Annotated in this window: 38 protein-coding genes, 1 tRNA gene, 2 pseudogenes and 1 CRISPR repeat array; of the genes and pseudogenes, 14 read left to right on the top strand and 27 right to left on the bottom strand. The window is 41.3% G+C overall.

Going from position 1 to position 53,010, the window contains the following annotated elements:
* Window positions 1-265 precede the first annotated feature (265 nt).
* Entirely contained in the window at window positions 266-2,254 is a 1,989-nt protein-coding gene (locus tag ACM0OX_RS20280; RefSeq protein ID WP_414516818.1) for a S8 family serine peptidase, read from the bottom strand.
* 456 nt (window positions 2,255-2,710) lie between these two features.
* On the opposite strand from ACM0OX_RS20280, the gene ACM0OX_RS20275 reads away from it, so the two are divergent.
* Both ACM0OX_RS20275 and ACM0OX_RS20270 read left to right on the top strand, forming a co-directional pair.
* Window positions 2,711-3,214 carry a hypothetical protein gene (locus ACM0OX_RS20275; RefSeq protein WP_414516817.1) on the top strand — a complete coding sequence of 168 codons (504 nt, stop codon included), beginning with the start codon at window positions 2,711-2,713 and terminating at the stop codon, window positions 3,212-3,214.
* Window positions 3,215-3,411: 197 nt separating this feature from the next.
* A pseudogene (locus ACM0OX_RS20270) lies at window positions 3,412-3,705 on the top strand (DUF4351 domain-containing protein); the annotation flags it as partial.
* 98 nt (window positions 3,706-3,803) lie between these two features.
* Here ACM0OX_RS20270 and ACM0OX_RS20265 read toward each other — a convergent pair.
* From ACM0OX_RS20265 to ACM0OX_RS20250, 4 genes are all read right to left on the bottom strand, one after another.
* Window positions 3,804-4,568 (bottom strand): hypothetical protein, encoded by a 765-nt coding sequence (locus ACM0OX_RS20265; protein ID WP_414516816.1) that lies wholly within the window; start codon window positions 4,566-4,568, stop codon window positions 3,804-3,806.
* A 626-nt stretch (window positions 4,569-5,194) separates the two neighbouring features.
* Window positions 5,195-6,409 (bottom strand): diaminopimelate decarboxylase family protein, encoded by a 1,215-nt coding sequence (locus ACM0OX_RS20260; RefSeq protein WP_414516815.1) that lies wholly within the window; start codon window positions 6,407-6,409, stop codon window positions 5,195-5,197.
* 39 nt (window positions 6,410-6,448) lie between these two features.
* A complete protein-coding gene (locus tag ACM0OX_RS20255; RefSeq protein ID WP_414516814.1) occupies window positions 6,449-8,320 on the bottom strand; it encodes an asparagine synthetase B family protein in 1,872 nt (623 codons plus the stop codon).
* Between the two features lie 5 nt (window positions 8,321-8,325).
* Window positions 8,326-8,949, bottom strand: a complete 624-nt coding sequence (locus ACM0OX_RS20250) for a DUF3859 domain-containing protein (protein WP_414516813.1) — start codon at window positions 8,947-8,949, stop codon at window positions 8,326-8,328.
* 200 nt (window positions 8,950-9,149) lie between these two features.
* Between ACM0OX_RS20250 and ACM0OX_RS20245 the strand changes: the two genes are divergently transcribed.
* On the top strand, window positions 9,150-10,181 hold the full coding sequence (locus ACM0OX_RS20245) for a VOC family protein (RefSeq protein WP_414516819.1): 1,032 nt from the start codon (window positions 9,150-9,152) through the stop codon (window positions 10,179-10,181).
* A 403-nt stretch (window positions 10,182-10,584) separates the two neighbouring features.
* Here ACM0OX_RS20245 and ACM0OX_RS20240 read toward each other — a convergent pair whose 3' ends face one another.
* A complete protein-coding gene (locus ACM0OX_RS20240; protein WP_414516812.1) occupies window positions 10,585-10,839 on the bottom strand; it encodes a hypothetical protein in 255 nt (84 codons plus the stop codon).
* Between the two features lie 334 nt (window positions 10,840-11,173).
* Complete coding sequence (locus ACM0OX_RS20235) at window positions 11,174-12,988, bottom strand: ShlB/FhaC/HecB family hemolysin secretion/activation protein (RefSeq protein ID WP_414516811.1); 1,815 nt, start codon at window positions 12,986-12,988, stop codon at window positions 11,174-11,176.
* 207 nt (window positions 12,989-13,195) lie between these two features.
* Between ACM0OX_RS20235 and ACM0OX_RS20230 the strand changes: the two genes are divergently transcribed.
* From ACM0OX_RS20230 to ACM0OX_RS20220, 3 genes are all read left to right on the top strand, one after another.
* Window positions 13,196-18,133, top strand: coding sequence for a CHAT domain-containing protein (locus ACM0OX_RS20230; RefSeq protein ID WP_414516810.1), 4,938 nt, complete (start codon window positions 13,196-13,198; stop codon window positions 18,131-18,133).
* A gap of 133 nt (window positions 18,134-18,266) precedes the next feature.
* Window positions 18,267-18,887: a hypothetical protein gene (locus ACM0OX_RS20225; protein WP_414516809.1), complete on the top strand. Its 621-nt coding sequence runs from the start codon at window positions 18,267-18,269 to the stop codon at window positions 18,885-18,887.
* A gap of 223 nt (window positions 18,888-19,110) precedes the next feature.
* Window positions 19,111-19,184 (top strand) — tRNA-Val (locus ACM0OX_RS20220).
* Window positions 19,185-19,346: 162 nt separating this feature from the next.
* On the opposite strand, the gene ACM0OX_RS20215 is transcribed toward ACM0OX_RS20220, so the two are convergent.
* The 3 genes from ACM0OX_RS20215 to ACM0OX_RS20205 are packed head-to-tail and all read right to left on the bottom strand — an operon-like array spanning window position 19,347 to window position 24,584.
* Window positions 19,347-20,744: a TniQ family protein gene (locus ACM0OX_RS20215; protein WP_414516808.1), complete on the bottom strand. Its 1,398-nt coding sequence runs from the start codon at window positions 20,742-20,744 to the stop codon at window positions 19,347-19,349.
* On the bottom strand, window positions 20,734-21,885 hold the full coding sequence (locus tag ACM0OX_RS20210; RefSeq protein WP_414516807.1) for an ATP-binding protein: 1,152 nt from the start codon (window positions 21,883-21,885) through the stop codon (window positions 20,734-20,736). The genes ACM0OX_RS20215 and ACM0OX_RS20210 overlap by 11 nt, the downstream gene beginning before the upstream one ends.
* 2 nt (window positions 21,886-21,887) lie before the next feature.
* Window positions 21,888-24,584, bottom strand: coding sequence for a TnsA endonuclease C-terminal domain-containing protein (locus tag ACM0OX_RS20205; protein ID WP_414516806.1), 2,697 nt, complete (start codon window positions 24,582-24,584; stop codon window positions 21,888-21,890).
* 173 nt (window positions 24,585-24,757) lie between these two features.
* Here ACM0OX_RS20205 and ACM0OX_RS20200 point away from each other — a divergent pair, with 173 nt between their 5' ends.
* Both ACM0OX_RS20200 and ACM0OX_RS20195 read left to right on the top strand, forming a co-directional pair.
* Window positions 24,758-25,018, top strand: coding sequence for a helix-turn-helix domain-containing protein (locus ACM0OX_RS20200; protein WP_235115745.1), 261 nt, complete (start codon window positions 24,758-24,760; stop codon window positions 25,016-25,018).
* A gap of 50 nt (window positions 25,019-25,068) precedes the next feature.
* Window positions 25,069-26,058, top strand: coding sequence for a TniQ family protein (locus ACM0OX_RS20195; protein WP_414516805.1), 990 nt, complete (start codon window positions 25,069-25,071; stop codon window positions 26,056-26,058).
* A 62-nt stretch (window positions 26,059-26,120) separates the two neighbouring features.
* Here the strand turns inward: ACM0OX_RS20195 and ACM0OX_RS20190 are convergent, their stop codons facing one another.
* The 6 genes from ACM0OX_RS20190 to ACM0OX_RS20165 all read right to left on the bottom strand — a co-directional run bounded on the left by ACM0OX_RS20190 (window position 26,121) and on the right by ACM0OX_RS20165 (window position 33,390).
* Window positions 26,121-27,509, bottom strand: a complete 1,389-nt coding sequence (locus tag ACM0OX_RS20190) for a hypothetical protein (protein ID WP_414516804.1) — start codon at window positions 27,507-27,509, stop codon at window positions 26,121-26,123.
* Window positions 27,506-27,883: a hypothetical protein gene (locus ACM0OX_RS20185; RefSeq protein ID WP_414516803.1), complete on the bottom strand. Its 378-nt coding sequence runs from the start codon at window positions 27,881-27,883 to the stop codon at window positions 27,506-27,508. The genes ACM0OX_RS20190 and ACM0OX_RS20185 overlap by 4 nt, the downstream gene beginning before the upstream one ends.
* A gap of 3 nt (window positions 27,884-27,886) precedes the next feature.
* A complete protein-coding gene (locus tag ACM0OX_RS20180) occupies window positions 27,887-31,945 on the bottom strand; it encodes a CHAT domain-containing protein (protein ID WP_414516802.1) in 4,059 nt (1,352 codons plus the stop codon).
* A 266-nt stretch (window positions 31,946-32,211) separates the two neighbouring features.
* The gene (locus tag ACM0OX_RS20175) at window positions 32,212-32,430 is read right to left on the bottom strand and encodes a hypothetical protein (protein ID WP_414516801.1); all 219 of its coding nucleotides are present in this window, start codon (window positions 32,428-32,430) and stop codon (window positions 32,212-32,214) included.
* A 103-nt stretch (window positions 32,431-32,533) separates the two neighbouring features.
* Window positions 32,534-32,836, bottom strand: a complete 303-nt coding sequence (locus ACM0OX_RS20170; protein ID WP_414516800.1) for a helix-turn-helix domain-containing protein — start codon at window positions 32,834-32,836, stop codon at window positions 32,534-32,536.
* Window positions 32,836-33,390, bottom strand: coding sequence for a hypothetical protein (locus tag ACM0OX_RS20165; RefSeq protein WP_414516799.1), 555 nt, complete (start codon window positions 33,388-33,390; stop codon window positions 32,836-32,838). The genes ACM0OX_RS20170 and ACM0OX_RS20165 overlap by 1 nt, the downstream gene beginning before the upstream one ends.
* 172 nt (window positions 33,391-33,562) lie before the next feature.
* On the opposite strand from ACM0OX_RS20165, the gene ACM0OX_RS20160 reads away from it, so the two are divergent.
* From ACM0OX_RS20160 to ACM0OX_RS20135, 6 genes are all read left to right on the top strand, one after another.
* Entirely contained in the window at window positions 33,563-33,733 is a 171-nt protein-coding gene (locus ACM0OX_RS20160; protein WP_094348682.1) for a ribbon-helix-helix domain-containing protein, read from the top strand.
* 243 nt (window positions 33,734-33,976) lie between these two features.
* Window positions 33,977-36,142, top strand: a complete 2,166-nt coding sequence (locus tag ACM0OX_RS20155; RefSeq protein WP_414516798.1) for a type I restriction-modification system subunit M — start codon at window positions 33,977-33,979, stop codon at window positions 36,140-36,142.
* Window positions 36,139-37,356, top strand: coding sequence for a restriction endonuclease subunit S (locus tag ACM0OX_RS20150; protein ID WP_414516797.1), 1,218 nt, complete (start codon window positions 36,139-36,141; stop codon window positions 37,354-37,356). Before ACM0OX_RS20155 ends, ACM0OX_RS20150 begins: the two co-directional genes overlap by 4 nt.
* A gap of 53 nt (window positions 37,357-37,409) precedes the next feature.
* Window positions 37,410-37,826, top strand: coding sequence for a XisH family protein (locus ACM0OX_RS20145; protein WP_414516796.1), 417 nt, complete (start codon window positions 37,410-37,412; stop codon window positions 37,824-37,826).
* The gene (locus ACM0OX_RS20140; RefSeq protein WP_335045941.1) at window positions 37,814-38,149 is read left to right on the top strand and encodes a XisI protein; all 336 of its coding nucleotides are present in this window, start codon (window positions 37,814-37,816) and stop codon (window positions 38,147-38,149) included. Before ACM0OX_RS20145 ends, ACM0OX_RS20140 begins: the two co-directional genes overlap by 13 nt.
* Before the next feature lie 155 nt (window positions 38,150-38,304).
* Window positions 38,305-41,517, top strand: a complete 3,213-nt coding sequence (locus tag ACM0OX_RS20135; RefSeq protein ID WP_414516795.1) for a type I restriction endonuclease subunit R — start codon at window positions 38,305-38,307, stop codon at window positions 41,515-41,517.
* Window positions 41,518-41,536: 19 nt separating this feature from the next.
* Here the strand turns inward: ACM0OX_RS20135 and ACM0OX_RS20130 are convergent, their stop codons facing one another.
* The 11 genes and pseudogenes from ACM0OX_RS20130 to vnfG form a co-directional block, all read right to left on the bottom strand.
* Window positions 41,537-41,719 (bottom strand): hypothetical protein, encoded by a 183-nt coding sequence (locus ACM0OX_RS20130; RefSeq protein WP_414516794.1) that lies wholly within the window; start codon window positions 41,717-41,719, stop codon window positions 41,537-41,539.
* A gap of 9 nt (window positions 41,720-41,728) precedes the next feature.
* A CRISPR array of direct repeats spans window positions 41,729-42,264; the repeat unit is 36 nt; unit sequence TTGAGCAACGCCTAACGGCATAAAGCCACGACTCAC.
* A gap of 247 nt (window positions 42,265-42,511) precedes the next feature.
* Entirely contained in the window at window positions 42,512-43,150 is a 639-nt protein-coding gene (gene cas5 / locus ACM0OX_RS20125; RefSeq protein ID WP_414516793.1) for a type I-MYXAN CRISPR-associated protein Cas5/Cmx5/DevS, read from the bottom strand.
* Window positions 43,147-44,115, bottom strand: coding sequence for a CRISPR-associated protein (locus ACM0OX_RS20120; protein WP_414516792.1), 969 nt, complete (start codon window positions 44,113-44,115; stop codon window positions 43,147-43,149). The genes cas5 and ACM0OX_RS20120 overlap by 4 nt, the downstream gene beginning before the upstream one ends.
* Entirely contained in the window at window positions 44,093-45,673 is a 1,581-nt protein-coding gene (gene cas8a1 / locus ACM0OX_RS20115) for a type I-MYXAN CRISPR-associated Cas8a1/Cmx1 (RefSeq protein ID WP_414516791.1), read from the bottom strand. The genes ACM0OX_RS20120 and cas8a1 overlap by 23 nt, the downstream gene beginning before the upstream one ends.
* The gene (gene cas6 / locus ACM0OX_RS20110; protein WP_414516790.1) at window positions 45,673-46,335 is read right to left on the bottom strand and encodes a type I-MYXAN CRISPR-associated protein Cas6/Cmx6; all 663 of its coding nucleotides are present in this window, start codon (window positions 46,333-46,335) and stop codon (window positions 45,673-45,675) included. Before cas6 ends, cas8a1 begins: the two co-directional genes overlap by 1 nt.
* Before the next feature lie 748 nt (window positions 46,336-47,083).
* Window positions 47,084-47,299 (bottom strand): annotated as a pseudogene (locus ACM0OX_RS20105) (diflavin flavoprotein A); the annotation flags it as partial.
* A 17-nt stretch (window positions 47,300-47,316) separates the two neighbouring features.
* A complete protein-coding gene (locus tag ACM0OX_RS20100) occupies window positions 47,317-48,660 on the bottom strand; it encodes a nitrogenase component 1 (protein ID WP_414516789.1) in 1,344 nt (447 codons plus the stop codon).
* A gap of 57 nt (window positions 48,661-48,717) precedes the next feature.
* Entirely contained in the window at window positions 48,718-48,939 is a 222-nt protein-coding gene (locus ACM0OX_RS20095) for a hypothetical protein (protein WP_414516788.1), read from the bottom strand.
* A 31-nt stretch (window positions 48,940-48,970) separates the two neighbouring features.
* Window positions 48,971-50,500: a nitrogenase component 1 gene (locus ACM0OX_RS20090; protein ID WP_414516787.1), complete on the bottom strand. Its 1,530-nt coding sequence runs from the start codon at window positions 50,498-50,500 to the stop codon at window positions 48,971-48,973.
* A gap of 186 nt (window positions 50,501-50,686) precedes the next feature.
* On the bottom strand, window positions 50,687-52,072 hold the full coding sequence (gene vnfK / locus ACM0OX_RS20085; RefSeq protein ID WP_179069583.1) for a V-containing nitrogenase subunit beta: 1,386 nt from the start codon (window positions 52,070-52,072) through the stop codon (window positions 50,687-50,689).
* Window positions 52,073-52,582: 510 nt separating this feature from the next.
* The coding region (gene vnfG, locus ACM0OX_RS20080; protein WP_414516786.1) for a V-containing nitrogenase subunit delta at window positions 52,583-53,010 on the bottom strand (428 nt) is incomplete at its 5' end.

Genomic DNA, 53,010 nt, shown 5'->3' with positions numbered 1-53,010 from the left:
AAGGAATCATCCTTCTATGTTATATTTTCTCTCTCGACAATTAATCCACCCTGCCCAACCCCCCTTTTTAAGGGGGGCAAAAAATTTTCAAAGTCCCCCTTTTTAAGGGGGATTTAGGGGGATCTTACTATGTTTTGCATTGTGTATAAAGATGTGTGTACACCGTAGCCTTAACAAGGGGGAATTAAGGGGGTTAATATCAAGTCTGGCTAATTAGTTATGATTCCCGAATCTATGCAGAAACCCAAAAACTCTTCCCTCCTACTTAAAATCCGATTTCAATAGTCAAGCTGCGAATCTTTCCTGTATCTCCTTCAGCTTTATCTGCAACTTCCAAAGTCCAGGTTCCTTGGGGACTTTTACCTTTAAAGGCAGCAAGTTTAGGGGTGTTTACCTCGTCATAAATTGTTTTAATATTATCTGTAGCTCCGCCTTGGCGATCGTGCAGATTTATGGGAAGTATGCCTGTTTGCACCGGGGGAAGGAGAGTAACTATAAGATCCCCAATATACGTATGCTCGATATCTACATTAACTTTGATGGATTTTAGGAGGGTGGTATTAGCGATCGCCACCGATAATGTTGATGTTTGCAAGTCGTTAATTGGCACATCTTGCACTGCTTGGAATCTGCTGATGGGTGATGTTTGCGGTGGCTTGGCCAATTCTACAGCTTTCAGAGCATTGATTCGACCGTAACCGTAAAAGGGGCTGCGACCATTGGCATCATATTTACCTCCAGCTGAATCGATGCGATCGCAAGAGCGTTTAATAATGTCTCGCACTTCATCCCAACGCAGATTTGGGTTTCTGGCAAGAATCAAGGCTGCGACACCTGCTGCACCTGGACAGGAACTAGAAGTTCCGCCAAATTCGTTCGTATAGTTGCCTAAAGCCTCACCCAGATTTCGATTACCTGAATTATAGCCAAGTACACCAGAGCGATCGGTTGTCCAAATTCCAGTGGTTTGAGAACTGTCACCATTGTTGCTGGGGAAGGCACACCAAACCGCCTGACCAAAATCACTGTAAGCGCTTCTCGTACCGTAGTCGTTACAAGCTGCCACTGCAATTATTTTTTGGTAGCTGGCGTAGCCGTCATTATCGACGCTTTCGTTACCATTGCCAGCTGCAAATAAAATTACACAGCCCTTGCCATTGCGCCCTTTATTGATTGCAAAGTCTATAGCAAGTCGGGTGGAATCAGGCAAAGGTACTTTTTGCTTGTGTGCGGGATCGTCTGGCTCAAACCAAGTACCGTCTGCTGGGCCCCAACTGCAAGAAATAACATCTGCACCATTTTGAGCCGCCCAAATAAAGGCATCTGCTTCATCCTGCGACCCCAACGCCGAAGCTAAACGAATCGGCATGAGTTTTGCCCCCGGTGCTACACCAGATGCCCCAAAGTTACCGTTTGCACACGCTACTCCTGCACAAGATGTACCGTGGTTATTATCATTTCCCGGTCTGGGATTGTTCGTTTTACGTGTGACATCACGCGGGGCGACAATCTTGCCAGAGGAACGGAACTCTTCATGATCGAGATCCATACCATCATCGATAATTGCAATAATTGTCCCAGTGCCATTGCTCAATTTCCAAGCGGCTTCAACATTGGCATGGGCGTTAATTACCTTACCATCAATTGTTGTTTGCTTTAAGTGCCATTGCTGCGGGAAAACCTGACGTTGGCGTGACTCACGCGCTAGTTCGGGATGACACAGTTCAACTGATTCCTCATTTAGAAGTCTCTCGGCGATGTCAAAGACGGCTATACCAGTATTTGTAGGGGCACTGACAAAATAAGCATTTCGTGCATATTCAAGTTGGCGTTTAATTGTTAAGTTGTAACGTCTTAAAACCTCTTGGCAGACACCTAAATCTTCTTCGCTATCAAATTTAACAAAAAGGTTTTCAGTGTAAACTACAGGTTGTTGGGATACTGGATCGATTAAGACACGTCCAGCAAATTGGACTTCGGACTCATTGTTGAGAATTTCACGGGCGCGATCGCGCAAAGCGACACCCTGATTCGGAACTTTTGCTTGTAAAATTTCTACACCCGCTTGCCGAAACCGTGTTTTTAACTCAAATTGATTGAGGATGCTACGAGCTGTGGGTGATACAGGTGCGACTTCAAAGGATCTTGCACCAACAATAGTGCTACGGCTTTCAGTACGGACGACAACGTGTTCGTTACTGATAGCAAATTCATACTGTTGGCCGTTCTGTCCACCATAGCGAACCTGAACCATTGTTTAATCTCCTAAATGTTTTGAAATTTGGGAATTGGGAAACCGTATTATGCCTTACTTTTAAAGCTTGCTTTACCCATCTTAGGCTTACGTTTACTTTATGGATGCTTCTGATTTCATGTGTTATATGTGTATTACAATACAGAATTTAATCTATCTCAGTTCATACAAACCTTCGATTAGTCTTTCCAGAAAAGAAAAGATTGAAAATCGGTTGTTTTAAGAATCTTCATTATCACTAGGGGCGTATAACTGTGAGGCGTTGCTGAATCAAGGGATGATTCTTGTAGGGTGGGCGACACGAGCGCCCTGAAATACAAGGGACGGGCAAGATGCCCATCCCACAAAACTAGCAAAATCATCCCGCAAATATGCAACGCGAACTGTGAATCACGATGAAAAGAATGTATTTTATACCACTGAAAAACGCTATAACATCATTAGAACTTGAGGAAGATGTTTTATTTTCCGGCTGAGTATTTTCTACAGGTGTATTCTTTACCCCTGATTCCTGAAGTGAGATTTCAAAAAGACTACTTTTCTGAGTATCCCGAACAAATTCGGGTTAGTGGCGATGTAAGCCTACGCACTGCTGTATCTTACACTCGTAAACCTGGGTACTATGCAATACATTACAATCAACCCAGCACTGTGGCAATAGGGGCAATTTTACGACTTAACGACGGTGCGATGTCTACGACGGGCTACGCCTACGCAGTTTTTTCAGGCGAACCCAATCAATCAGAACGGGGTATATTGAGTCCGGTTTATACACTAGAATCCAATGCTTCCTTAGCAGTACCAACTGGACTGGTTTTTATCCGCTTTGCTGAAAGCGTTGATGTGGAGTCGCAACGCGAGGTAATTAATCGAGCTGGTTATGAAGTAGCAGAAAGCCTTTCTTATGCGCCTCATACCGCTTGGTTGCGTGCCAAATCAGGTAATATTGTTGATGCGTAGGCGTAGCCCGTCGTAGACATCGCTGGAATTTCTCAGTTAGAAGCGATCGCTAATGTTGAGAATGTCGAACCTCAAATGCTGATGGAAAGAAGTTTAAGATAAATTACAAATTATACATATTAGAGATATTCTTACTTCTAAGTTGACGGTAATATAAGTAGCATACTTCACTATTGCCTAAATCTTTTTTGGTTGAACGGCAAAACTTGCAAGTTAATCAAAATTCAGAAGAAGACGATCGGGAGTTAATTATGCGATTAAAACCACTTTATCAACAAGATAGGGAACAAGCTATACAAGAAGGAAATCAGCAAGGCGAACAACGTTTAATTCTACGTCAATTAAATCGCCGTTTGGGTGAGATTGATTCATCTACTATTGAGCGAGTTCAAGGATTATCTATTGGACAATTGGAGGCGTTAGGAGAGGCTTTGTTAGACTTCTCAACTATTTCTGATTTAGAAGCTTGGTTAAACCAAAAAATTGAATAAATCTAATCTGTAAATCAATTAAACAAATTTTGTGTGATACTGCACTTTATTCATGTAGGAGCAAGTCATGAATTACCCCTACAACTGAAATTAGAATACTAACCAAAACTTTCAACAACGTACATATCATTTCCTGTATTGCCAACTAAAAGCAAGCTACTGTCATCGCTTTCTAAAGTTTGGCTGCCAGCAATACCCTTTTGCAGAACTTTAATTATTCTTTGGGGAGTGAAAGATTCCAATTCGACAAACTTTCCCGATTCTAACCATGCTAATTCTTCAGCAGATAAACTTTGACGTATTTCTTCAGGCAATTGTTTAGCTGCTTGCGCCGACTCTGGAGAGGATTGAATGAACATTCCGCGCTTAGTGGCGATAATTTGACGTGGCGTTAGTCCAATATCAATAATCGCAATCTCGCTATTGAGAAACCAATTAGCATTGGTTCTCAAATTATGAACTAAAGCAATTCCTCGTGGATTGCAATCATGTATTGCATAGACTTTCAAATCGGGATTGCGCCGCAGCATTTGCATTGTGGTGTCAAAAATGCTTTGGGGATATCCAGTAATGCTGAGGATTGCACAGTTATTTTCAAAGTGAAAATTATTAGCAATTAATAGTTGAGCAATACTAGCAGTATCACAAACGACTAATCTATCAAAACTGTAAGCCGTTACATCAGGATTAATCGTGGCTGGTGTATTTTCTTGCTTTGGCGAAGGAAGAATTTTGAGAATTGAACCATTGATTTGCTGCCAGCGATCTAGCCAATCTTTAACCTGAGATTCAGAAATTAAAAAGTCTTGTGTTAATAATTCAATTCGCCCTATCTGTAGAGTTCCTAAATATATGGGCAGCATTCCTAGGATCACAATAATCACAAAGAGGGGAAATGACTTTAAAGCCAGAATTCCTATCGAAAGGATAATTACTCCTATGATTTGTAAATTCCTCGCATTTTGTTTGCGACTTACAAGATTGAGTTTAGTTGATTTGCTACTTACATAAAAGAAATTAATAAACGCAAGATTTACTATTAACGGTATAATAATCGTTAATGATGTAACCAAGTTAATAACTAAAAAAGGAAGTAACCAGCCAAATCGTGAAATTGACTTAGAGTTTTTTCTTAGACGATTATCTAAAAAAGAAAGCAGTTGCTTTGGTGTAAAAAATAAGGTGTTATTTGCAGAAATGTCAGCGATCGCCTTTGCAAAAAAAGGATCAGTAATCTTCACACTACTCATACTGGTCGGTTCAAAAGCAAAGGTATGATTGCATTTTATACACCGACCTTGATTAGCTGTCCGGTCTTTTAGTTTATTGTCAGTTCCGCAGTTAATACACTTCATAATGGTTGTTTTATGTTAGCTATCAAGCAGCTATAAAAAAAGCTATTTCTCTTCTCTGTGTTCTCTGTGTCTCTGTGGTTCGTTATTCTTTAAATCCAACTATCTCTCCCAAATTTAAGATAATAGAATACTTCTTAACTCAATACCTGATTTGTTAGCAAAACACTGTAGTCTTCGCGCCGACGAATCAAGCGATGTGTGTCATTTTCTAGCAAGACTTCCGCCGGTTTGGGACGGTGTAAAAAGTGAGAAGACATTGCATAACCATAAGCACCGACATCTAGAATGGCAACGAGATCGCCAATTTCTAGCGCTGGGAGTTGGCAATTTTTCCCCAGATAATCTCGTGAATATGTGGTGTTCCCACAAATATCAGTTGTGAATGGATTATCTGCTTGTTTCCAAGTAATAATTTCTCGGTAGCCGCCGTGTACAGAGGGTACTGAAAGATTAGCAACGGTGGTATCAACTCCAACAATCTGTTTTTCTCCTTGCCATTTTACAGAAACAACTTGAGCAAGCAAAGTTGCACATCCTGCGATCGCACTTCGTCCAGGTTCAATCACCAAATCAATTTTCCGTCCTAAACGAGTAATTCTCTCGGTTAACTCAGCCCCAAATATTTCCCAGTCAAAGGCTGTTTTGTTGTGGTGATAAGGATAGCCAAAACCACCACCAAAATCTAAATATTCCCAATCAGGTAACTTTTGTGCTGTGGCGATTACTGTATCGATCGCTTGGGTAAAAGCGGCTGTGGCGTTAGTTCCCGTCCCTCGATAGAAGTGTAAACCACTCAGCTTTAATCCCACCTCACCAGTTAAAGCGATCGCATCAGCAAATTCCTCTGGACGTACACCAATGCGGCTATCTCCGGTAATTTCCGGCAAATTGAGGCGTAAACCCAGCCGAATAGATTTCTCTCTGTGTTTGGGCAAAACTTCACAGCACAATTTCAACTGAGTAAGGCTATCGAGATTGAGTGTTGTAATTCCCCAATTCAGGACTTGTAGCATCTCAGCCTGATTCAAATTACTGCCACTATAAACAATCTCATTAGGATCGAAACCAGCTTGCAATCCTAAATAAATATCTCCTGGCGTATTGGCGTGAAGTCCCCATCCAAATGAACGAAAAATTTTTAACAGCACAATGTTGCCATTAGTAACACTGGCAAACCGAAATTGCGTGCGGGGATAACTGACTGCTTTGCTAATCCGCTCAATAGTTTCGCGCAAGCGATCGCCATTATAAACATAAAGCGGAGAACCGTAGTTATTCAGTAACTCCTCGGCAAATTCCCTGGAGAATGGAGCATTAAGACAATCTTGAGTTAAATTATTTGATACCATTTACCAAAAATACTGATACATTAAATTACGAATTACGAATTACGAATTACGAATTATTTTGTAATTTCTCCATAGCCAACGATGTAACCAAAAGGGATGATCCCAAGACTGTTTAGTTACTTCTTCATTTAAAACGTGCGATCGCCAAAGTTGCCACATAATTAGTAACCAGAGTGTTTCACCAATCCGACGCCCTTGAATAGCTCCTCCTAGATTGCCTTCAACAATTTGTGCTGCGATGTGAGGATAAAAATGGTTGTTGGCGCGAAGTATTTCTGGATTGAGCCAAATGCCGAGTTTATGCCAAAAATCATTTAAACACCAAGAAGTTAAAGGAACCCCCATACCCCGTTTTTGTCGCCAGACAATTTCGGGCGGAAGCCAATTTTCTACAGCCCGTTTGAGGATATATTTTTCACAGGCTCCTTGCAAACAGAGTTCTCCAGATAGGCGGAATGTCCATTCAGCTAAAGGTAAATCACAAAAAGGCGATCGCACCCACAATCCATGAGCAAACCCCAATGCAGTCGCACGGGGATGAATATTCTGCGCTCCTTTGAGCATCAAACTAGCACGGCGGAGGCGATGCAGCAAAGATGGACACTCATTGCGATCTAAAGCTGCCAACAGCCAATCTTCAGGATGCAAATTTTGGATCTGTGCATAAACCTCCGGTTGATAAACTTGAGATTCGTATCCCCCAAGACGATGAAAGGTGCGGAGATATTGCTGGATAAAAGTTTCCTGTCCGGCGGGATTTTCTGCTTGATAAACACCTGCGGCAATTAAAGGTTTGTTTGTCCAACCGGCAAATAATTGATCTCCACCTTCACCGTTAAAAATTACCTGAGTTTCCTGACTCGCCCTTTGAGATAGGAGATATAACGGCACACACACGCCATCTCCAAAGGGTAAATCTAATGCTTGCACAGTCGGAATTAAAGCATTTTCAATCGAACTTGGGGTTACTGCAACTTTAACAAGCGGAATTTTGAGAAACTGGGCGACTTGTTCCGCATAGAGATATTCTGGAATCCCTGCGTTACCAAAATCTAAAGTGTAGGCACGGACTTTCACCCCAGCTTGTACTAGCAGCGCCGCCACCACTGAAGAATCGAGTCCACCAGAGAGAAACACCCCAACAGGCTCATCTTTTAAATCGGCAATTTGTCGCTCAATGGAGTTTTTAAGGAGAGTTTGCAATTCAGTAATTGCTGTAGCTTCATCTGTTAACTGTTCTGGCGCTTCTCGCCATGAGTGGATTTTTTTAGATTCAGGCGATCGCAGAATACCTGATTGGCGATCGCTCTGCCAAATTAATTCAGTTCCCGCCGTCACTGCAAACACTCCATTAATAGGAGTTAAGGGTGTGGGAACGTAAGAAAAACAGCTATAGCCATATAATCCAGAAATGCTAACTTCTGACTGTTGCAAAATCGGTAAAAGTAATTGCAGTTGGGATGCAAACCAGATTATTTGTCCTTGCTGAGTCCAATACAAAGGCACTTTTCCGAAAGGTTCTCTTCCCAAAACTAGGCAGTTGTTTTCCTGGAGACTTACCCAAGCATCGGGTGAACTAAATAATCCTGATGCGGAGATGGCAGCAATTTGATTTTTAGAACTTACACAGAAGAGATCCCCCAACCCCCTTAAAAAGGGGGCTTTCAAGGTTCCCCCCTTTTTAAGGGGGGCTAGGGGGGATCTAGATTTCAGGTGTTCAGCGTGTAAGTCCTGATTTTGTTGCCTTCTGGAATTTCCATCGATTTCTATATAAACAACATTCCAGATGGGAAAAGGCTTTGAATTTTCCCTTTTAGGGGCGAGGTTTTCCACAACACTAGTTAACAGCGCTTCCAACTCCTGTTGAGCGCCGTAACCCCAATAGCCAAGAAAGTGATGCGGGATACCCATCTGGACTATTTAACTTCAAAAGTTGCATCGCTAATCTGCCGATCTTCTAGGAACATCTGCACCTGCCAATTGCCAACAGTTGCAGCCGGATTAATAGTGTAGCGACACTGGGTATCCCAGACAGACGTATTAATTTCGCGGGTTTGATAGTTATTTTGCTTGACAATTTGACCGCTTGGGTCAATCCAATTACAAGAGAGAGCCAGCTTTTTACTCAAAGGTGCATCCTTTAGAGTGACACGATACAACACTTCTGGATTGGTTTGGCGAGAAATTGTTTTTAAGTCGCCGCCATTATCTTGTGTCAAAGTGATGCGGTCTTGTTGAGCAGAAATACGGGAAAGTGTAGAACTTTGCTGCTGCATGAAAAATATTGTCGATGCAATGACCACCACTACAATTGCCACCACTCCAGAGGTAATCCATCGATTCCGGCGTTGTTGTACTTCCAATGCTTGGCGGCGATTTAACTGAATCAGCGCTTCATCTAGTAACTCTGGCGGTAAATTCAACTCCTGTAAAATTTCTCTAACCTGCTGTTGGTCTAGTTCCGCTTCCCGACGCAATTGCAGACCTTCTACTTCTGTAACTATTTGTGATAATTGCTCTTGAGTCAGTCGCTGCGTCATAGCTTAACTCCTGTTGAAAAATTTGATTGCGATCGCTAAATCTCGCTTTTGTAGGTACATCATAAGCTACAAAATAAAGTTGTTGCTTTTCGGATTTTTTAAGAGATACTTTTGTAAACACAGACGCGATGAATCGCCTCTCTACTTCTCACTCTTGTACAGACGCGATTCATCGCGTCTCTCCCAACTCAGCCCTGATTATGACTCAAGAACAACAAACTACAATTGCAGGTATCTATGAAGTCTGCATCGGCATTCCAGAGCCAATTTCTGCAATTCACTATTGGGAGCAATTTGGCTATCGCATTGGTGAAGTGGGTGAATTAACCGCAGATGTCGCCCATCAATTATATGGAGTGAATTCGTCTTTACGCTCAATTCGCCTCTACCACCAAAATGCAGATCATGGTTTGATTCGGCTGATGGTTTGGCAAAATCCCACCAATGAAGGTTTGGGAATAGCGTCAATGAAAATTAAGGGAAATCGCTGGGCAACAAGCTTAACTGCGGATGTCTTGAATATTTTAAATCATATAGAGGATGCAAAAGCGGCAGGTTTTCCTATTAGATACTCTAACCCTTATTGGGAAGTCATCTACAACAAAGAAAGAAAAAGCCGTCCTTTTCTTGAGCCAGCAATTGGTGTGCGAGAAATGCTACTACTGCAACCCTTAGCTCGACAGGTTTTGTTTCAACGGTTTGGCTATACATTACCGCATTACGGACAAATTAACCAGAATGCGCCTCTCAAGACTAGTCAGTTTACCCATATAGGAATCATTGTTCAGGATGATAGCAAAGAAACTCTGAAGTTTTATGAAGAAGTTTTGGGTTTGCTGCGTGTACGTGATGATGTTGAAACTAGCTATGAATCTTCGCCAGCAGGTAAAGATATTTTTGACCTTAACCCTAGTGAAAAGTTTATTGTCACTACCTTTGACGATCCTCGTTCTTCTAAGTCTGACCTGATGGCTACACGTAGTGGTAGACTTTATGTCGTTCGATTCCCAGAATCTATTAATTTAGAATCACGCTTTGAAGCAGCCCAACCAGGTAGCTTGGGTATGTCTTTATATACCTATCGGGTTAAAGGAATACAGGAATATTGCGATCGCATCAAGGCGAGTACTGCACAAAAAGTTACAGACATTATTAGCAATGAATTTAGCGAGACGAGTTTCTCTTTTATTGCACCAGATGGTTATTTCTGGACTTTGCTAGAAGGTAATTAACTAAACATCTGACGAAAAAGAATGTAGATATGCAAAATTTTGCGTCTATTACTTGTTACCTGTAACTACTAGAACAGGACTTACGCAAAATATCTCTCAACCTCTTATTCCTCCGTGTTCTCTGTGTCTCTGTGGTTCGATTTTCCGTTACCTGTGCGTAAGTCCTATAGAATTAACATGACGAAAAAGAAGACTTCTTGCAAAAGCCAAAAAATAGCCCGAAAATGAATTTTCGGGCTAATAACTCAATTCGTTTGAAACTGGCTATGAAAGTATTTTTCGTCTGTTTCAACGAACTTTTGCTATTAGCTAGAGACTCAAGTCTCTAGCTGTTCAAGTATTCTTGCAATAGTATTTTTGTAATGGATTTAATAAAAATCCCCAATATCTCCTTCACATTAGTTTAAATTTCTCTATTTCCGCCAATAGAGAGTTGCTTTTTGCTATGTTTCAACTCTTTCCAAAGAGACTTAATTTGCTCATAAGCCTCTTCCTGAGACAATTTTCCCCCTGTCTCTAGGCAAGTGATGTAACTAATTTTTTGAGAGAATTCTTGCAGGTTGGCATTAAACACCAAATTCTCTGGCTGAAATTTACCATAATACCGGCTACGAGGGTAAAGAAAGCTGTTTTTGTCTTGCGAGTTAGGTTGTGTCATAAGTTTTCTCTTATAATTCTTTCCTTCTTAAATTTATAAACTAAAACTTTTCCCTTTGTGTATATACACAGAATAAAATTAAAATTCCTGAAGAAAGAAGTTAATTTTTTAGTTCAATATTAGGATAAAGCAGAAGAACAGGTAATTAACTGTGGAAAATACTGAATTAAGTACCTCCTCTACCAAAAGGAGTAAGTCAAATGGCATATTGCTTGCGAAAAACACTAAAAGCAGTAAGTGAAATAGGATTTTACCGATCAAAATCGGCTAGCTCAAATACGGCTCAAATAATATCAATGTCCGCATAATTAGTTATGATTACCATAGGTTTTAGTTAGGGTTGATAGCGAAGGCTAAAATAAAAGCCATCATCTTGAGCGTTATTACCGCGATCGCTCAGATCGATAAATGGAAATCCATAATCGAGCCGCAAAAAGAGATTATCAATTCCCATTGCCTGATTCCACAATAATCCTAAGCCTGCGCCCACTAAAAAAGTTTGATTGGGTAGCGGATTGGGATTATCAGACTGATTCCAGACGGCTCCCATATCCACAAATGGCGCAAGTTGAATTGTCGATAATCCAGATTCATTGCGCTGCACTGTAAACCGATCTTCGATCACTACTCGAAATCCATTATCCCCAGAGCGGATATTTTGGCGATATCCCCTTACCGATTGTCCGCCACCAATCACAAATTGCTGGGAAGGTAAAAGGCTATCTGGTGTTAACTGCAAGTCTGCTTGGATGAGCAATAAATGATCGTTACTGAGTTGCTGCACGCGCTGTATTTGACCTAGCCAACTGAAAAAGCGACCATCGGGTATGGGGTCATTGTTGATAGTTGCATTTAATATATCAACGCCAAAATTAAATTGCGATCGCAAAAACCAAGCTCCTTTTGGTTCGCGCCTGATATAGTCTTGAGCAAATTTAATTACACTGGTGCGGCTAACGCCATTAGCATCAGGCCCAATGCCAAAGGGGGTTGCGAGGTTATCAAACAGGAAGGTTTGACCATCTTGATAGGTAAATCCTAAAGATAGGGCAAATTCTTCTTTGGGCGATCGGATCAATGGTTGACGATAATTGATCTCATAAAGATCCTGGTTTGCCCGAATTTCAAAGGCATCAAAGGGTGGCTCAGTAATTTCGTTGCGATTAAATGCCGCTCGAATCTGCACTTTGCCGTTCATGGCGTTCACGGGAACCTGATAACTAAAATCAAAGGCATCGGAACCACCAGAGAGTGTATGGTAATAGGAGCCAGCTAACTCATCTCCCATACCGGTTAAATTGCGCGATCGCAATTCAACACCCAATCTTTCCGCGCCAATACTGGGAGGCGAATAATTATCTACACCCAAACTACCAATTAAAGTTTTTGCCTCTTCAACTCTAACAATGAGAATACTTTGACCAACTTTACCCGTTGGACGCAAACTCGCTTCCACATTGGTAAATAAGGGATCGAGTCGCAATAATTTCAACTGTTCTTCGAGCTTACCAGTATTCAGAGGAATACCAGCACCTAGTTGGATGCGACTACGAATATAAGATGGGTTTAATCGTCGCGTTCCTTGGATGTCAATCTCTGTCAAACGTCCTTCCAACACCCGAATTACCACAACACCATCTGCGGTACTAGATTGTTGAGTGTCTGGAATCGCTCTGGAATTTATATAGCCTTTATTTAGGTACAGTTGGGTAACGGCATCGGCGGCTTGTCTGATTTCTTCTAAAGTTAAGTCCCGTTCTTCAAACGGTTTCACTACTGGATTAAAATCATTTTCCTTAAAAACTGTGCTACCTACAACCTGGATTTTGCGAACCCGAATGCGTTGTGGTGTTTCTGGTTGTGGGTTAGTTGCTGGAGTAGTTTCTGTTTCTTGTACTATTTGTAACTCTGACTGACTACTATTTGGAACCGAGTCCGGTGTAAAAATATTAGCTCTAGCTCTCAGTCCATTTGCAGTTACAATCCAGACCGCAGGCAGAATTAACAAGCCGCACCGAAAGCTGAAACTGTGCTTACTGCATTTAGTAATTGCCAAACTGCGCCAAGTGTCTAACTGATGAGATAAATAGACAATTCTTTGCTGAGTCGTTGCTCTAGGCTGAACACCAGTTTCTGTTTCTTTTCTCATTTCTCTTCAGTGGAGTGCCTTATATAACGACTGGGCTGATTTTGATTTTGGAGTATGTTATGGCTGTATGAATATTTCAATATCATATTTTTGATATTCAAATTTCAAAAGATTTGTAACTAAAACTATAATTACCAGCGATTTCTTCTAAGTGATAGCCCTTAGCATTATATTGTGGTAACAGGTAGAAAACTTGGGAAAACTTCGATGTCACCACTGATTTCCATTGTCATCGTCAATTACAATCGGGAGTCTTACCTTGAAGAAGCGATCGCTAGTGTCTTAGCGCAGACATGGCAAGACTTTGAGCTATTAATTTGGGATGATGGCTCCACAGATAAATCGGTGGCGATCGCTCACAGATATGCTCAACAAGATGGGCGAGTGCGGGTAGTTCAAGCACACCATCAGGGAGTTGCTGCGGCTTGCAAGGCGGCGATTAGCCAAACTAGCGGCAATTACATCGGTATATTAGACAGTGATGATATCCTAGCCCCTACCGCCCTTGCCCAAACCGCTACAGTCCTCAACCGTTATCCAGAAACGGGATTTGTTTACACCGACTACTTAAATATTGATCGAGACGGCAAAGTTATCGGCTATGGCGATCGTTGTAACATACCTTACTCTCAAGAAGGTTTGTTGGTAAATTTCATGACGTTTCACTTCCGCTTGATGCGGCGATCTGTTTACAACCGCGTGGGAGGTGTCAACGCGTCCTTTGCTGGTAGTGCTTATGATTACGACCTATGTCTGCGACTTTCAGAAGTAGCCCAAGTGCTACGAGTCAAAGAGCCTCTCTACTTATATCGAAATCATTCTCAAAGCATCTCTGTTACTAGACAAAAAGAACAAATACTCTGGTCTAAGCGAGCGATCGCTCAAGCACTCTGGCGACGCGGATTAGCAGATAAGTTACAAATCGATGTAGAATTACCCACGGGTCGCTTTATATTGCGGCGCAAAAAATCCTTATTGTCTCATATCGCCGCTTCAGTCCTAGTTATTGCCTCATTGGTAAGTCCTAGATTAGCCCAAGCACAACAAATAGTTCCTGCTAACGATGGGACAAACACAATTGTTACACCCAACGGCAATCGACTCGATATCACTGGTGGTACAACCTCTAAAGATGGTGCAAATCTTTTCCACAGCTTTCAGCAATTTGGGATTTCACCAGAACAAATCGCCAATTTTCAAGCTAGTCCAGCGCTGCAAAATATCCTTGGTCGAATTACAGGCGGAAATGCTTCGGTTATTAATGGCTTAATTCAGGTAACAGGTGGCAATCCTAACCTTTTTTTGATGAATCCAGCCGGATTTATTTTTGGAGCAAACGCCAGTTTAAATGTGCCTGGTGCTTTCACGGTGACAACAGCTAACGGCATTGGTTTTGGCAGCAGTTGGTTTAACGCTATCGGTGTTAATGACTACACTAATTTAGTTGGAAACCCCAACGGATTTGCCTTTAGTACAAACCAAGCAGGAGCGATCGCCAATACTGGAAATTTGACAGTAGGTACTGGGCAAAATTTGAATTTATTGGGCGGTACTGTAGTCAACACTGGGCAACTTTCAGCACCGGGAGGGCAGATTAACGTTACATCAGTACCAGGACAAAATTGGGTGCGTCTCAGTCAGCCAGGAAATCTCTTGAGTCTAGAAATTCAGCCCCTCGCCTCTAGTAGCAGCCAACCCAATAACTGGACAATTCCCATTAAATCTTTACCCGAATTGCTCACAGTTGGAAACACAGGGTTAACTGCTAATCCTGATGGGACTGTAAAATTAACAGCCTCTAATGTGACAATTCCCACAACACCAGGGACAACTATTGTTTCTGGAGTTGTGGATGTATCAAGTCAAACAGGCGGTACGGTAACTGCTTTGGGTAAACGAGTCGGGGTGATTAATGCCAACATTAACGCCTCTGGAACCAATGGGGGCGGTACTGTGCTAATTGGTGGTGATTACCAAGGTAAGGGGACTTTACCCAACGCCGATCAGACTGATATTAACTCTAACTCCGTCATTAATGCTGATAGCAATTTGAATGGAAACGGCGGACGCGTAATTGTTTGGGGTAACGACACAACCCAATATTATGGCAACATCTCGGCTCGTGGCGGAACAAATGTCGGCAATGGTGGTTTTGTAGAAGTATCAGGCAAAAATTCCTTGACCTTCAACGGTTTGGTAGATACTTCAGCCGCCAATGGCGGCTTTGGGACGTTATTAATAGACCCCAGCACACTTACTATTATCGATGGTACAGCAGGGACGGGTAGTTTTGATGGCACAGCTGATAATATTGCCTTTAACGATCCAGATATTGGAGCTAATACCGTTTCTTGGGGTGCGATCGCAGCTTTAGGACTGGGTGCAAATATCAACTTACAAGCTACAGGTAATATTACCATCAACGACATCACCGGAGCTACGCCTTTAGTAACTACCCTTGGTGTCGCTACATTAAACTTGGGCAATGGCGGTAGCTTCAACCTGTCTTCACAAAATGGTTCTGTAAACTTTGCTAATCCTGCCAACACAATCAAGACAACCGGAGGAGCCATTAGCATCATATCGGGAGCCAGCCTATTATTGGGAAATTTGGATACAACTGGGTTTGGATATGGTGGTACATCTATAGCTGGAGCGGTGAATTTAAGTGCCACAGGCGACATCATCACAGGTAGAATTAATTCTTCTGCAACTAATGGCAATAACTCAGGTACAGGCGGCAATGTAGTCGTAACAACCACCGCAGGCAGTATTACCACAAGGGCCATTAACTCATCTGCATCAAAGACAGTACCAGGTGGAGATTTTACAGCTAAATCTGGTGCAGTTAGTTTAACTGCCAGAGATAATATCACCGTGAATGACAGTATTGATGCCTCAGCAACAGCTACTAACGTCAATGGTATTGCAAGTGCTACAGGTGGCAACGTTACCCTAAAGACTACCAATACATCTGACAGTAAAATTATTTTTACCAGTATTAATACTCAGGGTATAACAGATTTTTTTAATGGTAACACAGTCAAAGGTGGCGATGTACAAGTGCTGACGAACGGACTAATTCAAGGAACAGCAGCAGGTAACACCATCGCTACTGGTGGATTTTTTGATCTGAGAGGAATTCCTAACGTTCAACCTTTAGCGGGAGGTACTATCACAATTCAACATGATGGTGGGCGAGATAATGTAGATTTTATCGTCGGTAATGCAAGTATCAACGGCACAGCCGGAACACTTAATACGGGGGGAACTTCAATCACCGCTTTAAGTAACTTTCCAGTTTTACCTAATGGCGGAGATGCTAACGGTACTCCAACCGGCATCACCATTACATCTGTCAACACACCGCCGACATTAACAGCAAACTCATCGCTACCCGATACCCAGACCAATCAACCAGTGACCTTAACGTTCTCTAGTTTGGCTCCGCTGGTCAGCGATGGTAATAATGACATCACGTCCATCAAGGTCGATGTCGTGAATACGGGAAATATCACTGTCAATGGCGTTCCCGTCATCCCTGGTGTTACAACCTTATCTAGCGGCGATACTTTGGTATACACACCTCCAGCAGATACAAATGGGTCACTAAATGCCTTTGTAATTAGTGCAAATGACGGCGTTTCCTCTTCTGCACCTGTACAGATAGGAATCAACGTCAGTCAAACTCCTACTCCGAATCCTGAGACTCCGAATCCTGAGACTCCGAATCCTGAGACACCGAATCCTGAGACACCGAATCTTGAAACTCCGAATCCTGACCCCTGCACATTCCAATGCAATCTACCAAGTAAACCGAATAACCCTGTCCTCAATAATCCTAAGATTGATAACCCCGTTCTTAATACCAACCCCACTCCCGAAGATAATTTCACAGATGATTTTGCCGACCATTTAGGCATACCTACCCCTAGAATAAAAACACTAGATGATGCCAAAGAAATTGCTCGCAAAATTGAAGAAGCTACTGGTGTTAAACCTGCATTTATATACATCAGTTTTGTCCCTATAGAAATTCTACCAGAGGGAAATTTAGGCAAAGCTCAAAAATTTACGAAACCGTTAAATACCGTAGCAGAAAAGGATAGCGATCAACTAGAAGTATTAGTAGTAACCGGAAAAGGTAATCCTATCCGCAAGCGCATCCCAGAAACAACTAAAGCCAAAGTTCTGCAAGTAGCTCAAGAATTTCGTGACCAAATCGTTAGTCCACAAAACCGTCGTCGCACCGGTTATTTGCGTTCATCTCAACAACTTTATCGCTGGATTATTGCACCATTAGAGGCAGATTTACAGGCGAGAGAAATCAACAATCTGGTCTTTTTACCAGACATTGGGTTACGTTCAACCCCAATGGCAGCACTTCACGATGGTAAAAGATTTCTAGTAGAAAAATACAGTATTGGCTTAATGCCTAGTCTTAGTCTGACTAATACCCTCTATAAAGACATCAAAAAATCTCAAGTTTTAGCGCTGGGGGTTTCTCAGAGTACTCAGGGACAAGAGCCTTTACCAGCAGTCCCTCTGGAGTTATCAACACTAGTATCTAAACTCTGGCAGGGCAAATTATTGTTAGACAAGCAAGCCACTTTAGAAAATCTCAAAACGATCCGCCGCCAACAACCTTTTGGAATTATTCACATGGCAACCCATGCCGATTTTGCCACTGGCGCTTTGAGTAATTCCTATATTCAACTGTGGGAAGACAAGTTACGCTTGAATCAGCTACGACAGTTGCGGCTGAATGAACCCGAAGTTGAAATGCTGGTGTTGAGTGCTTGTAGAACAGCTTTGGGTGATGAAGAATCCGAACTAGGATTTGCAGGTTTAGCAGTGCTGGCAGGTGTGAAAACTAGTGTTGCGAGTCTTTGGTCGGTTAATGATGCTGGGACAGCAGCGTTGATGACGAAATTTTATGAGAACTTAAAGACAGCCCCGATTAAAGCAGAAGCCCTCAGAGAGGCTCAGGTAGCTATGGCCAAAGGGCAAATTTACGTAAAGGATGGACAAGTACAAGGTTTGGGAGTCGTTGGGAACTTGCCTTTACCTGCTGACAGTGCTGATGAATCACTTATGCATCCTTATTATTGGGCTGGATTTACAATGGTTGGTAATCCTTGGTGAAGATAAGAAATATGGAGTCATAAATCGAGCGACGTACTTCTAGTGGATACTACGCTTGAAAGATGTGTCTTCTTGCGGATGAACGCTACAATCTATCAGAAAATCAAGAAATAGTTAAATCCAGAGTGGCTTCATGACGGCTAATTTAACACCTAAAGCGACATTTGACTTTATTAACGTGCTATCCCAGGCTGCGGCTAAGTATAGAGAACCAAAAAGTATACGCCCTAGTGCTGAAATATTAGTAAAGGCATTGCTACAAGCAGAAAAAACTGCCAAGCAACAAAAATTGACTTATCCGTTTGAGTTTCTGCTCGGTAAATGGCAACTTTGCTTTGTCACTGGCACTAAGAAAAACAGAGGTAGCGGCGGAATTGTATTAGGCAACGGTTTCTATGTACCCAGGTTCATGGCAATCCATGTTTCCTTTAATGCCACTTTGGAACAGGATTCAGGCAGAGGCGAAATTGCTAATCAGGTTGAGCTTAATCCAGTTTCACTGAAGCTCACGGGGCCAGTGCAATATTTCGGGAAGAAAAATTTATTGGCCTTTGACTTTAATCAGATGATTATCAATTTGTTGGGTCGTGTTATTTACAACAGAGCAATCCGTGCTGGTAAAGTTAAAACAGAAGATTTCTACAACCAACCTATAGCTAAACTACCCTTCTTTGGCTTCTTTTTAGTGACAAAAGATTTCATTGCAGCTCGCGGTCGTGGGGGAGGATTGGCATTTTGGATTCGAGAAACTTAAAGACGCTTGCAGAAAATCAAGCAGTCTTGCTGGAGGCAAAAGGAAAAAGGATTTGACTTATTTGTTTGATTTGTAGCAAGTGGTGCAACCTTTTTACAAATCAAACAAATACTTCACATCATCTGCGCTTGATTACTTAGGGAGTGATAGAGTTTGTCTGATTTGGTATTTTATCTTGCTTTATCAGAGAAGTGTATGCTAATATTGATAATTGTGTGGTTAAGGACGTATAGCTCAGTTGGTTAGAGCGCTACGTTGACATCGTAGAGGTCACTGGTTCGAATCCAGTTACGTCCATTTAAAATCCATATACAGTAAGGGTTTCAGATGTGACTTTACCCATAACTTTGCCGCAACGGCAAGCTTATGGTTCCAATAAGGGGCGGCAAAGTTATGCTTCCAATTTTCCAGGTGTAAAGAAAGAAGCCAACTTACTCTGCCCTTTTAAGTCTAATAGCTTTACACTCCAATTTCACGTCGTGTTTCATTTAAAGCAGCACGAACCTGTTTGTAACGGAGATATCCAGGATGAGTCATTATTTCAGACACACGAGCTTCTGAGGGGTATTCTCCTTGATTATGCAACTTAAGTACAATCTGCTTAACTTCTCTGCAAGACTGCTGTATCTTTTCTGTGTGACATGCTTTACCATAACCACGGTATTTGGCAGAAATGGCACGGCATAAATCTGGAAAGTGGCTGAAAATTGTCCGCCTATTGTATCCTAAACCTGTAGCTACTTCTTCCATTGTCAGTGGTGGCTGGTTGTCGCTTGCAAGGATTGCTAGCAAGGTATCTTGTACTTGATTAGCGTCGAAAAGTTTTGGAGATGCTCTTAGTGTGGGCGATCGCCGAATGGTTTTGTGTGAGATTTTCGTAAAAGATTTAGCAGCAAGTTGTTCTGGTTTTAGTAAATCTAGTAGAGATATTTCTAAGCGATAACAAATTTTGAGAAGTATATCAAGCACTGGTAAAGCTTTACCCGTCTGCCACATCCATAAAGTATTCTTCGGTATTCCCATCAAACGGGCAAACTCAGCTATATTGCCATTAGTCACTGCATTTATGACTAGACTCAAAGATTTGGCAATTTCTTCTTTTGCTGGTGGGGAGTTAAAAGATGGGGTGGAAGAAATTAATTCTCCAATAACCTCTACTATCCAAGTTTGCGAATGTAATTCTTCTTTAGATAAAGTTGAGCAATCCGTAAGTTCTGAGGAGGACTTGACAGGAAGATTCATACCTAGCCAACCACCACACTTGGAACAGTAACCAGGCCGCGATCGCCAACTTAGTAGTGGTAATTTCTGCTGACAATGAGGACATTGCAAACGTAGATATATTTTGTGTAAAGGACATACTTTTACTGAATTTATAGTCCAAAGTAGTGGTTTATAAATTACTTGTTTAGCTAAACGCCATTCTTCGTAACATACAGTACACCAAGCACTTTTGGTACGAAACAAATTGCGCGTGGGAATAATTTCAGACCAAAATAGCAGGGTCAGCAAGTGCAAATCTTCTATAAGCGTTAGCTTCTGAAGTGCTTGTACTAAATCTATTGCTATATTTCCTGTACCATTTATAGCTGTGGCACGGTCGAAAAGAGAACGTAAATCTCTACTAGTTCGAGATTTCAAAAATATTTGTTTTAGTAGTGGTGTGATTGTTCGTGAAATTAATACATCTGGAGATATACAATGAGCCTCCGCTAATCTTTCTATATACCCTGTAAGGCTTTCCACCAGTTGTGTTCTAATTCCAATAGGATCTAATTGATACAAATGACTGCGAGATGGAATAGTAACCTTTTTTAGATCCCAAGATTCGTATGTTGTTAGTTCATTAGTTAACATCTTGCTGCACTCCAATAGGGTCTCTTTTTGGTTTGCGTTTGCCAACCTTTCCTGGCGGACGAGTAGTTTTTGGGGTTTCTTCTGGTAGCCCAATTGGTTTCATTCCCAGTCCTAAAAGAGAGCGTAAGTTTTGCACATCTGCTTCTGTTTCAGATAATTGTCGTTCACCCTCTTGAATTTCCTTGAACATTTTCTGACACTGAGAAACCGACAAAGCACGTTTTTGTAAATCTTTGAGAGTGATTGTTGTTGCTTCTCGATCTAGAGCATCTTTAAGAGCGCGTGTTAGCCAATCTTTCAGTGTGCCAATACATCCTAAAGTACGTTCGTAAAAATATTCCCAACGATCGACTAAATTTGGAGTTTCTGCTAGTGGCAGATGCTGTTGAAAAGTTAACAACACACTCTTAAAAGCCTGTACATCTTCTGGACTATCAGCACAATAACGGCGGAAATGAATATCAACACTACGACGTGAGAGTTGACCGCTTAAATTACGGAATGTAAGTAGTTCGTATGTTCCTAATAGACAGTGCAAGATTCCTGTCATATTTGCTAAAGATTTGAGACAGTCTAATTGATCTTGTAGCTTGTATCCGCTTGCCACCTTACCAAAATGTTGTGCTTCATCTACAAAAAATACGTCTGGATGACGATGGATGAGAGCATTTTCTAAAGCTCTGCGTAGAGCAGGTGCAACTACTTTTGACTCAACACTAATTTTGCCAAAATTATCGCGAGAGATACCACGCACACCGTAATCAAACTTGTGATCGATTAATGGTTCTTCCAAGGTAATTAAGGCGCGTGTGTAGTATTCTTTCCAGTTGAAGTATCTCGATTCTGGGGCTACAGCTTCAATACCAACAACAGGAACACGAGCGCGATCGCTTTCCAGTTTAGGTAATGCCAGTTCCTTTAATTTCTGCTCAACACGGAGCCACAAAGTTGTTTTACCGATACCGCTAGGGCCATAAACAAAGATAAATGATGCTCCTGCGGGTTCGGCAATTGTTCGCATGAGAATTTCATAGACTTCTTTAAGTCGAGGATGCGCTACGGTGTAATCCTTAAAGTAAGCAAGCCTTTCTGTAGTAGGTTGTGTGAGGAGTTCAAGAGGAAATCCATTAAGTCTTGTCATAATTAAAATTCCTCATACACTACAAGTGTTTCTGGGACGATCGCTTCGTCTTCATCCGCTTGAGAATCGGTATTAGCAAAAGTAACTTGAATAAGTTTTGGTTGTTCGTTACGGCTTGTTGTCGCTTTTCCACCCTCAATTACTCTAAAGACTTCCTTAACTTCTGCATCATAGGAACGCTGTTCTAATAGAGCTTCTTGAGCTTCTACCGATGCTAAAAATTCTGCTAAATTCTTAGCCGAAACTTTAGATTGTTGTGCATGATTTGAAGAGCGTTTGCGTAATTCGATACTAGCTAACTTCAATTCTTTTTCTGAACGACCTTGGAGTTCTGCATAATATTGAGAGATACACTGTACCCACTGTCCTCGAACAAAGGCGTAAGCGATACCAATATTAAACGGGTCGTATCTTATCTGCACAGAGGTATTTTCAATTTGAGGATCGCGGAAACTATTAGACCAGTAGTAGATTGAGTTAATTTTTACGCCACGTCCGACTTGAACTTTTGCTTTTCCCTCTGAGGTTGTAGGTAAAGTAAGAATCTGAAAGTTTTCATCGTAAGGAATCATGCGGTGAACCCGACTGCCTCCAATCGCTATACCCGCAGCAAACGCATCCCTCGGACTCTGGAAAAGTGCCGGATGTTCGTCTGTATCGTAAACTTTGTAAGCCCAAGCACAAAGATATTCATAAAGTAAACCAAGTGTCCATACAGCTTGATTTTTAGGGTTAACTGACTTTGTGACTTGGCGGACATTACGAGTTATTTGTGTATTACCGAGTAAGTTATGGACAAATTGAGTATTGGAAGTTCCAAATAGGCGTTCGCAAACCGAACCAAAACGAGCTTTGGCTGGGGGTCTTTGCTTTTTTGTACATTCAAAAGTAGCTAGTAGTGTTTCAAAATAAACGCTGTGAAACTCTGCACCGTTATCTACCACTAAAATTTGGGGAAGCCTGCCGTGACGCTTGACACAAATTCTTAGCACCATTAAGCAAGAACGATATGAGGGTGAGTCAAACGTTAGGTAAACTGCCAGCAATCGCCGTGAATAAGCATCTACGAGAAATGTTGCCCAAGGTCTGCCAAGATTGCGACCTGTATCAGAGCAAACTAGCTCTACATCTAACTCAGTATGATCTATATGCCCAATTTCAAAAGGGCGATCGCCGTGTCTTGGGGTAGTTATAGCAAGTTCCCAATAGAAGGATTCATGCTGATAAGCGGCACGACGACCTTGGCGTTTTTTAGTCTGTTCGTAACCAGTCCGGCGTTGTACTTCTTTGGTAAATGCTTTATAGCTCGGAGCAATTACACCAGCTTGTTCGCAAGCTCGAACTAAAGCCGCGTGAACCTCCCACATTCTTTTTTGTTTAAGAGTTTCATAGTCTTCTAAAATAAACTTCTCCATAATTGCTAAGGTGTCTTCGGGCAGCTTGCGCTGACGATTACCTTTAACACTGCGATGGGACAAAAGCCCAATGTAGCCGCAACCGTATTTTTGAATTGCAGTTAGATATTTAGCTTTCCAGTCACGAATGGTACGGGCTGGTATTGTTTCGTTTTCTGGGGGATGGCCCTTTAAGTAAGGTTCGATAGTTCTGTAGCGTTCAAGAGCTTCTGCTTGGTCTTCAGGACTAGCTTGATAAAATCGCTGGCAAGATTCTGTGCTAATAGCTGTTTTTTCTGGTGTTTGGAGACTTGTGATTTTTCCTTGGCGAACCAGATTCTCAAATATAGCTTTTTTGAGTTCAATTAACTGATTATTTTCTGCGCCAAGTATAACCTCTGTTTCTCCAACATGGATGATATTTAAACCTTTGCCGTCCCAACTAACAAGCGTTCCGGTAACAATATTGACTACAGGAGAGATAGCCGGAAGACTTACACTTGGTTGCTCAACCAGTAATCTATAAGCACTAGCAGTTTGTTCGTCACGGAAGATTAGACATCTTTCTGGTTCAGCAAGTGGTGTAGCATTTAAATCAATATAGATTTGCTCTTGAGTAATTAAGGTGTAGATATCGTCAGATTTAGCTCCTGTTAACCGATTGAGTAATTCTGCTAAAGTGATTCCTGGTTGAGATGACACAACTGCAAGTAATGATTGAGCGATCGCTTCTTCCACTACTAGAGATTCTGAGCGATAATAATCTTCTAAAAATTGCAGATTACGTTGCAGAACCCAATTGATTTCGCGATCTGAGCGAATGCGGTAATAAAGCCCAAACTGGTTAGCATAGTCTTCTCCTGGCGGACAATGCCATTGATTATCTTCTTGAGAGTAAAAGTAACGATTGGGGTTTTTCTCTGCTAGTTTTTTCAAATCATGCTCAGTTTTACATTCTTCCCAACCAGCCGAATTGGTTCGGATGACAAATAAATCTGGGGTGTGTAAAATGCCTAATCTACGTCCGTTACTTGCTTGATAGTCAAGTTTAATTTGCGGTGGTTGATCGTAGAATTCTAGAACATCTTCATCATGTTCTAACTGATAGATAATTGGCAGTTCAACCCGATGAGACTCAAATTGAATCGTGACTCCCATCTTGCGACTAGGGTAGCGTCCCGAAACATTCTTACTACCGCCACCAACGCGACGGGATGGCTCAGATGAGCGAACTTTCTCAATAATTTTTTGCCCTGCCTCGGATATTTGAAGGCGAGCAACCCATTGTTCAAATTGCTCTTTCATATACTCCTTAGTAAGCGCAAAGCGCTTTATTTTATGAATCTATCAAAATAAGACCATAAAGTTAGGAACTTGCTTGCTTGATGCTATACTACTTAACTTTATAACACTTATATTGTGCAAAAGTCCACTTATAGTAGATAGATTTAATGGTGATACTGGTTCAGTATTGTTTTGTGACGCAAAAACACCCCAGTATTGAGTACCGCTTTGGCAAAGCCATTAGGCGGCGAAGGCGAGAGTTAGATTTATCCCAAGAAGAACTGGCTGAAAAGTCAGGACTTCATCGCAACTACATCTCAGGAATCGAAACCGGAGAGCGTAACCCTTCGTTAAAAAATATTGTTAAGTTAGCCGCAGCTTTGGAGATATCTGTCTCCGACCTCTTTGTTAATTACGGCATCGAGGTTAAGAGTGAATCGGAAACTAATCCCTAAAATTTAGCTGTTAAAACTAAAGTACCAGCGTTTAGGTTAATCCAAGAGGGATGACAATTTACTCAGAACATTGGAGTTTAAAACCTCCAGAAATCCCGCAACGGAGTCGGTTATTCTCTCTTGAACCTGTGGCGGTGGGAACTCCCTACGCAGAAAGTCTTAGTAGCTATCTCCATCGTTTAGCACAGGCGCACTGTTTAACCTCTCAAAAGCTCGTTATGGGAGAAATTGCGCCACTTATCCTCATCTTTGAGGATAAATCTGAGCTATTGACAAAAAACCTGAGTCACTTATTGGGAAATAGCGATGCTAAACCGGCTATTAACGGAATGCGAGAAATGACAGAAAAGTTAGTCACTGTCTTAGAAGAGTTAACAATGCGTCAGGATTTACGCTTTTTGACCCTTTTAAGCTGGAAAGGAATGATTTATGACAAGGGATTATTTCGGAACTATCGCGCTTGGTGTCCTTGTTGTTGGGAAGAGTGGATGCAGGAGAACAAAACTATCTATGAACCATTATCATGGTCATTTAAGGATGTAGAATTTTGTTTGATTCACAAACAGCGATTAATAGAAGAATGTCCTCATTGTGGTGCCCGTTTACCTGTGATGGCTAGGTTTTCACCTGCGGGATTTTGCTCTCGTTGTTACGGGTGGTTAGGGCAAGAAATTAAAGGCGAAGAGGAAATAGAGAAATATCAAGTTAATATTCAAGGAATTAGCGAATTAATTGCACTTACTCCCCAATTAGGTTACAAACCCATCCCAATCGAGTTAACGCGAAAATTACAATTGATTTTGTTAGTGTTTGAACAAGCAATTGGAAAGGATGTGAAGTTATTGGGAGATTTAGGGGGAATCATGGAATCGTTGAGGATAGCCTCAAGAACAAATCAAAGTCAACCTTATCATTTAGTGAAGTTGATTATTCCTGTGTGCGAGAAGGCGAAGATTAGTGTATCCCAGTTGTTTGGGTCAGATTTTAAGGAATTGGGCAAGATATTGTTCGGGAATTTTAGTCTGGAATTAAAGTTGTAGAAGTTTAGTATAAACGCCTAATTTTTCCTCATGTTTACATTGTATGGGTTAGATAACTTATCCTAACGCCACTTACGTTTAGTAACCCACCACGCTATCAACCAAAAAAAGGCTGTAGCTAGAAAACTCAACAGCAAGGATGATACCAAGGGGTGAAGTGGGTACTTGAAATTAATTGGTGCGAATGGTTTATCTATGTGTCCGGTAACAACACCAGAAACTATTGCTCCGCCACCAAAGGCTATACCTAATACTTGGATTGTGCGTTCTAAAGAGCGATCGCTCTCTGCTTGTTCTGTTTCTACTACACCTCTAATTGTATCAACTAACTGCCCAAATAATTCTTTACCTGGAGCAAGATAGTCAATATCTGTTTGAATTTGTTTTTGCCATTTTTGACACTCTTTGTTGAAAAAATCTTCCCAAGATTGGGGAATATTGCCGTTATTAATGGCTTTAATATTATCCAAGCAGGTTTTGTAATTAGTAATGTTAGTAGTAATTGCTGTATGGTGGGTTTCTAAATCTTGATAGCATCTGGTGTAGTCTAAGCTTGTTTGCGGAACTTGGGATATTAAGTTTTTTAATGCAGATAAATTTGGTTGATTTGCAGTTAGCAGATTGTTAAATTGTTGGATTTTATTTTCTAAATCGCTGTAAATTTTTCTCCCTTCTCCATAGCGTTGACGCGCTAGTTGATAAATATAAAGGATTTTATGATAGATACAAAGTAAGTTCAATAACCAGTCATACGCTGCTGTTGCGAGTTGTGCTGTTGGTGACTGATTATTATTGATAACTATTAAAATCTGACACTGTTTAGCAGGGTTATCTGGTGCATTGGTGTCAAGTGCTTGGTATTCAAATAATAAACTCTCAAACAGTTCTCTCTTGTGTATTAATGTGGGAGAATTTAAACTAGTTCCTGCTACTAAGGCTATGGCAATTTTTTGTGCTAAAGTCTCACAATCTTCACTGGGTTCTACTTCTCCATAAACTGATAATGTTTGTCCTAATGATGCTTGAATATTAGCGGGTAATAAAGATTGGGGTTGAAAATGTTGCAGTTGGGGGATGTCTATTTCGGTGTTTGGTAATTCGGGAAATAAAGTTAAATCAACAGCGTAGGTGTCATTAAGTAAGAATGGCTGAAGATTAGCGTTAATGTTAAATCCGGCTGGGGTGGGGAGACTACCTAAGTCTAAATCTTTTCCTGAAATGCTTAACCATTCACTTTTGATGGCTATTTCTTGCTGGGGTGTGTATACACCATGATGATAAGAAACTAGTTTTGAGCGCAAATCTTTTAAGCCGGGAAAGGTAAGGGTATTCTCTCCCAATTTCACAAAATTGTCCCATAATAAATGGGCATCTGCCACAACTTCATCAGGAAGATGGGTGAGGGTGTGGCGGAGATGAAAGGCGTAGAGACTGAGGCTAAAATTCTTCACTGTGTTGGTTGAGATTTTGGCTTGTCTGATAAAGGCGCGTTGTGTTTAATAGCATTGTCTAACAATTCCTTTGAGGATGGGCTGGGTTTATCTGGTGGTGTCTGTGATTTACTGTTAGCTATCCCTAAGTTTTTACCTACATCAATAGAAGATTCAGCAGTAATTATTTCGAGGTTTTCTTCGTAAGCTGCTAACAGTTGACTGCGAGATGCTGCTTGTAACCAATCCTCTAATGTTTCGGCAATTTCTTCATCGTCATCTTCTGGGAAATTGCTAGATATTTCTTGTAATTCTTCCCAATCTAGTAAAGAAATTAACTGTGATTGTGAATTAAGTATTTGAATAAAGGCTTGGATGCTATTTTGAGATGACATTTGTTAAACTCCTTTACCTGTGTGATAAAAAGCAGCCCAATAAAAAGGTGACTCAAAGGGTGGTGTAGATTCTCCTTTGTCTTTGGCGATTTCAGTCAAGTGTTTATATATTCCTATCTGACAATCTAGACGTAATGATGATTTAGGTAGCCAATCTTGAAAGCCTTTGGTTGTTGTATTTCTTAACCAGCGTTGTGCTGCGTTTAAGGCTAATACAATATTAGTTTGCTGCTGTAGTTCTTCGTAAAATTTCATCATGAATAAGGCTGTAGCTGTAGCACTGACAGTCCAAAGGCTGCTGACTACATTGGTGCTACCTGCTAACAAAAAGCCACTGGGTAAACCTATGTATTCGTCACTGGTGTTTCTGGAATCTATCATCCCAGTTTCGCAAGCTGAAAGGGTGACTAGGTGACAGTTTGCTAATTTGAAGTGAGCGATGATCTCTGTTAAAGTTAGGTTTGCGTCGGCTAATTGTAAGCCGGAATCTTGGGGAGAGTTAGGGTTGAAGTAGCCGTGACAGAAGAAAAAGATATTGTTCGCTTGGCGTAATTCTGGGTTGAGGGTGGTGTGATGATTTTCATCAACATGGAGAATTGCTGATTTGTTAGCTTTGGCTTTTTTGATAATATGAGCTTGAGTAAATTTCTTTTTGATGGCGGCGACTGCACCTAAGTCTTTTTCGTAGTCTTGATATAAATCTGCTGTGGGGTTCTGCACAGCAAATAAGGATTTTAATAATGATTGAGATTCAGGATGTTGACGCAATTGCACTTGTTGTAAGATTTGACAACTAGGTGCATAGCTTACGCCTTTGGGGAATAAGTCAATTAAGTATGATGATTTGATGGGTAAAGCATGGAGAGGGAATAGGTGTAAAAAGCGATGAGGAATGAGAATTAATCTTTGGCATTGTTCGGGAATGTGGGCTAATATTTCTTCAATGTGCAGAATTTCTGCTAACTTGTTCAGGCGTGTTTCTAGTTGATTCTGCCATTGGATTTTATTTTCGTCTTCTGGGTTGTAGTAATCATTTAAATATTCATTATTCCAATTAAATAGTGCGTTTAATTCGGCTGTTGTTGATTGCCAATAGACTAATTGTTGTCCGTGAGGTTTGATGATAAATGTGAGAATTGTATCTGTGGCAATGTACCATTCTATAACTGCTGTATTTGCATCTAAAGTTTCTGGGAATTTATCAAACTTGAAACTAGAACCAATAGGCAGATATTGATCTTGTAAGTTGTTGCGTTGCTGTCGCAATTCTTGGAGACGTTCTGCTAAGTCTTGGGGATTTTCCGCTTTACCATTTTGGATTTGATATTGTCCTGCGGCTATTTCATCTCTGTATGTTTCTAGTTGAGTGACAACATCTGGAGGGAAGATGGTTTTAGCGTCACGTTCCAGGATTTGCTCAACTAAACTGCGAGTTTTACTACGTTCAACATATTCAATTGCTTCAGTAATATTATCTAATTGCAAACAAACTTTTACCATGCAGCTATAAACTTTGTTAAAATTCTCCGCTTGTTTGCGTTTGCTTTCTTCACCAGATATTATTTCTTCTCGTAAAGATTCTACTGTGTCAATGGAAGACTTAAAAGTATTGTATGCTAAGTCAAACTTATTTGCGTCTTGGTAATTAATTCCCAGTCCAAACAAAATTTCTGCATGATCTTCAGGCAGAGCTTCTCTGGTATAGACAGTTAAAGCAGCAATGAAAGCCGCGATCGCTTTTTCGATGTTATCTGCCTTGTCTCCTTTAATTCTAACGCTGTAGGCAGCTGCAAGATTATTTTGCGCTGCTGCCCAATCAACAGGCAAAGCGTCTCTGGTGTAGACAGTTAAAGCAGCAGTATAAGACGCGATTGCCTGTTCGATGTTATCTACCTTGTCGCCTTTAATTCTATCCCTGTAGGCAATTGCAAGATTATTTTGCGTTGCTGCCCAATCAACAGGCAAAGCTTCTTTGGTATAGACAGTTAAAGCAGCAGTAAAAGCAGCGATCGCCTGTTCGATGTTATTTGCTTTGTCTCCTTTAATTCTATTTTTGTAGGCAATTGCGAGATTATTTTGCGTCATTGCCCAATTTTGAGGCAAAGCTTCTCTGGTATGGACAGTTAAAGCAGCATTATAAGCAGCGATCGCTTTTTCGATGTTATCTACCTTGTCTCGTTTAATTCTATCCCTGTAGGCATTTGCGAGATTATGTTGCGTTGCTGCCCAATTTTGAGGCAAAGCTTCTTTGGTATAGACAGTTAAAGCAGCAGTATAAGACGCGATTGCCTGTTCGATGTTATCTGCCTTGTCTCCTTTAATTCTATTCTTGTAGGCAATTGCAAGATTACTTTGCGTCATTGCCCAATCAACGGGCAAAGCTTCTCTGGTGTAGACAGTTAAAGCAGCAGTATAAGACGCGATTGCCTGTTCGATGTTATCTGCCTTGTCTCCTTTAATTCTATCGCTGTAGGCAAGTCCAAGATTATTTTGCGTTGCTGCCCAATTTTGAGGCAAAGCTTCTCTGGTGTAGACAGTTAAAGCAGCAGTAGAAGCAGCGATTGCCTGTTCGATGTTATCTGCCTTGTCTCCTTTAATTCTATCCCTGTAGGCATTTGCGAGATTATTTTGCGTTGCTGCCCAATCAACAGGCAAAGCTTCTTTGGTTCTGACAGTTAAAGCCGCAGTATAAGACGCGATCGCTTTTTCGATGTTATCTGCCTTGTCTCCTTTAATTCTATCCCTGTAGGCAGTTGCGAGATTATCTTGCGTCATTGCCCAATTTTGAGGCAAAGCTTCTCTGGTGTAGACAGTTAAAACAGCAGTAAAAGCAGCGATTGCCTGTTCAATGTTATCTGCTTTGTCGCCTTTAATTCTATCGCTGTAGGCAGTTGCGAGATTATGTTGCGTTGCTGCCCAATTTTGAGGCAAAGCTTCTCTGGTTCTGACAGTTAAAGCAGCAGTATAAGCAGCGATTGCCTGTTCAATGTTATCTGCCTTGTCTCCTTTAATTCTAACGCTGTAGGCAGTTGCGAGATTATTTTGCGCTGCTGCCCAATCAACAGGCAAAGCTTCTCTGGTAAAGACAGTTAAAGCAGCAGTAGAAGCAGCGATTGCCTGTTCAATGTTATCTGCCTTGTCTCCTTTAATTCTAACGCTGTAGGCAGTTGCAAGATTATTTTGCGCTGCTGCCCAATTTTGAGGCAAAGCTTCTCTGGTGTAGACAGTTAAAGCAGCAGTAAAAGCAGCAATCACTTTTTCGATGTTATTTGCTTTGTCTCCTTTAATTCTCTCCCAGTAGGCATTTGCGAGATTATTTTGCGTTGCTGCCCAATTTTGAGGCAAAGCTTCTCTGGTGTAGACAGTTAAAGCAGCAGTAAAAGCAGCAATCACTTTTTCAATGTTATTTGCTTTGTCTCCTTTAATTCTCTCCCTGTAGGCATTTGCGAGATTATTTTGCGTCATTGCCCAATTTTGAGGCAAAGCTTCTTTAGTGTAGACTATCAACACGACTTCATAGCCAGTAATGGCAATTTCTATATTGCTGGCTTTGTTAACCAAAGGTAATACAGCCATTAGATTGCTAAATTCATATATCACTCCTGCTATGTATTTCGCCTCATCTGCTTGGACTTCTATAAGTTTATTTGTCCCCCAACGACGCAATATTTCTGCAAAAACCCCGTCAAGTTTGTCTGTATTCTTTGCCAGCAAAGGGTAAATTACTCGCACGTCACCTTTACTTTTTGCGGTTACTTGCAGTAACTGCATCAATAATTGGAGATATGCTTGTTTCTTTTCCTCACTGAGAGATTGCAAATCTACTTTATTATCTAGATTTAACGCTTCCCCTAGTTGCATTGCCAAATTTCGCAACCAATTCGCTGTATTCTCATCCCTTTGCTGCGAAAACGTCTGTGCTACTGCTTTTATTGTTTGCAAGAAGCCAATATCTACTAATTCTTGGTTTGCTGCCAAAGTTTCTTGGAATTCATCGTTAGCAGGGCAATTCAACAGGCGTTGAATGAGATTGAGATAGGCTTGCTGTCGCTGTTCATTCATGGGTAAGGGTGTGAGACGCAACTAGATCATAAGAAAAATTCAACACCAACACCCTAAATTCCAGAAAAATGTAGGTAGAATTTCATCACAAATGATGTGTTTCTGACAATGAAAGAACCTCGTGGATAAGCATTTTTTACTTGTGAACAGACAATATACTGATTTTGCGATCGCCCAGTGCCAGTTTCAGGTGACAGATGCGATCGCTTAATTGTTGATGAGTGCGATCGCTGATTGTTGATTCTAGCGATCGCCCAGTCGCAGTTTCAGGTAATAGAAGGATGCGACTTTAAAGCAGTCAAGTCTTGTTGCTCTAACACCACATTGAAAATTAGTGTAAAACTGACGCTGGGGATGAGTCGGCGCAAAACTTGTAAATGCGCTTCGGCATCGCTGCGGCGACGAAAACGAGCTACAATCTGGTTTTGCATATTAGGTTTAAGTCGAACTATACACCAAGGACTGAGCTTTTCAAGGTAGGTCATCGAATTCTCCTAATAAAATCTGTAATTTCCAAGACAAAAGCCAGCCTACTGTGACGGTGGCTGGCAAGAAATATCAAATTGATATTGAAATTAGATTCAATTCCTACTCACTCTTGTCTGGAAAACAAAGCTTCTGCAACACTTCTTCGGGGATATCCTCAAAATGTTCCAGCAAAAAGTTCATCAGCGCCAGGTGGCGTAAATCGGTAGGCATGGGACGGCGGTAGTTTTTACCTCTAGCAAACCAGCGCCGAACCGTGGACAGGGAACGATCGCAAATCTGAGCCATTTCTTCGTAGTTCACCTGCCACTTGGCGTAAAACTGCTTGGGAGTCATTCCCAATTGACAGTAAGTGTAGAGTTGCATCAAATCTTGCTCTCGCTGCTTGAGTGGATGAGGATTCATTAGTCTGTCTCCTCGCTTATTGGTTCTAAATCCTCTTCCCAAGCAATATCGGCAGATATCCAAGCAGCACTGGGGCTATCTTTGCTCAACCAAATCAAGTAGCACCAACTCCAGCAGCAGCGATCGCAAGCATTGCTATAAAATCGACCAATGACAATACCCCAGTCAGTATTGCTTTCTGTAGAGAGCCAACGCAAGCGATCGCCATATAAAAATCTCGGTGTCTTGGCTACATCGGGAAAGTTACCGGGAAGCTCAATAGATACGTCTGGGCATTTGAGGTTAATCAAGCTTGGGACTATATCTTGGTTACTGTGCCGGATGAGATTGAGATAAGCGGCAATCAACTTACCATTGATGCTGTAAGTTAATTGAGAAATCAGAATCGCAGCTAGACTTTCTATTTCTTGCTGCTGGAGTTGTATCCAGGCACTATCAAAGTCAGCATCAGAGTAGTTGTTGAGCTTTGCCAGTAATTCTGTGATGCCGAAATCATCTAAAGCTTGTTGATAAGCTCTGTGTTGATCTGTTTTGTAGCTAACAGGCTTTAACATGGAAAATGTCTCCTGTGATATGGGGGCCAAAAGCCAGCATCCGCCCTGAGAAAGTTGATGGCTGGCTTTTGACTTATCAGTAATTATACGCTAAAATAAAGTGTTTCTGTGTTAATCAATGTGTTTTAATGTATTTAAAGTAAAAACACACTAAATTGCTTATGATAATGAAATGGGAAAAGTAACTGTAACTCTTTATATGGAAGAAGAAGACAAAGAAGCCCTGCAATTTTTGGCTGATGCAGAGGAGCGTTCTTTGTCTCAGATGGCAGTGTTAATCGTGAAACGAGCAATTAAACAAGCTCAGACTGAGGGCAAAATTCCACCAAGTCAGGGGAAATGAGGTGTAAACGCTTAGTGGCTTTGACAAGTCAAAGCATAGTGTGTCAAAAGTATTTTTGCTTATCGTCTTTGGGACGTTATTTTAGGTTAAAAAATTCCGATCGCGGAATTAAACATGCTAAGTATACTTGTTTGGGCTAGCGGAAAAAATAACAGATTCCCTGGTTGTGAAAACAGTTAATATGTAAACTCATAATTTTTTAGGCGAAATAGACAGTCATATCGCCTAAGTCGCTAACAAACTATGCTCAATATCAGTCAACTTGAATCTTCGCTGTGGGAAGCCGCAGACCAACTCCGTGCTAACTCCAAACTCAATGCTAATGAATACAGTATGCCCGTACTGGGGCTAATCTTTCTTCGCCATGCGACAAATCGCTTCAATGCTGTCAAAGCGGAGATTGAAAAGGGTTTATCCTCGCGGGGTGGAAAAAAACGCCCGATTACCATAGATGACTTTAAAGGAAAGTCAGCAATTTTTTTACCAATTGAGGCTCAATACGATCGCATCTTGAATTTGGCAGAAAACGCAGATATTGGCAAGGCAATCAATGCAGCGATGAAAGCGATTGAGGATGAAACTCAGATGTTGCAAGGGGTGTTACCGAAGGAGTACACCAGTTTTGAGCAAGATTTGCTGTATAACTTAGTGCGAATTTTTGACCGGGAGGAGTTGCGTACAGCTACGGGTGATGTGTTTGGGCGAATTTATGAGTATTTTTTGAATAAGTTTGCCATGAGTGGCGCACAGGAAGGAGGAGAATTTTTTACACCGCCTTCTTTGGTACGCACGATTGTAAATATGATTGAACCTGACCGGGGAAATGTTTTAGACCCTGCTTGCGGTAGTGCGGGTATGTTTGTGCAGACGGGACATTTTGTGGAAAATCGCGGTGAGGATGCGGCTGCAAAGATTACTTTTTACGGACAGGAAAAATCCGATACTAACACCCGTTTGGCGCGAATGAATTTAGCGGTTCACGGTTTAGAAGGGATTATTCGCCAGGGTAATACTTTTTACGATCGCTGGGAAGAGTTGCTGGGTCAATGTGATTTTGTGATGTCTAATCCGCCGTTTAATGTGGATGGTGTGAGTCCAGAGAAGGTGAAGACTGACTCCCGGCTGTTTACTGAAAAAAAGATACCGGGAATTGCTGCGAAAACTAAAGCAGTGAGCAATGCAAATTACCTCTGGATACAGTATTTTTACAGCTATTTAAATGAGCGAGGTAGAGCCGGGTTTGTGATGGCGAGTTCGGCATCGGATGCGGGACATGGGGAGAAGGAGATTCGAGAGGAGTTAATCGCCACCCAAGCGGTGGATATGATTATCTCTATTGGAACGAACTTTTTTTACACGAAATCTCTACCTTGTACATTGTGGTTTTTCGACAAGGGAAAACCAGCAGAACGCCAAGACAAAGTGTTGATGATTGATGCGCGGAATGTTTACCGGGTGGTGACGCGCAAAATCCGCGATTTTAGTGAAGAACAACTCCAGAATATCACTGCGATCGCTTGGTTGTATCGCGGTCAGCAGGAACGTTATTTAGGGTTGGTGGGGGATTATTTAAATAAGACGCACCAAGAAGCAGCGACTATTGCAGGTGCGTTGACACAGTTGGAGTCACCGTTAGCTAAGTTGACGCAGATGTTGGAGACTTTTAGCGATCGTCTTGGGGCTTCGCTTCCTTTATTGAAGGATTTACCCGAAGTTGAGGGATTAGTTGCTGAAGATATCGCCAATCAGAATATAGAGACTTTCCGCGCTACTTTGTCTGAGTTGGAGGCGGGAATTCAAGAATTTACTGCGGCGAGAGTTGGTTTAATTGGTGAGTTACAAGTGCATCTTGCATGGTTTGCAACTCAAGCTGAGTCACTTTCTACTAATGAAGGGCAAAAAGTCTGTGCAGCAAGGTTTGCACTTTTTATTCCTCAATTGAAAACTCTGCAAAAGTACATCAACGAAGTGCATAAAGTCGGTACTCGCGCTGTGGAACTGGCGGAGAAAAAGCTAGAAGCGCGGAAACAGGATATTTGGGATGGGAAGGAAGTTAAAAAACAACGTGATGCACTAGATATAGTGCGAGATCAGGCTATTTCTGCTATTAAGTCTACGCTGTATGTGAAAGCACAAGTTACCTGGTTACAATCTCGCTTTCCCGAAGCGGTGTTTGTGGATGTACCAGGGTTGTGTAAGGTGGTAACGCGGGATGAAATAACCCAGCAGGATAGTAGTTTAACACCTGGGCGTTATGTTGGTGTGACCGCTTTAGATGGGGAAGATGAGGAGGATTTTGAGGAGAGAATGCGGGAAATTCATTTAGAGTTGGCGAGTTTGAATGAGGAAGCGGTGGAGTTAGCGGCGAGTATTGCGGCGAATTTTGAGGAGTTGACAATAATAGGATGAGTTGGTCAATTGTAGAACTGGGAGATTTAGCAGAATTCAGAAATGGTATTAACTATAATCAAACAAATTTTGGTACTGGGATAAAGGTTATTGGTGTAGTAAACTTTCAAAACTATATTAAGCCTCGGTATAACGAATTAGAAGAAGTTAATCCTGAAGGAGTAGTTAAAGATGAAGATATAGTCCGAGATAATGATATTTTATTTGTTCGCTCTAATGGAAATAAAGATTTAATTGGTCGAAGTTTGTTTATAGAATCTCCTCCAGAACCAATTACATTTTCAGGTTTCTGCATTCGTACAAGATTTACTTCAAATCAAGCATTTCCTAGATTTTTTGCATATCTTTTCAGGTCAGACCTGATCCGACAAACTCTATCAGCCTATGGTGGAGGTACGAATATTGCAAATCTCAATCAAAAAATTCTTAGTCGCTTACAAGTTCCCCTTCCCCCAGTTGCAACCCAACAACGCATAGCTGACATTCTCTCAACCTACGATCGCCTCATCGACAACAACAACCGCCGAATAGCACTGCTGGAAGAGTCCATCCAGCAGCTTTACAAAGAATGGTTTGTGCGATCGCGCTTCCCTGGCTACGAGTCAGTAAAGATAATTGATGGCATTCCAGAGGGGTGGAATATGGGATATCTCCCCAATCTATGCTCTAAGCTTATGGATGGAACACATGATAGTCCAAAAGCAACAGAAGATGGGTATTATCTGGTTACAGGTAAACATATTATTAATGGATTTATAGACTTTTCAAAGTGTTACTTCATTTCTCCTGAAGAACATCAGAAAGTCATGAAAAGAAGCCGTCCAGAGAAAGGAGATATTATATTTTCTAATATTGGAACTCTTGGGACTATTGCATTAGTTGACCAAGATTTTGAATTTAGCATTAAAAACGTTGCTTTATTTAAACCACTTAAAAAATTCTACTCAAGCTTTTTATATGTTCATCTATCTGATGATAATACATTAATATCAATGTCTCAGAAAGCATCTGGCACTTCTCAAAAGTTTTTTAGCCTAAAGTTTTTGAGAAACTCAGATATCTTAATTCCTCCAGATGACATTATTATTCAATTTGATAACTTTGCTAGACTTATACTAGAGCAACGCTCCTTACTTAATAAAAACAATCAAAGACTTAAGGAAGCCCGCGATTTACTCCTTCCTCGCCTGATGAACGGAAGCATCGCCGTGTAGAAAACAAATAGCGATCGTCTCACCGTGTAGAAAATCTTTTATAATGCTATATTATGCCAGCCAGAGATATCTTTCACAACGCAGTCAAAAAAGGACTAGAAAAAGAAGGGTGGAAAATTACCCATGATCCTTTACCCGTCAGTTTCGAGTTAGGGGATATGTACATAGACTTAGGCGCGGAAAAAATTCTAGCAGCAGAAAGAGAGGGTGAAAAAATTGCTGTTGAAATTAAAAGCTTTTTTAAAACATCTGCAATTTCTGAATTTCACACAGCTTTAGGACAGTTTATTAACTACCGACTAGCATTATCGGAACAAGAACCAGACCGTACTCTTTATTTAGCAGTTCCCATCGATACATACACTTCCTTCTTTAGCATCAGACTTGTACAAAACATTATCAAAACATATCAACTTAAATTGATTACTTATCAACCTATAACAGAGGATATAGTCGAATGGATAAACTAAAAAAATATCAACAAATAATTCAGCAACTTCTCCAAGAATATGCTGCAATTTCTAATCAAGCTCCAGAAATTGAAACCCAATTAATTTTTGACACAGAACATCACCACTATCAACTTGTAAATGTCGGCTGGAAAAATGACCGTCGTATTTATGGTTGTTTTTTACATCTAGACATTAAAGATGGTAAAGTTTGGCTACAACACAACGGAACCGAAAATGAAGTCGGAGAAGATTTAGCAAATTTAGGTATCCCCAAACAGGATATTGTCATCGGCTTTCATTCACCATTTAAACGCCAATTTACAGATTATGCTGTGGGTTAAATATTAAGTGTAAAAACTTTAATTCCTGGAACAGTCACATAAGAGTTGCTTTGTACCATTAATTACGAATTACGAATTATTTAAAGGCAATACTTGCTACTTAGGCAATTCCAAAGCTATCAATATAATAGCTACCCGTATTACCTATCACACCCATGAGTGCCGAATATTCCGAAGACCGCCTCGTGCAACAAACTACCGCTAACTTCTTTGAACAAATCCTGAAATGGCACTCAGTTTACGCATACAAAAAAGAAACCTTCGGCACTAACGGCACACTAGGACGTAAGGATAAACGAGAAGTTGTACTCACACGCTATCTTCGCCAAGCATTAGAGAAATTTAATCCTGGTCATCCACAGCAAGTATACGATGATGCGATCGCTCAATTCACCACATCCAATATTTCAGAGCAATTAATCACCATCAACCAGAAAAAATACCAACTTATCCGTGAAGGTATCCTAGAGAAACCCTACAAAAACCCACACGGTGAAACTATCAATCCCCGCTTGAAAGTGATTGATTTTCAAAACCCAGAAAATAACCATTTCCTGGTTGTGCGGGAGTTGTCTATTAAAGGTTCTCTCTATTCCAAACGACCTGATATCATCGGCTTTGTTAATGGTATTCCTTTACTATTTATTGAACTTAAAGCCACGCACCGCAACGTCAGAGTGGCTTACGAAGACAACTACACCGACTACAAAGATACTATCCCCGAAATTTTCCATCACAACGCCATAGTCATGTTGAGTAATGGAATAGTGGGGAAAGTAGGTAGCATCACCAGTCGCTACGGCCACTTCCAAGAATGGAAACGTTTAGAAGAAGAAGAACTCGGCAAAGTTGACTACCAAACAATGTTAATGGGGATGTGCCGCAAAGACAATTTCCTCGACATCATCGAAAACTTCATCCTCTTTGATGACAGTAGCGGTAAAACAATCAAAATTCTGACTCGTAATCACCAATTTCTTGGTGTTAACCGCGCATTTACCGCCATTCAACAACGGCAAGTCCGAGAAGGTAAACTTGGCGTTTTCTGGCATACTCAAGGTAGCGGTAAATCTTACTCAATAGCATTTCTCACGCGCAAAGCGCACCGCCAATTACCAGGTAATTTTACCTTTGTCATCGTCACAGACCGCCAAGAATTAGATAATCAAATCGTGCAAACCTTTGCTGGCGTTGGTGCTATCAAAGAAAATAACACCCAAGCCGCCAGTGGTGAACAATTAGCTGAATTACTCAAAGACAACCATCGCTACGTTTTCACGCTGATTCACAAATTCAACAAACCTGGTGAGATTTACTCCCACCGTGCCGATATTATCGTCATCTCCGACGAAGCGCACCGCACCCAATACGGTAAACTCGCGGAAAATATGCGTTTTAGTTTACCCAACGCATCTTTCATCGGCTTTACTGGTACACCCTTAATGGAGTCGGAAGAAGACCAACTTACCCGTCGAGTTTTCGGCGGCTACGTTTCCACCTACGACTTCCAACGCGCTGTAGAAGATGGTGCAACAGTACCTCTCTACTACGACAATCGAGGCGAAGAATTATATTATGACGACAAAGGCACTCAACGCCAGGTTGCAGCTGATAAAGAACTAAATCAACGCCTCGCCACCGCCATCAAACAATTTGACCTCGACGCAGAACAAGAAGAAGCCGTCCGTCGCCGCTTGGGGGGAGAATATCTCATCCTCACCGCCGAAAAACGTTTAGACCGAATCGCCCAAGACTTAGTAGCTCACTATACCCAACGTTGGCAAACCGGAAAAGCTATGCTTGTTTGTCTAGATAAGATTACCGCCGTGCGAATGCACGGACTTATCGATAAATACTGGAAACAAGCAATACAAGCACAGAAACAATTAGTCAAACAAGCTGGTGATGAACAAGAGGAAGTAGAACATCAGCAATATTTGCAATGGTTGGAGTCAACAGAATATTTAGTTGTGATTAGCGAAGCCCAAAATGAAGTTAAAACTTTCAAAGATTGGGATTTAGATATAGTTCCCCATCGCCAAATTATCAAAAGTCGCAATCTAGAAGAAGAATTTAAGAACGAAAAACACCCTTTCCGCTTTGCAATTGTCTGCGCCATGTGGTTAACAGGCTTTGATGTCCCCAGCCTTGCCACATTATATATAGATAAACCCTTACAAGGACATACTCTCATGCAAGCGATCGCTCGTGCAAACCGCGTCTACGAAGGGAAAAATAACGGTTTGTTAATTGATTACAACGGTATTTTAACAAGTCTCCGTGCCGCCCTTGCAAGATACTCCCGTGCAGAAGTAGGAGGCACAGACGAGAGTATAACACCTTACAACGACCTGAACCAATTACGAGAAGATTATGTGATCGCGCTTCAAAACTGTATTGACCACATCGCCAACCTGGGGTTTGACCTGCAAGAACTAGTGGAAACAGCAGGATTTGATAAAATTGCTGCTTTAGCAAGTGCAGTTAATGCAGTTTGCACTAACGATGAATCTCGCGCCCGCTTTGAAGTATTAGCCAGGGAAATCTTCAAAAAGAAACAGGCGCTAATCACTGAACCGAAATTAACCGCACCCTACCAAGGAAGATATAACGCCATCGAGCAAATTTACAAACATTTACACGAACAACACAAAATATCTTTAGATATTAACGCTGTCATCCGTTCCTTACAAGGTATCGTTAGCGAGTTCATCAACGTTGATACTTCCCGTCTTCCAGGTGCAGAGTCAGGCAAAAATTACAATATTAGCAATATAGACTTTGAGTTATTAAAAGCAGAATTTGCTAATTCTCAGACCAAAAATACCTCAGTCCAAACCCTCAAAGAAGCCGTCGAACGCCAACTCCAGCGAATGGTACAACGAAACCCATCTCGCATTGACTACTACACGCGCTATCAACAAGTTATCCAAAACTATAACCGTGAAACTGACCGAGTAGCCATTGAGCAAACATTTGAGGAACTGCTGAAACTTGTCAAAGACTTATCCGAAGAAGACACCCGTGCTGTTCGCGAAGGTTTAAGCGAAGAACACCTTGCTGTTTTCGACTTGCTTTGCTCATCTAAAGATAATTTAGATACCAGAATTAGAAACCGTGTTAAACAAGTTGCTCAGTCGCTAATTGAAGCCGTGAAATCACAATTACAGCAACTAGAAAACTGGCGGGATAAGGAATCTACAAGAGCCACAATTAAGAGTTTTATTTATGATTACTTGTACAGCGAAGACACAGGTTTACCTGTAGATGCCTACGATGATAGCGATGTAGACAACCTGAGTAATATAGTATTTATCCATATTTATCAGCAGTATAAAAGTGCTAATAAACATCCTTATGCAGCGTAATAGTACTTAATATTACTCCCTAAAGCGTTTGAGGTTTTGGTGTAAGACTTCGTGAATGCGTTGGCGTAGCCCGCCGCAGGCATCGCACCAAAAAGGAAGTCTGCCCCTGACAAAGAGCTTCTAGCGCTACTTGCTTGTCAAACTCTGCCAATTGCAAAGGTTGTTCAGGCGATGACCTGGCTAATAACATTAGCCGCTTCATCTTGCAAGATTGAGCAACGCCTAACGGCATAAAGCCACGACTCACATTTCGCCTCCTCAACTTCTGCTTTTGCTACTTCTTGAGCAACGCCTAACGGCATAAAGCCACGACTCACATCCTTTTTGCGATGAGATTGATAAACTCCATCGATTGAGCAACGCCTAACGGCATAAAGCCACGACTCACTAAAGTAGACTTACCCGACTGCGTACCACCTACCAATTGAGCAACGCCTAACGGCATAAAGCCACGACTCACCTGATGATTTAGGCTTTGCTGCTGCGAAAACTTACGATTGAGCAACGCCTAACGGCATAAAGCCACGACTCACAGAACAACGCAATTCCTGAACCAGTTCGCCGCTCTTTTTGAGCAACGCCTAACGGCATAAAGCCACGACTCACATCTGGGCAATTTCACTCCAGGTTGACCCTGAATATTGAGCAACGCCTAACGGCATAAAGCCACGACTCACGAGGCAGGAGGTAGAAGGCAGAAGGGAAGAAAATTTGAGCAACGCCTAACGGCATAAAGCCACGACTCACAGCAAAGGCTAAAACCCTTGAGTGATCAAGGCTCACTCACAATTTTACAAGTACCCCTCAGCCGGAGATCCCAAAAAGACAAAACTTATCAATTTCTTGTATTTCTTCAACCTCTACAACTCAATCCCCTTAACTCTTTCAAGGATTTGCAAGCACCTTTTTCTTTATCTAAATTGCTATATCCCTTAACCCTGTAATCCTTTCCGTCATTTTTTACCTCGATTCTCCTCGCCAGCAGGGGTACTTGTCAAATCGGAGATTGAACCATTGTCCAGGCTAAATCAGGAGGTGATAATCTATCCATTTCCTCAATCCGATACCTCAAAAATCGGGTATTTCTTGACCCCACATGGTCAACCCAATAGGGTAAAGTTAACCTGCCTCGATTATCTCTAATCGCCCACTGTCTCACTCCCTCTAGATAATCTTCCGAGACAAGTTTGATCGTTTTAATCAACTGGTCGCTTTCTCCCAAAAATAAACAACCAAACCGTCTTACTAGCTCAGGATGGTCAAACGCTAACTGTATCCTGTCCCTTAAACTTGGTTGTATCTTTTCCTCGTCAGAACGAACCCAAATCAAACACCGCAAATTAGACAAAATTTCTTGATAACAGGGAATAACATTCTCCGCATGGCTAAAATCAGCATTCTTAAACCGTCTCATTTGACGCAAAATCCGCGACTTTTTGGGGCTAGATAACATTGCGATCGCCAATTCTACCCCACAGTGGCGATAGACATTCGTTTCCCCTACCAAAGACAACAACATCCCATACACTGTCGCTGGAGGAGGGACAGGATAGGTTTTTCCCATTTCCCTTGCATGGGACTCGCGAAAAGTCGCAAATGGAACATCCAAATAGAGAATTAATGGTGCAATCATTTTGATTCTTCTAAGCCCAAATCTCTTTTAATGACTGTTTTCAAAGCTTCAACCATTTCATTTCGATTACGATAAATATGCGCTTTCTTCAAAGGGGAACTTTCAAAATTATCCAATTGCTGTAACTCCTTAACAATTGTTCCCCCAATCCACAATTTACTAGGGTCAATCTGTCCGCATTCCACTTCATCTATAAACTCTTGTGTAAATTTTGCTTCCTTACTCTTAGGATCGCAATATTCAAAGCAATAGGAAATATATGAAGCAAAATGATTTGTCCATTGAAATACCAAACTATCGGGACAGAAAGGATAATTAAAAATATTACTACTCCCTCCCACCTTGGGCAGATTCATAATCCCATCTATCAAAGGTAAAATCCGGGAACAATCTTTCAGATGAGTGGCATCAATTCCAAAATAATATTGATATCGAGTTGCATGATATTCTGTAAAATGGAGAGATGTACTATCCTTCTCTCTGCCACTTTTTGCCCCTAACTTAACTGCACCATCATAAGGCGTTAGCGAAACAGCCATATTCATCCCTAAAGCACCCATTCGCTGATTAGGAGTACTGGCTTTTGTTTGTTTCTTTTTTCTCTTTGTTGTTGAAGTCTCCTCCTCTGTTTCAGCAGACTCTAATAAAGCAAACCCAAAAATATCATCATCATAAAATTGTTCTGGATCGAAATCTTCACTTGTTAACCGATTAATATGTTCGTCCTCATCCCAAACTCGATTAACTAAGTAACCTTGCTTTTGAAGATAAAAACGTAACGCCCAACGAATTGCACTTGAACCTACAAAAGAATGAATTTTACCATTCCAATAGCCTTTTTGTAGAATAGTCTTATTTCCTCGTCTAATGTCATGATTTAAGGACGCTAAACCATAACGAGTGAGGATTGTTCCGTAAAGATAATATTTTGGGATATTATTGTCATTCTTCTTCTGACTCATCATTCACTTCTTCTAGGTTTTGATTGTTTGGGAACGAACTATCATCCATGTTTGTGGGTTTATCTTTGGGTTTATAACTGGCGATCGCTAACAATGACCAAATTCTTATTTCTTGCCAAGGTGATTTTTTAATTAGTAGTGCAATCTCTTCCTGATGCTCATTAAAATACTTATTTAATCCCCCTCTTACTAAAAAGTCAGACAAATATTCCTTAAACGACAATTCATCATAACAATAGTTTAGCTCTGCCCTTAATCGTTCAACTTTCTTCTTAATTGGAGGATCTTTCCCTTCCTCTGTTTTGGCATAAATTTTAGCAAAGTTGCCCTTCATAGCTTGCTGAAATACCTTAATAAAAATAAGATACTGCTTGTCTTGTTCACTATTCTCTGCCATGATGATGAGTCCTTCTCGATTGGAAAATAACTGGTTAAATAAATATTCTTTTGAATCCTCTATCACCAATTTTTCCCAAAAATTAGACCACCAATGGATTCCTTTCACTAAATTATCAGCAATCAGGGAGCGAATCGGATTGACCTTAATAAAAATTTGCTTATATTTAATTATCTGATAATTAGTTTTAAAGTATTTTTGCACTTGTTGGTAAGTCATTAAAATATTCTTATCAATTTTAATTTCTTCTATACTCATCAATGTCCGTTGACGAGAAGCTTGATTTAATTTTTCATATAACCAAACTTGACAAGCTTGATAGTAGACCACTTCAGGCTGAATATCGTCTAAGCTGTAATAAAGTAATCCTGCTTCTCCAAGGCTACTAACATGAAACTGTTTGGTTTCTAATTGCTGTAATCCCCATCTTCTTTGAGAAGCGTCTTCAAAATCCTTGATTTCTGGAATCACCATCAAGTAGCGATGGGGTTTCCTTTCTTTTAAGTCTTCTGATGGTATATGAAGTAAGCAATAATGACAAACTACTGGTACAAATAATAATGCTAAGGCGTATTCAGGTTTCTCTTCTAGTTTTGTAGTATTCTGCGTCCGAGCATGGCGAACAATTCCCCCTAAATACAACCAACTGGTTATTTGAATATAATCATGTCTGAGTTGTTGGGTATCTGCCTGGCATAACTTCTCTGCAAAAGTTTGATGTGCGTACCAAGTTAGGGATTTGTATTGATACTCGACTTTGTTTTCTTCAACCTTTAGTTCAGTGTTAACTAGCTCTCCCGCTTGATAAAACTGATTATGACGCAGAAAAACAGCACATATTCCCTCATGAATGTGGACTTTCTGGCTTAAATCTATTGCATCATTGTCTAACCCTACTAAATGAATTAAACCTGTATCATCTAATTGAAAAGACTCATTAATTAACCAAGATAGGGCGATGAAATCACTTCCTTCCCAGAATAATTCAATAGTATCAGCAGTCAAAATCCATGATATATGTCCTCCCCGTTCATGAGATAAGCGATATTGCTTTTCCAATCGCTTTAAAGTCATATAAAGTCCGGTCATTCCGACGCGGTGCATTATTGTCGTATCCGCAGCATGGAGAGATAGGGAAATGTTGGGTTGGGTAGAGACTATCATCAGGTTTCCTCTTCTGACTTGCTGCGAGTCGCTGGAACAAATATTCCACACATCATTTTTCGTTTCCCACTAATTCCCTGTTCTTGCAAGGTTAAGGAATCTTCTGGGTTGAGTTCGCTAATTTTTACGCCAAATCCTTTAACTTTAAACTGTTTTCCTTTTTGATTGATGGTTAATTGTCTTTTTTGAGGTGTTCCATCTTGTCGGGTCAGAAGTTCAATTTTTCCTTCTATTCCTTTATTATCTAGTTTCCGTTGCACAGCTTCAATAAAGTTAATAGGTTCTTGAAAGCCTGTAATTATCACTAATCTGGAATAGACACTTTCTGAAGAAATTAACGGTTTGTATTCGGGAATATCTAGTTGATAAGAATTTTGACCTATGTGAAAAGCTTGACCCGCTAAATAAGGATAAATTAAAGGAATCTGTTGATGATGAATCCGAATTTTGAGGCGAGATTGAGCAGTGAGTTCAAGCAAATTGTTCCTTGTCGGTATTCCTGCGATCGGATGAATCCCAATAGACTCTAGTTCGTGAAGGATAGGACAAATCCTGGACAATGCACTATAGATAACATAACCATTATCAAGAGGAATCGGTGCGCCTCTCAGCTTAAACGTTAAGTCTATATATTCCTCACTTTGAATTAATATGACTGCCATAGATGGAAATTTTGAGATGTCAGAGTTTGTTTAATACATCAACATCCTCTTGTGCAAAATTGTCCTCATTGTCATCGCCGACTACTTTGGTTAGAGTGGCAATCCAGTTTAGGCTATTGTTCGCAATATTCTTACTGGTTAGGAGGATCTTCTAATACTCCAGTAGTTACTCAAAACAGATGGACAGCCAAAAGTTCCTATCCTATACCAGCATGAACAGCTTCTGCTCCATTATAAAAAAATTTGGTGCTTTTCTGCTCTCTATGCTTGATTGGACTCACGGCAAGCTTATCCTTCCAATTTGGACTAGCGGCAAACTTATGGTTCCAAACTGTCAGTTTCATCCAAAATTAGCTGACGCAAGAATGAGGGTTATAATGTTGTTGGCGGCAAAGTTATGCTTCCAGGCGCGGCAAAGTTATGGGTAAAGTCACATCAGAAATAACTGGATTTATAATCAAAGGGGAAGGGGGAAAGGTTTCAAATCCCTTACCCCTTCCCCTTTCCCCAGCCATCACGCAGCATTTTTGGGTTGGCAGACTACTAGTTTTAGTATCAGATTAGTATCCTAATTTTATATCCTATGCCCAAGGCTCCAGCAGGAACTGTGCATATAGATTGCTTCAAGGACAATAAAAGGGTTTAAATTGATTCATAGCTGCAATTAAATGATTGAATCCCAGTAACAAACTGTGAATTAGGGAAAATATACCCGGAAAGTGACAGAAAAGGGTTAACTCGATGTTTGGATTTGGGTTTTGCGATCGCATCTGAAAATTGTATCAAGCCAGTGTAAGTTAGGCCCACTCACAAATTCAATTTTGTGTGCCTTGCCAATATCTATGCGATCGCCAGTTTTCACAATCCGCTTAAAAGAGCGATCGCATACGAACCCTTCCAAAAATTGGAGCGCGACTTTTGAGGCTAAGACAGTGGCTCTAGGCGCTAACTGGAGGACATCTTTCTTGACACAATACTTTTCTATGTCCAATGAATCTCTTTGGAACGAAAAGCTCTATCCCAATCGTTAGCAATCACCTCCATCATATTGATCATGCCTTCATAGCCAAAATATGGCTTGTCAACATAAGTTTCTCTGTTAGTCGGGCTAAATACGTCAAAAGCAATTTTGATTCCTAGTTCCTCTGCCATGTATTTTTCCCATGCCGAGCCAATCACAGCATCAACATCAAACTCTTGTAAGGTCTGTTTAATCTGATATCCATCTGCCGAAAATGCCACACGAGGAGCAAGACCAAGACTATCTAGTTCTCGCTCTAGAATTGCACGAGAATCAGGCATCGCCGAGCGAAATAATAAAACTTCTGGAATCATCTCTAATTCTTCAAAGAGCATTCTGACCAGTCCAATGCCAAGCGTCCCATCCGCAGAGATGGCAATTCTACAGTTACGATATCGGGGAATAATCATCAATGCTCGTTTGCGAAGTGTATCTACGACCATTTCTTCGCCTTGTTTAATTAGCGGTTCGACTTTTTCTTCTATCTTGAAATGTGCCGCCAATGCCTTCAACCATCGAGTAGTGTTGTTTACACCTATTGGTAAAGGTATATCATCAAGGATGAGGGGGATATTGTGGGTTTCTTGCATTTTCCGAGCAAACTTATACCCAACATCATGACTGAGAACAATATTGGCTGTTGCCTCACCAGCTAGCTCCAGTTCTTCAAATGAGGTATTATGAGAGAAGACAGTCTGTACCCTAATCCTCAAAGATTTTAAAATCTGCGTTACCCATTGCAAATCAGCCCACCAAGTAGGATTAAGATTTGCCTGTGGCGCAATGATATTTACAATCCTCGGTTTTCTACCTCTTCTCTTGGTTTGCCTTTTTTTGATAAAAGGAAGTAAAGCCTCTAAACCCATCTCCAAGCCATCATAAGCATTGCCCCGAAATCCACCAGCAAGTAAAGGAACGAGTTTGGCTTTGACATCTGGCTGAAGTTGATGGCATAATCCTGCAATATCTTCACCAATAATGTCCGCCGCGCAAGTACCAACGACAAACATGACCTTAGAATCAAAAGATTGATCCGCCTCTTTAATCATCCCTTTGAGTTTTTCAGACGCTCCCATCACAATATCTGACTCAAAAAGGCGGGTACAACCTACTTTTCGCTTGGTGAAATCAACCTCATGAGCATCATACCCAGCTGCGACAGTGGACGCGCAACCCTGTGGAGACTGAATTACAATACTGACATCTTTAATGCCAGCAACCGTAGTTGCAATACCTTCAAGGGCACACCCAACGATTGGGTCTTTACTATGGTCACAATTATCAAAAGTTAGTCCAGCAGACATTTTTCCCTCCTATTTTTCTAAGGCTTTTCTCTAAAGCTTGACTATCGTAAACGCGTTTCACGCAGCCTGTAGCAACTTATGCTTTGTGTGTTTCGCGTAGCCTGTAAGAGCTTCTGTCTTCCCTGTAGCGACTTCTAGACGTTTCTGTGTTTCGCGCAGCCTGTAATGACCAAGGTTGGGACGGTCTACTACTTCTTTTAAGATACAAGGTTGGGTTGAGGAACGAAACCCAACAAAATCTCGCTCGGAAATGTTGGGTAACACTAAAGTTCTACCCAATCTACAATTTTCTTGTAATCCAAAACTGGTATTACTCGTTCATACATTTTCCCCGTCTTTTCTCTGCATATACAGTACAATCAGGCAGGTCTTGAGCTAATTTTCCAGTCAATGATTGAGCAGATGCTAACCCGGAATTTTTAGGGAATACCATTTGCTTAGTTAAGGAACTACGAGGTCTAAAGCCATATTGGAGTGCTGTTTTAATACACCTTGCGACCTTTAAGGCTCCGCGATAGCCAAATCTAGGACGATTTAAGATGGCATTTAAATCGACTACGGGAATATGGGGGAAACTCAAGGAAGAACCAAAATACACTACTGAGTCTGCATCAAGACCACCAATGAAATCCAGTAATTCATCTTCCGTTTGTTTCATGGACTCGTACTTGCCAAAGGCCAGTGTCCCTTTTGTAATCAGGATTTCTGGGTCTAACCCTGTTTCCAACAAATAATCTACACTGGTTTCTCGTGCTTCTGTACTCCAGGGATGGAAGTTATAGATTACTACACGCATCCCAAAATCACGATCCAACATGTGAGCAAGGGATAAGCACTTGATAGCATCATGTCCTTCGATAATCGCTAACTTCCCTTCTATATAACCCTTAGCTGCTTCAAATTCAGTCTTGATTGCGGCATATTCCTTTTCCATTAGAGCAGCCGCTTGTTCTTCCATCCCTAAATATTTTGCCGCCCCTTCGAGCCATTTTTCTGTAGCGGTGATTCCATAGGGGAGGATAGTAGAATTTAACGGCGTACCAAACTTGTCTGACATGGCTTTGCCAATGGTATAGCCAAGATCCAAACATAAGGTACAGTTGACTGCCGCACTCGGTGCTTGCTTGAGTTCTTCTAATGTACAATCACCTGCGATGACGCTGTGAACTCTTGCCCCCATTGCTTCTATTAATCGCACCAATTCTTTGACATCAGTTTCGACTTCTGTCCTTTCAGGGCCCATCTTCGCGCCCACAATATTGACAGCATCGGCTAGTTGTGCTTTCCGCTCTGGAGTTGGCGGCTCCATAAAGTCTACGATTTGCCGAAATACGATATCAAATCCACTGCGATACTCCCCGGCGAATCCTTCACAATGTATCGTCATGATCTCAGCATCGATTTCGCTGCGGGCTTTATTCACTACGTCATCAACACAGTCGCCAATAATACCAGACGCACAACTAGTGGCAACAACGATCGCATCAGGATGGTATTTTTCATCTACTTCTCGAATCGCGCCTTTTAATTCTTTTTCCCCGCCAAAAATCACCGCTTTCTCACTCATGTTCGTAGTCACCACGGGTTCATAAGGGGAACCACTATTGCGGCTATTGTTCAGCTTGTATGCCCGCTTGACTCCATAAGCACAGCCACTCGGCCCGTGAGAAATGACGATCGCATTTTTAATCCCACTTAAAATCTTCGTTGCAGTCCAAAATTTACAGGGGCGGGTATGACTACCTTGTAAACTGGTCTTAATTTTACCCTCTTTTGCCAAACGATACAGTTCACTCAAATTTCCGTAAAATACGACATTCTGATCTATACTTGCAGTCACGATCGCTCTCCAGTATTTCGTAATTTTCTCTCTGCGCTCTCTGTGCCTCTGTGGTTAAAAAGTATTTATTTAACCGCAGAGGCGCAGAGGACACAGAGAATAGTCTGAGGGTAGGAAGAGAGTATGGGGTGGAGGACGAGGCACTTGTCACTGTGGAGACAGCCCACTCCCATACACATCACTCTCTTACCAGACGTTTAAGATCCACTCGCGATCGTGCTTGTTCTCCATATCTGCAAACATGGCGTTGGCAATGTTATCTGCTAGCCATTCTGCTCCTTTGTAGCCAATCACAGGATATTTCCACAAACCTGCACGGTCAAAGCTAGGAAATCCTACCCGAACCATCGGAATTTTGTTGTCGATAGAAATATACCGACCCTTGGAATGACCTAGAATCAAGTCAATTTCGAGGGATTTATCTGTAATGCGGCGCTCTAATTCCCAAAGGTCTGCATTCCAGATAACTTCGATATCACAAGCTGCTTGCTTCTCCAACTCGGCAATTCTTGGGTCTTTGGTGCAGGCTTTGTTGTCGTCTCCCAACAACATCAACACTGGCTCTAACTCAACTTCTAAGCAGAACTCTGCTAGACCAATTACTAAATCGGGATCTCCGTAAATAGCTACCTTCTTGTTGGCGAAGAACATGTGGGCGAGGTCTGCGATCGCATCAATAGCTTTACCACGTTCTCTGACTAAAGATTCTGGTATTGGTTTACCAGTCATTTTACTGATATTTTGCAGCCAGATGTCGGTATTTTTGATACCGATTGGTGTTGGGCCAAGAATTGCGGGAACTTTGAACTTCTCTTCTAAGAATTCGGCTGCACTACCGCCTTCATATTTACATAAGGCAATAGTTCCCAACGCATTGGCAGAATCAGCAATTTCTTCAATGGTGGTATTGCCAAAAGCAAAACTTGTCTTATCGGGCATGGTGGGCGCATCGAAGGTTTCTGTATCCAGTAAGATGTTTCCTGGAACGTCCATCTCTTTTAAGATGCGCTTAACTTCAGTGACATCTCCAGGGTTAAGCCACCCAGTGATGATGTTCAACTTGCCAGTTGGTTCGCCTTTTTTTGCTAGGCTAGAAATAATTGCGTGTACGCCGACATTATAGCCAGTGACTTGAGAGCCTTTGTAACTGGGGGTATGTACAGGAACAAGAATAACCTTGCGATCGGGATAAGCCTCCTTTAAAAAGCCGTTGAGCTTGTTAATGGTTCCTTCGATATCGTCCCCAATTGTCTCAGTTGAACAAGTCGTAATAATTGGGATAATCCGTAAATCGGGATATCGTGCTACTAAGGTCTTTACGCCTTCCTCAATACGTGGCTGTCCTCCAAGAACAGCACTATTTTCATGGAGTGAAGAAGAAGCAATGTCGAAATTTTCCTTCAAATGCTGGGCAAACAGAAGACGAACGAACATACTACATCCTTGTCCTCCATGCACCAGGGGAATACAATCTTTGATTCCGATGGAAGCATATTCAGCCCCAGCAGGCTGACAGGTAAATATAGGATTGATGATTCCCTTGCGTTCTTTCTGTTTTACGACTAAAGACATTCTCTTGACTCCTATGTGGTAAAAAAAATTGCGTGATTTTGTTTGGCGTTGCTGAACGAAGAGATGAAGTGTCTTTTCGAGCTTAAGAAAGTAGAGCGGTGTCTGTGGCAAGCTAACGCTGCATCTAACCAAGAAGCAAGCTACTCATAGCATCGATTACAGAACAAAAGTAGAATTGAATTTCGTGAAAATCTTGAAAGCTAGATGAGATGCTTCTGTAGTCAGATACTACGCTTCTTAGGAATGCTTTTGGTGTAGCCCGTCGGTGCGATCGCTCTCTACTCTGTAAGAAAATTTCTGCACAAACACTAACAGGATGACTTGACTCTAATTCATACTCCAATTCAACAACGCCGTTCGTTTGTAGGACTTACGCAAAAACTCTCTCAAACTCTCTTCCTCCGTGACCTCTGCGTCCTCTGTGGTAGCCTGCGGCAAGCCTCTCCGCGTCTACGTTTTTCCTTACCTTTGCGTAAGTCCTAGTTTGGTTGAATTACCGATCTAATTGCTTTAATAAAGCGAATAATGCAACTCACCATTCTTCGACTTGGTGATTACAATATCGACCAGCATTCCCTTAACAGCTTCCAGTACTGCCTTCTTTTGCGAGTTTTCCATGCTATTTAACCATGCAAACCTAATTTCCAGGTCAGCTGCAAGGATCTTCGCATCTGCATAAAAACCTCTCTCGATCAAGGTTTCCAGAACTACCTTTTCTCCAGTCAAGATTTGGGCAGTCTTATTGAGAACACCATTGATGTTTTCTTCCCGATCCCATGCACGAGAATGAAACTGCCACAAACACCGTTCTTGAATTAATTTTGTGACTTCCGCAGCTCGATCTTGAATGTATAACGCGATTTCCTTAGCTTGCACTTGAACCTGTGGTGCAACTTCCTTAGCTTGTGGTTGAACTTGTGGTGCAACTTCCTTAGCTT

Source organism: Nostoc sp. PCC 9305 (genome assembly GCF_963920915.1).
Taxonomy (GTDB): Bacteria; Cyanobacteriota; Cyanobacteriia; order Cyanobacteriales; family Nostocaceae; genus Nostoc.
This window is presented reverse-complemented; position numbering and strand designations above follow the sequence as displayed.

Excerpts from the sequence above, each read along its gene's own strand:
- ACM0OX_RS20280 (WP_414516818.1), bottom strand. The coding sequence starts at position 2,254 with ATGGTTCAGGTTCGCTATGGTGGACAGAACGGCCAACAGTATGAATTT.
- ACM0OX_RS20275 (WP_414516817.1), top strand. The coding sequence starts at position 2,711 with ATGTTTTATTTTCCGGCTGAGTATTTTCTACAGGTGTATTCTTTACCC.
- ACM0OX_RS20265 (WP_414516816.1), bottom strand. The coding sequence starts at position 4,568 with ATGCTGCCCATATATTTAGGAACTCTACAGATAGGGCGAATTGAATTA.
- ACM0OX_RS20260 (WP_414516815.1), bottom strand. The coding sequence starts at position 6,409 with ATGGTATCAAATAATTTAACTCAAGATTGTCTTAATGCTCCATTCTCC.
- ACM0OX_RS20255 (WP_414516814.1), bottom strand. The coding sequence starts at position 8,320 with ATGGGTATCCCGCATCACTTTCTTGGCTATTGGGGTTACGGCGCTCAA.
- ACM0OX_RS20250 (WP_414516813.1), bottom strand. The coding sequence starts at position 8,949 with ATGACGCAGCGACTGACTCAAGAGCAATTATCACAAATAGTTACAGAA.
- ACM0OX_RS20245 (WP_414516819.1), top strand. The coding sequence starts at position 9,150 with ATGACTCAAGAACAACAAACTACAATTGCAGGTATCTATGAAGTCTGC.
- ACM0OX_RS20240 (WP_414516812.1), bottom strand. The coding sequence starts at position 10,839 with ATGACACAACCTAACTCGCAAGACAAAAACAGCTTTCTTTACCCTCGT.
- ACM0OX_RS20235 (WP_414516811.1), bottom strand. The coding sequence starts at position 12,988 with ATGAGAAAAGAAACAGAAACTGGTGTTCAGCCTAGAGCAACGACTCAG.
- ACM0OX_RS20230 (WP_414516810.1), top strand. The coding sequence starts at position 13,196 with ATGTCACCACTGATTTCCATTGTCATCGTCAATTACAATCGGGAGTCT.
- ACM0OX_RS20225 (WP_414516809.1), top strand. The coding sequence starts at position 18,267 with ATGACGGCTAATTTAACACCTAAAGCGACATTTGACTTTATTAACGTG.
- ACM0OX_RS20215 (WP_414516808.1), bottom strand. The coding sequence starts at position 20,744 with ATGTTAACTAATGAACTAACAACATACGAATCTTGGGATCTAAAAAAG.
- ACM0OX_RS20210 (WP_414516807.1), bottom strand. The coding sequence starts at position 21,885 with ATGACAAGACTTAATGGATTTCCTCTTGAACTCCTCACACAACCTACT.
- ACM0OX_RS20205 (WP_414516806.1), bottom strand. The coding sequence starts at position 24,584 with ATGAAAGAGCAATTTGAACAATGGGTTGCTCGCCTTCAAATATCCGAG.
- ACM0OX_RS20195 (WP_414516805.1), top strand. The coding sequence starts at position 25,069 with ATGACAATTTACTCAGAACATTGGAGTTTAAAACCTCCAGAAATCCCG.
- ACM0OX_RS20185 (WP_414516803.1), bottom strand. The coding sequence starts at position 27,883 with ATGTCATCTCAAAATAGCATCCAAGCCTTTATTCAAATACTTAATTCA.
- ACM0OX_RS20180 (WP_414516802.1), bottom strand. The coding sequence starts at position 31,945 with ATGAATGAACAGCGACAGCAAGCCTATCTCAATCTCATTCAACGCCTG.
- ACM0OX_RS20175 (WP_414516801.1), bottom strand. The coding sequence starts at position 32,430 with ATGACCTACCTTGAAAAGCTCAGTCCTTGGTGTATAGTTCGACTTAAA.
- ACM0OX_RS20170 (WP_414516800.1), bottom strand. The coding sequence starts at position 32,836 with ATGAATCCTCATCCACTCAAGCAGCGAGAGCAAGATTTGATGCAACTC.
- ACM0OX_RS20165 (WP_414516799.1), bottom strand. The coding sequence starts at position 33,390 with ATGTTAAAGCCTGTTAGCTACAAAACAGATCAACACAGAGCTTATCAA.
- ACM0OX_RS20160 (WP_094348682.1), top strand. The coding sequence starts at position 33,563 with ATGGGAAAAGTAACTGTAACTCTTTATATGGAAGAAGAAGACAAAGAA.
- ACM0OX_RS20155 (WP_414516798.1), top strand. The coding sequence starts at position 33,977 with ATGCTCAATATCAGTCAACTTGAATCTTCGCTGTGGGAAGCCGCAGAC.
- ACM0OX_RS20150 (WP_414516797.1), top strand. The coding sequence starts at position 36,139 with ATGAGTTGGTCAATTGTAGAACTGGGAGATTTAGCAGAATTCAGAAAT.
- ACM0OX_RS20145 (WP_414516796.1), top strand. The coding sequence starts at position 37,410 with ATGCCAGCCAGAGATATCTTTCACAACGCAGTCAAAAAAGGACTAGAA.
- ACM0OX_RS20140 (WP_335045941.1), top strand. The coding sequence starts at position 37,814 with ATGGATAAACTAAAAAAATATCAACAAATAATTCAGCAACTTCTCCAA.
- ACM0OX_RS20135 (WP_414516795.1), top strand. The coding sequence starts at position 38,305 with ATGAGTGCCGAATATTCCGAAGACCGCCTCGTGCAACAAACTACCGCT.
- ACM0OX_RS20130 (WP_414516794.1), bottom strand. The coding sequence starts at position 41,719 with ATGAAGCGGCTAATGTTATTAGCCAGGTCATCGCCTGAACAACCTTTG.
- cas5 (WP_414516793.1), bottom strand. The coding sequence starts at position 43,150 with ATGATTGCACCATTAATTCTCTATTTGGATGTTCCATTTGCGACTTTT.
- ACM0OX_RS20120 (WP_414516792.1), bottom strand. The coding sequence starts at position 44,115 with ATGATGAGTCAGAAGAAGAATGACAATAATATCCCAAAATATTATCTT.
- cas8a1 (WP_414516791.1), bottom strand. The coding sequence starts at position 45,673 with ATGATAGTCTCTACCCAACCCAACATTTCCCTATCTCTCCATGCTGCG.
- cas6 (WP_414516790.1), bottom strand. The coding sequence starts at position 46,335 with ATGGCAGTCATATTAATTCAAAGTGAGGAATATATAGACTTAACGTTT.
- ACM0OX_RS20100 (WP_414516789.1), bottom strand. The coding sequence starts at position 48,660 with ATGTCTGCTGGACTAACTTTTGATAATTGTGACCATAGTAAAGACCCA.
- vnfK (WP_179069583.1), bottom strand. The coding sequence starts at position 52,072 with ATGTCTTTAGTCGTAAAACAGAAAGAACGCAAGGGAATCATCAATCCT.